Source organism: Myxococcus sp. CA040A, assembly GCF_013336725.1.
GTDB lineage: Bacteria > Myxococcota > Myxococcia > Myxococcales > Myxococcaceae > Myxococcus > Myxococcus llanfairpwllgwyngyllgogerychwyrndrobwllllantysiliogogogochensis.
In genome coordinates, this window is sequence record NZ_JABUMR010000006.1 from 626,672 (window position 1) to 684,342 (window position 57,671).

Below are 57,671 nucleotides of genomic sequence, written 5' to 3' on the forward strand. Positions count from 1 at the left end.
GCGCCTGCGCGCCGCCGTGCAGGCGCAGTTGCTGGAACAGCAGGAGCAGGACGTGGGCCGGCTGTCGCGCGCGCTGGGGGAAATCCTCGGCTATCACCACGAGCTGGACAGCGCGCTCATGTCGGCGGGCACCGCGGCGGACATGCTGGCGGTGATGGGGGTGCAGCGCAACGCGCTGGCCCGAGGCGACTTCGAGGACCTGGTCAAGACGCTCAACGACAGCCTCACCCAGATTCGGAACATGGTCGGGGAGATTCGCGCGAAGGGCCGGCGCTATGTCGGCTCGGAGCCGGAGCCGGTGGAGCTGACGCCGCTGTTGGAGGGCGTGCGCACCAGCATGAGCCTGCGCTTCCCGGACGTGGACATCGAGGTGGCGGTGGAGCCAGGGCAGCCGCTGCGCGCGCTGATGCGGGGCGGGGCCACCACGCTGCGACGGGTGGTGGAGAACCTGGTGCTCAACGCCTGCGAGGGAGACGGCAAGCAGGGCGCCTCGCGCGTGCGCATCCAGGCCCGGGTGGAGCCGCTTAGCGGCCGGCTGGAAGTGGTCATCGCGGATGACGGGCCGGGCTTCCCGGCCGCGCTCCTCGACGTCCCCGCGGAGGAGCTCTACACGTCCAAGCCCGAGGGCACCGGCCTGGGCCTGTACACCAGTGAGTGCCTGCTGCGCGCCAGCGGCGGAATGCTGTACCGACGCAACGCCCCGGACGGCGGAGCCCTGCTGCGCCTGTTTCTGCCCAGGGAGTACCGATGAGCGGTGGAGCCCTTTACCAAGAGGCCCTGCGGGTGCTGCGGCGACTGGAGCTGCCCGAGGAGTCGGAGCACGACGTGCTCGCCGCGTTGGAGGCCGCCCAGCCTGGCCCCCTGCCCCTCTTCTACGAGGCCGGCGCGGAGGCCGGACTGGAGCGCCCCGTGCTCACGGCGCGCGGCGTGGGCCTCTTCTTCATCTTCTGCGCGGGCAACCTCGCCGACGACCTCATCGACGGCGACTGCACCTACTACGACGCGCCCCTGCGCGTGGGCCCGTGCGCGCAGTTCCTCCTGCAGAACCTGGCCTGGGCCACGCTGGCGGAGCCTCGCGCCCGCGTGCTCCCGAACGCCATGGAGGAGAGCGCGCGCATGTTGGCCCAGGCCGCGGGACCGCAGGCCCTGGAGGTGCGCGCCCAGGCGTGGAGCGCGCCCTTGTTCCGCCGGGTGGCGGAGGGCATCGCCGGGCGACAGTGGGCCGCGTACCTGCGCGTGCTCTGGGCGGGGACGTGGCTGGAGGAGCGCGCGGTGTCGGTGGGCCTGAGCCTGGGCGTGGCCGCCCATGTGGCGGAGGACATCCGCTCCAAGGACCCGCGCTTCACCTCCATGCCCCCGAGCGACCGGCTCACCGTGGTGACGTGGGGCAGGCAGGCCGCGGAGGCGCTGCGCGGACAAGACTTGCGCTGCCTGGACGCGGCGCTGCGCCGCATCGAACCGATACTTCCGGAGGTGGAGCCATGAGGGCGGAACCCCCACGGTGTGAAGCCCGCCATGACGCGGTGGCCGCCTACTACGAGGAGAAGACGGAGCGCATCCTCCGTCGCTACGGGCCCGGTCCCCGCATCCACTTCCACGTGGGGCTGGTGGACGACGTGCCTCCACCGGGCGAGCCGGAGCCGCTCGTGCGCGAGCGCGTCCACGCCTCCCAGGAGGCCCTGCTCGCGGAGCTGGCGCGCGCGGTGGGCACGTTCCCCCGAGGCGCCGACGTGCTGGACGTGGGCTGCGGCCTGGGCGGCGGCTCGCTGTACTGGGCCGCCGAGCATCAGGCCTGGGTGACGGCGGTGACGAACGTGCCCTCGCACGTGGAGCTGGTGCGCACGTTCGCCGAAATCGAGGGCGTGGGCGCGCGCGTGAAGCCCCTGCACTGTGACGCGCTGGCGGTCCCGGGCCGCGCCTGCTTCGACGCCGTGGTGGCGGTGGAGAGCAGCAGCTACCTGCCGCGCGCGGAGTGGTTCCGCCGCGTGCGCGCGCTCTTGCGGCCCGGAGGCGTGGTGGCCATCGCGGACTGCTTCCTGGGCCGCCCCGAGCTGGCCGCGCCCTTTGACCGGTACTGGCGCACGCGCATCGGCTCCCTGGACGAATACCTGTCCGCCGCGCACGCCGCCGGACTGGAACTGGAGGTCCGCGACGATGTGTCCGCGCGCGTGGTGGGCTTCTGGTCCCTCACGCTGGAGCTGCTCGCCCATGAGCGCTTCACGTCCTCCGGTCAGCCTCCGTCGCGCGTCCTCGCCCGAGGGGAGTCCCGCCGCGAGCACCTGCGACTCCAGCAGGCGTTGATGGATGGCGGACTGGAGTACGCGCTGCTCGTGCTGCGCCGCGAGGACTGAGCACCGCGCCTGTCCTCCGGCCCGGGGCTGACGAGCAAGCAAGCACCCCGGGACACCATGCCCCGCGCGCGGTGCGGCCCCAGCCTTGGGCGAGCCTTAAAAAAGGGAGGAGCGCGCGATGAGGACTTTCACGCGATGGCTGACGGTGGCGGCGGTGGCGGCGGCCCTGACGATGACGGGGTGCCGTGAGCGGAGCCGTGAGGACAACTCCGGGGCCATGGGTGGCTCTGGCGACAACAAGGGCGCCCTGGACCACCAGGGCACGGGCGGGTCCGGCAAGCCGACGAAGGGCACGGACGCGGGCACCGTGCGGTAGCGCCAACCGCGCCAGGTGGGCTCCGGCTGTTATCGTGACGACTCGACGTCGTCGGACAGCCGGAGCACATCATGCGCGGGTGGAAGTGGGGGAGCGTCATCGCGGGGGTGCTCGCGCTCCTGGCGTGGTGGATGCTCGGAAGCACCGAGCCCATGGCGCCCGCGCGCGAAGTCGCTCCAGCGCCCCGGCGCGCCTCGGGGGATTCGCTTCCGCGCACGTCCGCGCCCACGCGGGCGGAGCAGGCGGGAGCGGGACTGTCCATTCGCGGCACCGTGGTGGACTCGCTGGGTCGACCCGTGGCGGGCGCGCGCGTCTCCGCGTCGTGGCCGGAGGCGGGCGAGACGCTGTCGGAGCTCCCCTGTCCGGAGGAGGTGCTTCCCTCCTGGGAGGCGCTGGTCGATGCGTCCCAGGGTCGGCGCAAGCTCCCGTGGTGTCTGCCGCAGGTGGAGGACACGCTCACCGCGCTGCTGCTCGCGCGGCAGGGTGAAGCTCCCATCCACGCGGAGACCGTGTCGGGCGACGACGGCGCCTTCGTATTGGAGGGACTGCCCGAGGGCCCTCAAGCCCTCCTCGCGCTCTCCGAGCGGGGCACCGCGCTGCGCCCCGCCGTTCCTTCTGGCAGCCAGGACGTGGAGCTGCTGTTGGAGCCGCCGTGGTTCGTGACAGGACAGGTCCACGGGGACGGCGAGCCATTGGCGGGCGTCGCGGTGACGGCGGTCAGCATGCACCACACCCGCTTCTTCGACACGAGCACGGATGACCAGGGCCGCTTCAGGCTGGGGCCCCTTCCCCGCCAGAGTTATCAGGTGCTCGCGACGAAGGAGGGCTGGCTGCCGACGCTCGCGCCGGAGCGGTACAGCGACCAGTTCCGGGAGGTGACGCTGTATCGGCCCCGCGCGCTCCATGGCCGGGTGTTGTCCGACGGAGCGCCCGTGCCAGGAGTGGAGGTCCGAGCGGCGCGCGCCGACCTGGACGACGGGGCGCCGGTTCCCCGGACGAAGACGGACGCGGAGGGACGCTTCACGCTGGAGCTGAGCACGGGCAGGTACGCGCTCACAGTCGAGCAAGGGGGCCGGTACGCCTTCGCACGGGTGGTGCTGGGTTCAGCGCCTCCTCCCGAGGTGGTGTTGAAGCTGGGCGAGGCGCTCCAGGTCGAGGGCACGGTGTTCGACGATGCGCACGGCGCGGTGGAGGGCGCGCGTGTGAAGGCGCACTTCAGACAGGGCGGACGGGAGTCCCTGGAGGCAGTCACCGCGGCGAACGGCCACTACCGCCTGGGCCCCGTGGAGCCCGGCCCGTGGGAGTTCACCGTCGAGGCGAAAGGCCATGTGGACCTGACGGTGGGCCAGGAGCACGAGCTGGCCGCTGGCATGGGCCCTCGGGACTTCACGCTGAAGCGCACGCAGACCATCACCGGTCGCGTCGTGGACGGCGCGGGCCAGCCGATATCGGGCGTGCCCCTGGCGATGGAGCTGATGGGGACCGAAGGCCCCGAGGACTACGAGCCGCAGGAGATGACCTTCTCCGACCGGGACGGACGCTTCGTGATGGATGCCACGCGTGCCGGCGGCTCCTACGAAATCACGGCGCGCAGTGACGACTACGTCCATGAGACCGTGGTGGCGACAGCCCCTGGCCCCGAGGTGACGCTCACCTTGAGCACGGGCGCGACGGTGGAGGGAACGCTGACGGATGCGCGCGGCCTGCCGGTGGCGCGGTTCATGGTGAACGTGCTCCCACTGGACCACGACGACGAGCAGGAACGCCTGCTGGAGACCGAGGGCACGGACGACCAGGGACACTTCCGCCGCAAGGGCATCTACCCGGGGCGCTATCGCGTGGAGGCCAAGCAATGGGCGTCCAGCGTGGACCGGAGGGTCTGGGCCGACGTGGAGCTGCTGCCGGACACGGTGACGAAGGTGGAGCTGCGGCTCCAGGAGGAGCACTCGCTGGAGGGCATCGCCGTCGACGCCGCCGGCCAGCCCGTCCAGGGCCTCTCCGTGCGAGCCCAGTCACTGGCCAGGGTCGATGGTCCCAAGTTCATCGAAATCCACGGGGACCGGCACGAGAGACCGCGCGGTGTCCTCACGGACGCGGAGGGGCGCTTCGTCCTTCGCGGCCTGGGCCCCCTCGACCATGCGCTGTTCGCCATCAAGCCAGGTCATGAGCTGCTGCCGGAGCGTTGCTCGGGAATCGTCCGCGACGGCGAGGGCGTCCACTTCACCGCGGACACGAAGCAGGTGCGGCTGGTGTTCCGGCGCCACCCCCACATCCGGGGACGGCTCCTCGGACCAGACGGCGCGCCCCAGCACTCCTTCACCGTGGGACACACGCGGGTCCAGAGCGAGGACGGCACCTTCGCCGTCCCCCTCCACGAAGAGCCCATCACCCGTCAGTACCTCTTCAGCGTGTACGAGATGCCCACGGCGACGCGCGCGGTGAAGGGCGGCGTGGACGTGGCGGATGTCGACCTGGGGGACATCCGGCTGGAGGAGGGGCGCTACATCCAGGGTCTGGTGCTGGACGCGGAGACAGGCGCGCCGGTGAAGGGCGCCACGGTCGAACTCGACGCCGAGCCTGACGAGGACGGTGAGCGGGGCCAGCTCGCGGGCGCGCGCACGAACAGCGACGGCGAGTTCTATCTGGACAAGGTGGCTTCCGGTCCCCACACCCTCCGGATGAGCCACCCAGGCAACTACCGCGAGCTGCGCGTCCCGGTGGCCGCCACGCAGGAGAAGGTGACGGCGCGGATGGAGTCTGGCGCTCGCGTGAAGGTGACGGCGAGGGACCGCCAGGGCCGTCCGTTGGACGCGTTCATCAGCTACCAGGGAGCGGGCGACGAAGGCCTGGTCGAGATGGGCAAGGGCGTGAGCACGCTGCGCGGCCTGGAGCCCGGCCGCTATGCGCTCAAGTTGATTGCGCGGCACCGCAACGAGTCACTGCCGGACTTCCAGCCGTTGAGCGTGGACCTGCCCGAGCGCGGAGCGCTGACGGTGGCCTTCCTGCCCGCGACGGGAGGGGCCACGGTGAAGCTGCGCCTGCCCTCGCAAGTGGGCGTGGGCCTGGGACTGGTACCCGGCGTGGTGCCGCCTCCCAGCACCTCATCGGCGCTGCGCCACCTGATATTCCAGGGCCTGCCCTGGCAGTACAGGGAGGACAACCCGGAGGTCGTCTTCACCCATGTCCCCGAGGGCAGGGTCACCGTCTTCTTCCACACGTCCGACGTGCCCGGTCAGTTCCACATGGAGGAGCTGGACATCCCGGCGGGAGGGACGGTGTCAGTCATTCTACAGCCGTCCTGGCGGAGGCTCGACGTCGCGGCGAAGTGAGCGCCTCTCGCCTGCCTGACAGCGCGCGGGCGCTGCGGGGTGGAAAGCAGGCTCCTCGCCGTGCTTCGGGTACGGTGCGGGGCCCGACATGCACTTCAAGTTCGTCCACGCCGCCGACCTGCACCTGGACACTCCCTTCCGTGGCGTGGCCGCACAAGGACCCCTGCTGGGACGCTTCCAGGAGTCCACCTTTCGCGCGCTGTCGCGCATCGTCGACCTGTGCCTGCGCGAGCGCGTCGCCTTCCTGCTCCTGGCCGGAGACTTGTTCGAGGTGAAGGACCGCTCGGTGCGCGCTCGACTGGCGCTGCGGCGCGAGCTGGGGCGGCTGCACGACGCGGGCATCGAGTCCTTCATCGTCCACGGCAATCATGATCCGCTCAGTGGCGACACCGGGACGCTGGGGCTGCCTTCGTCGGTGAAGGTGTTCGGCCCGGACTGGGAAGAGGCGGAGGTGCGGCGCGAGGGACGTCGGCTGTGCCGCGTGCAGGGCATCTCCTATCCGGACGTGGAGGTGCGCGACGACTTGTCCGCGCGCTTCCGTCGCACCGGGGACGGCTTCAGCGTGGGCCTGCTGCACGCGAACCTGGGCGGCGCGGAGGGACACGCCAACTACGCGCCCTGCACCCCCGCGGGCCTGGGCGCGCGCGGGCTGGACTACTGGGCGCTGGGACACGTGCACACGCGCAGCGAGCTGATGCTGCCCGGTGGCGGCATGGCGGTGTACCCGGGCAATCCGCAAGGGCGGCACGCGCTGGAGACAGGGGAGCGCGGCTGCGTGCTGGTGGAGGTGGAGGACGGGGGCATGCGGCGGCGCTTCGTGCCGGTGGACACGGTGCGCTGGCATCGGCTGGAGGTGCCGCTGACGGGCGTGGCCACGCTGGACGCGCTGCTGGGCACGGTGGGTGAGGTGGTGGACGCCGCGTGCGCGCGGGAGCTGGACGGCCACGCGGTGCGCCTGGTGCTCACGGGGCGCGGGCCGCTGCATCGCGAGCTCACGCGGCCCGGAGCGCTGGCGCAGTTGGAAGAGGACCTGCGCGCGCGGCTGGCGCGGGGGCATCCGCCGGTGCTGTTGGAGTCACTGCGGGATGGAAGTCGTCCGGAACTGGACTGGGAAGCGCTCCAGACGGAAGGCGGCTTCGCGCGCACCTTGCTGGAAGAGGCGCGCTTGCTGGAAGAAGACCCGGTCGCGCTGGCGCGACTGTGGGAGCAGGAAGCGCTGGGCAGTCTGGGCCAGCGGCTGAAGCGGCTGGGGGTGGATGTGCTGGAGATGCCACGGACGGAGTGGATCTCCCGCGCGAGCCTGCTGGGCGTGGAGGCGCTTCACGAGGAAGAGGAGGGGGCATGAAGCCAGGGTTGCGCATCGACACGGTACGGGTGCGGCGCTTCGGACACTTCTCGGACCTCACGTTGGAGCTGGGGCCTGGGCTGCATCTGCTCCACGGTCCCAACGAAGCGGGCAAGAGCACGCTGCTCGCCTTCCTGCGCGCCATGCTGTTCGGCTTCGAGCGCCGGGGGAATCCAGAGCGGTATGCGGCCATGGACGAGGACACGCCCATCGGCGGCGAGCTTCGACTCTTCACGGGAACGGGGCCGCTGCTCGTCCGGCGCATGGCGACGCCTCGGGGGAGGAAGTCGGAGACGCTGACGGTGCTCGGGCCGGACGGCGAGCCGGTGTCCGAGGAGCGACTGAAGGACGCGCGCGGCCATGTCACGCGCGAGCTGTTCTTCGATGTCTTCGCCTTCCGACTGGAGGAGCTGGCGGGGTTCGAGCAGTTCTCGAAGGAGCGCGGAGTGTCGGAGGCCCTGGTCGCCGCGAGCATGCAGGGCGCTCGGCGGCTGCCGGTGGCCATGTCCCAACTGAGCAAGAGCACCGAGCAGCTCTACAAGCCCACGGGCTCGAAGTCGGATTTGAACGTGAAGCTGCGCGAGCTGGAGGAGGTGCAGGAGCAGCTTCGCCAGGAGGGCAACCGGCCCGCGCTCTACTTCGCGAAGCGGGAGCACCTGGAGGCGCTGGGCATCGAGCTGCGAGGCCTGGAGGCGCGCGTGCGGGAGGATGGCCGCGAGCTGGAGCGACTGGCGCGGCTGGAGTCGGCGCTGGGCGAGGTCGCCGCGCTGGCGGAGGCACGGGCGGAGCTGGAGTCACTTCCCTCGTTGGAGACGTTTCCCGAGGGCGGGGAGGCTCGGCTGGAGGATGCGCTCCAGCGGAGCACGACCTATCGCGGGGAGGTGGCTCGACTCGTGGAGCGGCTGGGCTCCGTGGAGACGGAGCTGGCGCGGCTGTCCATTCCGTCGCCGGTGCGAGGACGGGAGGAAGTGCTGCGGGCCGCGGTGGCGGCGTACTCGGAGCGTTCGGAGCTGGTGCGGGCCTTGCCGGCTCGGCGTGCGGCGCTGGGCATGAAGCGACGGCAGGTGGAGTCAGCGCTGGAGGAGCTGGGGCTCGGCGTGGACGGGCCGGGGCTCGTGGCGCTGGACCTGAGCGCGGGGGCTCGCGCGGGGCTGGAGGCGCTGTCGTCCCGGCTGGACGTGGAGGAGACGGGGCGGCGCGAGGTGGGTGGTGCGCTGGCTCGGGCTCGCTCGGAGCGCGAGCGGTTGGATGGCGTGCTGGCGCGCACGGAGACGGAGCTCGCGGAGCTTCCGGAGGTGCGGCCCGCGCAGGTGCGGCAGCAGCAGGCGGGACTCGCGCGGATGCGGGTCGCCCGTGGGGAACTGGAGCGACTGGGCGAGCAGAAGATGAATGCCCGGCGACTGCTCGAGGGTCTGCGCGGGCCGATGACGGAGCCTCCGACTTCGTCGAGCGCGGTGATTCCGGTGTGGTGGGTTCCGGTGGCCGCGGCCGTGGCGGTGGCGCTCGCGGTGGCGGCGTGGTTGCTCGGGGGCACGGTGGTGGGGGTGCTGGGGCTCGTCGGTGGGCTGCTGCTGACGGGACTGCTGGAGCTGGCGCGGCGGCGCGTGGAGTCCGGGCGGGATGCGGAGCGCGGGGCGTGGGAAGCACGACAGCAGGAGCGGAAACAGGAGGAGGAGCGACAGCGGGTGGAGGTCTCGGGGCTCGTGGCTCGCGAGGAGTTGATGCGGCGGGAGTTGCTCGCCTCCGCGACGGAGGCGGGGTTGTCTCCGGCGGCGACAGCCGCGGACATGACGGCACACGAGACCGCGCTGGTGGAGGCGCTGGAGCAGGCCGGTCGACGGGAATCGCTGTCACGCGAGCGGGACACGCGGCGCGCCACGCATGACGTGGCCCTGCGGGAAGAGCGGCGGACAGGTGAGGCGCTGAGCGGGCACGAGGCGCGGCACGCGTCGCTGAGCAATGAGCTCGCCGCGTGTCTGTCGTCACGACGTTTCCCGGCCGGACTTCCCGCGCAGGCGGCGCTGGCCCTGTGGCGCGATGCCTCGGCGCTCCGGCAGCGCTGGCAGGACATGGTGGCGGACGAGGCGGCGCTGTCCGCCGACGAAGCAGCCTGCGCGGACGTGGTCTCTCGACTGCGAGCGCTCGCGGCGGAAGTGGCGCAGGGCTCGCAAAGAAGACTCCACACTCCCGAGGAGCCGCGAGTTCAGGAGCACGACCTCCCGCACGTGGCGACCGAGAGCACGGCCAGGACAACGTCGACGACGGAGAGCGGACCCGCCGCATCGGGGGGAGCCATCCGCGCATCCATCGAAGCGCAGCGAGTCTCAAATACATCGTCGGCGACGGAGAACCGACCCGCCGCGTTGGTGGAAACCATCCCCACATCCATCGGAGCGCAGCGAGTCTCAAGTACATCGTCGGTGATGGAGGACGGACCCGCCGCATTGGGGGGAGGCATCCCCACATCCATCGGAGCGCAGCGAGTCTCAAGTCCATCGTCGTCGACGGAGAACAGCACCGCCCATCTAGGCACGCCGCTGGCACCAATCTCCTCGCGCGAAGCCCCCGAGTCTCTGACGTCTGGTTCCATGGACCTGCTGGTCATGCGCGTGAGCGCGGCCCTGGAAGCGGCACGCGAACAGGAGACGGAGCGGCGCACGGTGGAGGAGCGCCGTCGCGAGCTGCGCGAAGAGAAGGCGCGACTCGACGAACTGTGTCGCACCGAGGAGGCCACTCTCGCCGCGTTGCTCACCGAGGGTGGTGGCGGTGACGAGGAGACCTTCCGTCGACGGGCCGTACAGGCACGCCGGTACGCGGAGCTCACCAGTCGCGCTCGCGAGCTGGCCCACCGCATCGAGGCACGCACGGGCCTGTCCGACACAGAGGCCCGCGAGGCCCTGCGCACCCTGGGCGGAGAAGAAGGTCTGCGCACGGTGTTGAGCCAACTGCGCGCACGGCACACCGAGGCCCAGGAGAAGTCGAAGGCGGTGCTCACCGAGCAGGGCGCCACCCAGAACCAGCTCGAACAGTGGGAGAACGACGACCTGCTCGCACGGCTGCGCATCCAAGAGGAGACCTTGCGCGCGAAGGTGGCGGAGCTCGCCTCGCGCTACGCGGAGGACAAGCTGGCGCTGGCCCTGCTGGGTCGCGCGCGACGGCGCTTCGAGGAGGAGCAACAGCCACGCGTGGTGCAGCTCGCGTCGGAGCACTTCGCCCTGCTGACAGAGGGTCGCTACCGCCGCGTGTTCATCCCCGCGGGTGACGAGCATGAACTGCGCGTGAGCGACGGTGAGCGGGACTGGGACGCGGCCCAGCTCTCACGGGGCACGCGTGAGCAGCTCTACCTCGCCTTCCGTCTCGCGGTGGTGCGTGACTTCGGAGAGACACGAGGCGCCCTGCCGCTCATCGTGGACGACGTGCTGGTGAACTTCGACCCCGGCCGGGCCCGAAGCGCCATCCACCTCCTCGCCCGCATCGCCGAGCACCAACAGGTGATTGCCTTCACCTGCCACCCCTGGCTGCGCGAGCTGTTCGACGCCGAGGGCGCCCATACGCAAACCCTGGAGTCTCGAGACTCCGCCGCCGCGCTCCGAGCCGGCTGAATCGAGCCCCCGGGCCTCGGCGCCCCGGGGTACTCCACTGCTACATTCGCGAACGTGGCGAACGGACGAGACATGAGGAAGTCGCGACGGGTGGCGCTCACCCTCGCGGTGCTCACGCTGCTGGGCGCGCTGTCGGTGCCACTCCTCCTGAAGTCCGAGGATGCGCCCACCCCACACCAAACACCCGCGCCACGAAAGAGCACGGGCCTCATCCTGCCCGCGCCCGCGCCACGGGCCGAAGGCTCCCTGCGCATCCAAGGTGTCGTGCACGGAGACCAGGGCCCCCTCGCGGGAGTCCGCATCACCGCCACCCGCTCCGAAGCACATCAGACGCTCTCCGAGCTGACGTGTGAGGAAGTGCTGCCCCACCGTCGCGGAGACCGTCGCGATTTCACCCTGTGCTTCTACACGGAACCCGCCACCACGCTGGAGCTGCTCCTCTCCCGCCAGGGAGAAGCGCCCCTGTACGCGGAGACCGTCACGGACGAAGACGGCCGCTTCACCCTCGAACAACTCCCCGAGGGGACATTCACCCTCTGGGCCATCGACCCGCGAGGTGCGCGGCTGCAACCGGGAGTCCTCGCGGGAACGGAGGGACTCCAGCTCCGGCTCGAAGGGGGCGTGTTCCTGGAGGGCACTGTCATCGACGAGGCCCTCGCGGCCCTGCCCCAGGTCCAGGTGATGGCCGTGCATCAGGGCTTCACCCGCTTCTTCGACGTGGAGACGGACGCGGACGGGCGCTTTCGCATCGGCCCGCTCCCCGCCGGAGACTATGCCCTCGCCTTCACAAGAGACGGCTGGATTCCGGACCTCAAGGGCTCCTGGTTCGCCGAGTCCGTGAAGCTCCTGCGTCCCCGCCGCCTCGTCGGTCGAGTGACGAAACAGGGCGCCCCCGTCCCCCAGGCCACAGTCCAACTGCGAGACATCACCCTCAACGAGCGGGGCATCATGCCCCCAGGGTCCGCGAAGCAGCAGACCACGGACGCCCAGGGACGCTTCACCTTCGAGCCGCTCGCCTCGCATCACATCCAGCTCGACGCCACCCAGGGCGAGCACCACGGCAGGGCCCTGGTCGACATGAAGACCCACGACACCCAGAAAGAGGTCGTCGTGGAGCTGGGCCCCGGAGCCATGCTGGAAGGCACCGTGACGGACGAAGCCGGAGCCGCCATCGAAGGCGTGCGCCTCCTCATCCAGGAACGTCGAGCACAGCGCCAGTCCGTGGAGACCACCACGGACGCCATGGGCCACTACCGGCTCGGCCCGCTGTCCCTCGCGCCCCATGAACTGGAGCTCACCTCCCCTCGACACTTTCCCACCGGCGAATCCTTCGCGGAGCTGAGTCCTGGCACGAAGCGGCTCGACTTCACGCTGCGCACCCCGCTCTGGGTCGACGGGGTCCTCGTCGATGAAGCAGGGAGCCCCGTCCCGGACGTGTACGTCACCGTCGACAATCCTCCTTCCGAGGACACCGACGACACGCTCCTCCTCGCGCCCTACGAGGCCCGGTCGGATGAGCAGGGCCGGTTCCACCTGAACTTCCCCACGCCGGGGTCCTTCCTCCTGAAGCTCCTCGACGAGCCTCGCTTCCGCATGGAGGAGCTCCAGGTCCAGGCCCCGGACACGAAGGTCCGCTGGGTCTTGAAGCGAGGAGCCACTGTCTCCGGCACCGTCTTCGACGAGTTGGAAACGCCCATGCCTGGGCTCCTCGTGCGCCTGTCGACCGAGCCGCCCGAAGAAGGCACGACGAGCAGCCCGTGGCCCGAGGTGCTGAGCGAGACCCGGACGGACACGCGAGGCCACTATGCATTCGGGGGCATGAAGCCAGGACGGTACGTGCTCGAAGCCGTCCACGAATCCGGCGCAGTGGAGCGCTTCGTCACCCGACACCTGGAGCTGGGAGCGCGGCAGGAGGCCCACGTGGACCTGCGCCTCGAGGCGGGCTGGACGCTGTCAGGCACCGTGGTGGACACCCAAGGACAACCGCTCTCCGGAGCCGACATCCTCATCCAGTCTCCGCCGGACTCCACTCCCAAGTGGCGCGTGGGCCATCGCCACCACGCCGCGGACCCCGTCACGCGCACCCGGTCAGACGGGCACTTCACGCTGCGAAACCTGCCGAGCCAGGACGTGGAACTGAGCGTGACGAAGCAGTCCTTCCACCTCGCGCCTCACCTGTCCACCGGCGGCAGACCCGGGCTCGACTCACTGCATGCCCCTGAGGGCGGACCGCCTGTCCGCCTCGTCATGTCGCGACAGGCCCGCATCCACGGGCGCGTGGTGGGCCCGGACGGCAAGCCCCTCACGCGCTTCCAGCTCATGAGAGAGGACGTGGAGCATCCCCAAGGCGAGTTCTCGCTGGACGTGGGGAGCGCGGGCTCGCGGCCCGTCATCATTAAGGCTGAGGGCCTGGCGCCGGTATTCCGTCAGGTCGAGGTGCCTCACGACACGGCGGTGGTGGACCTGGGCGAGCTTCGGATGAGCACGGGACGCAAGGTGGCCGGACGTGTACTGGACGCGGAGACCTCCGCCCCGGTGGAGGGCGCCCTGCTCGTCCCCGACGTGGAACACTTCGACAACGTGACGCTCCACCCCTACACATACTGGACCCAGGCATACACCGCGAAGGATGGAAGCTTCTCCATCGCTCGCGTGGACGAGCGCTCCTCCGCACTGAACGTCAGGGCCCGCGGCTATCTCTCCAGGAAACTGAACCTGGCCCCAGGTTCCCAGGAAGACCTCACGGTGCGCCTGGAGAAGGGCGCGCGGGTGGAGTTCTCCGTCCTGGACGCGCGAGGTCAGCCCACGAGCGCAACCGTCTTCCTGGACCGTGAAGGCAGGGAATCGTCCCCCTACACCATCGAGGTCCCCGCCGAGGGACTCTTCGTCGTGCGAGACCTCGCGCCAGGTGCCTACTGGATGCACGCCGCTGCTCGCGAAGGGAGTCTGGAAAGCTACGACTCGCGGCGCGTCCAGATTCCCGCGAGCGGCGGAGTCTCCATCATGCTGAAGGCGCGGTCCGAAGGCGCCACCCTGGAGCTGCACGTGCGCAGCCCACCGCGCTACACCCTGGTGCTCGTCTCCGGCGAAGACTCCTGGTCGCGCGAGGGCTACGACTTCTCGCGACTGCGCGAACGCTCCCTTCCTCATGAAGTCAGCAAGGAGGGAACGATGACCTTCCGGAACCTCCCCCCCGGAAAGCTGACGCTCATCCTGATCTCCAACGACTGGCGGGGCAGCTATCGCGAGGTCATCGACATTCCCGAAGCGGGCACGGTGGTGCGCGACGTGACACCGGTCTGGCAGGCCATCCGGCGGTAGGCGCCCCGCATACGCGCACATCTCGCGATAAAGTCATCACCGCGCGAACCAAATCCCAGCCCAGGTGTCAGTGCCCCGGACACAGCCGCGGCTGCATTCGCGGGCGTGGCGAGCGGAGGCGGCATGCGGGTGCAGCGACGGGTGACGGTCGCAATCGGAGTTCTCGTGCTGGCGGGCATCCTGGGTGGGCTTCTTCCCCAGAAGCCCGAAGCGCCTACAGCCACCCAGCGAGCACTCGCGCCTCGAACGGGAACGGGCTTCGTGCTCCCGCCTCCCGCGCCACGTCCCGAAGGAACACTGAGCATCCAGGGCGTCGTGCTCGGAGATGAAGGCCCGCTCGCCGGAGTCCGCGTCACGGCCACGCGTCCCGAGGCAGGTCAAACACTCTCCGAGCTGACCTGTGAGCAGGTGCTGCCTCACCGTCGCGGAGACCGTGACCGATTTCCGCTGTGTTTCCTCACGGACCCGGGCCCCACCCTGGAGCTGCTCCTCTCGCGCCAGGGAGAAGCGCCCATGTACGCGGAGACCTTTACCGCGGAGGACGGTCGCTTCATCCTCGACAACCTCCCCGAGGGAGATTTCACACTCTGGGCCATCGGCTCGCGAGAAGCGCGTCTGCAACCGGATGTCCCAGCGGGAACACAGGGGCTCCGGCTCCGGCTCGAGGAAGGCGTGTTCCTGGAGGGACAGGTCATCGACGAGGACCTCGCGCCCCTGGCCCAGGTCCAGGTGACCGTCGTGCATCAGGGTTCCACGCGTTTCTTCGACGGGGAAACGGACACGGGCGGGCGCTATCGCATCGGGCCCCTCCCCATCGGAGACGATTATGTCCTCGCCTTCGCCAAGGACGGCTGGCTTCCCTCCCTTGAAAGCCCGCGGATGGAGATGCGCGTTAAACTCCTGCGGCCCAGACGCGTCGTCGGCCGCGTGATGCTCCAGGGAGCCCCTGTCCCCAACGCGACAGTCCTTCTGCGGGACCTCACCAGCACGGGGCATGGTCCCGGGACCGAAGACACCACGGACGCCCAGGGACGCTTCGCCTTCGAGGCACTCCCCTCGCATCTGTTCCAGCTCGATGCCAGCCGGGACGAGTTCCACGCCAGGACCCAGGTCGACGTGATGACCCACGCCCCCGCGTCCGAGGTCATCCTGGAGTTGAATCGCGCGACCCTCCTGGAGGGGACCGTGTGCGACGAGTCTGGAGCCTTCATCGAGGGCGCCACCATCACCCTCCTGGAGCGTGCCAGGCTCCAGTGGCGCACGGAGGTCACCACGGATGCCACGGGCCACTACCGGCTCGGCCCGCTGCCCCCCATCCCCCACGACCTCGACGTCACCGCCCCTCGCCATTTTCGAGCCAGGGCATCCCTCCAGAAGCTGGCCCCCGGCACGCAGCGGCTCGACTTCACCCTGCGCACTCCACTCTGGGTCGACGGGGTCCTCGTCGATGAAGCAGGTCGGCCCGTGCCAGGCGCGCTCATCACGGTCGACAACCCTCGTTTCTCCAAGACCGACGACGCACGACGCCTCGCGCCCTACGAGGCCTTGTCGGATGAGCAGGGCCGTTTCCACCTGAACTTCCCCGAGTCAGGAACCTTCCTCCTGAAGCTCACGAAGGACCCTCTCTTCCGGCAGGAAGAACTCCAGGTCCGGGCCCCGGATGCGGAGGTCCACTGGGTCTTGAAACGGGGAGCCACGGTCTCCGGCACGGTCTTCGATGAGCTGGACACGCCCATGCCCGGGCTCCCCGTGCGCTTGTTGGCCGTGCCTCCCAAGGAAGACCTGGCGAGCAATCCATGGATGGACAACGCGGTGAGCAAGACCTGGACGGACTCGCAAGGCCGCTATGCGTTCGGGGGATTGAAGCGGGGTCGGTTCATGCTCGAAGCCGCCCACGAATCCGGAGCCGTGGAGCGCTTCGCCACCCAGCCCCTGGAACTGCGCGACCAACAAGAGGCCCATGTGGATTTGCGCCTCGCGGCCGGCTGGACGTTGTCCGGCCGAGTCGAGGACCTCGGGGGACAACCCCTCTCTGGTGCCGGGGTCTTCATCCATGAGCCTCCTGATGCCACCCCCACGTGGCGAGCGGGCCATTACCGCTCGTCCAGGGACCCCTTCACTCGCACCCAGTCAGATGGTCGCTTCACGCTACGGAATCTGCCGAACCGGGAGGTGGAGCTGAGCGTGACGAAGGAGGCCTTTCACCTCGTGCCCGCCCTTTCCACGGGAGGCCAGCCCGGCCTGGATTCACTTCATGCCCAAGAGGGAGGACCGCCTGTCCGCCTGGTCATGTCGCGACAGGGACGCATCCAGGGCCGCGTGGTGGGTCCCAACAGCAAGCCCCTCACCCGCTTCCAACTCGGGGGGCGCACCGTGGAGCATCCCCGCGGCGAGTTCTCCCTGAACGTGGAGCACGCGGGTTCGTGGACTGTCGTGCTCCAGGCGAAAAACCTGGCGCCCGTGGTCCGACAGGTCGAGGTGCATCACGACGCGGAGGTGGTGGACCTGGGCGAAGTCCGGCTGACTCCAGGACGCAGGGTTGCCGGACACGTGCTGGACGCGGAGTCCTCCGCTCCGGTGGCGCGCGCCATGCTCTTCATCAACCCGGAGGCATTGCACGGAGATCCACTGGAGCCTCACTGGACCCAGGAGCTCACGCCGCCGGATGGTTCCTTCTCCATCCCTCACGTGGACGAGCGCTCCACCACGCTGGATGTCATGGCTGAAGGGTACCCCACGAAGCGGCTGACGCTCGCCCCGGGCCCCCAGGAAGGCCTCACGGTGCTCCTCGATAAAGGCGCCCGGGTGGAGGTCTCCGTCCTGGACGCACAGGGCCAGCCCGCGCGGGCTTCCGTCTTCCTGGACCGCGAAGACAGGGGCCTGTCCCGTACGAGGGTCGAAGTCTCACCAGACAGTCCGCGCGTCGTCGTGCGAGACCTCCCGCCAGGCGACTACCAGGCGCGAGCCAGCCCCCCTGAAGGGAGTTTCGAAACCTACGCGCCCCAACACGTCCAGATTCCCTCGAGCGGTGACGTTTCCGTCACCTTGATGGCCCGCTCCGCGGGCGCCACCCTGGAGCTGCGCGTGAACGGCCCTGCTCGCCGCGTGACGGCCCTGCTCGCAGGCGAGGTCCCTCTCCTGGTCTTCACCCACGACATCGTCGAACTGCGTGAACGCTCGCTACCTCACGAAGGCAGCAAGAAGGGAACGATGACCTTCCGGAACCTTCCGCCGGGCAAGGCGACGCTCTTCCTCGTGACGAACGACCGGAGGGGCATCTATCGCGAGGTCATCGACATTCCCGAGGCGGGCACGGTGGTGCGCGACGTGACGCCCATCTGGCAGGCCATCCGGCCGTAAGCGCCCTGCCCGCGCTCACCCGTGCGTGGACGCGAACAAGACCTTCGTACAAGGGCTCGCATCATCTTCGAACGCGCGCGCGTGCCCTGAAACGCGGTCGACGTTGAGGACTCGGCATCCACCCCTGGTGGGCATCCTCGCTCGTCATGTCCGGACTTACTTGGCAACGGCGCCGCGCAGGCCCGCCGCCAGAAGAACGGAGAACCGCTCCACCATGTCCCGCATTGCGAGCACCGAGGTCGTCATCCCCCAGTCCCTGTCCGCAGAGCAGCGACGACACCTGACGGACGCGCTCTACGCCGTGCATCAAGAAATCTTCGAGGGCGTCACGAAAGAGGGCTTCGCCAGGTACGTGGTGGAGTCCACCGCCGAGCACACCTGGATTCAGCTCCACCGCAACGAAGAGGGCGCGCTCGTCGGCTACTTCGCGTTGCACGTCTTCGAGAAGCAGTTGGGCGGCGTGACGACGGCGGTGTTCCGCGCGGAAGCCGGCTCGCTGCGCGCGTACCGGGGCGGCAACACCAACACGCGCTTCGGGCTGTTCCACATGCTGAAGTACCTGCTGCGTCACCCGGGCCGCCCCGCGTACTACCTGGGCGCGCTGGTCCACCCCTCCAGCTACGCCCTGTTCGCCAAGTACTGCACCGAGCTGTGGCCTCGCCGCGAGCAGCCCATTCCCTCCCCACTGCGCGCCTTCCTCGACGAGCTCGGCTCGGAGTTCGGGCTCGCCCGCGTGGACCCGACGAACCCACTCTTGCGACAGGTGGGCTGGTGCACCCGCGACTCCGAGGTGGAGCGCGACTACTGGCGACAGTGCGACAAGCTCTCCGCGCGCTACTTCATCGAAGCCAACCCCGGCTACGCGCAGGGGCACGGACTGTTGACGCTCGCTCCGGTGACTCGGGCCAACATCGTCGGTGTGCTGCGCGTCATGTGCGGGCGCGGTCTGCGCAAGCCCGTGGAGACGGGGATGAAGTGGGCGTACCGGCTGCCAGGAGGCTCCCGCCTGCTGCGCGGGACGGTGGCGCGGCAGCTCAAGTCGTCGCCGCTCTTCGCCCACTTCGACACGCGCGCACTGAAGGCGCTCGCCGCGCGGGCCCAGATACAGGAGCTGCCCGCGGGCCACGATGTCTTCCGCCAGGGTGAAGTGAGCGACGAGCTGTACCTGCTCGCGCGGGGCGCGGCGTATGTGCTCGCACGGAACGGCACCGATGAAGACCTGGTGAATCAGCTCGGCAGCGGCACGGTGTTCGGGGAACTCTCCACGCTCGTGGGAGGTCGGCGCTCGGCGACGGTGCGCACGGCGGCGACCTCCACCGTGGTGCGGATTCCGGGCGCCGCGCTGCGTCTGCTGTTGGAGCAGGACGCGGGCCTGTGCAGGAAGGTCTGGGGCACCCTGGCGGAGCGCCTCTTCGACGACATGCTGCGGGGGCAGCGCCGCTATGCGCACCTGGGCCGGAAGGAGCGACGCGCGTGGCTGCTGCGCGGAGAGGAGCATGTCCTCGCGCCAGGACAGCAGCTGCTGATGGCGCCGGGCTCCCATCTGTTCATGGTGGCGGGCGCGGTGGAGCTGACCCACGCGCCGCCCCGGCTGACGGCGCGAGGCGCCCTGTTCCTGGAAGTGGAGCGGCCGTTGCCCCTGGTGGCGCTCGAAGCCACGCGGCTCGTCGTGCTGCCACGACTGGCGTCATCGGAGTATCAGCTCGCTTCTGATTTTCCGACGCACCTGCCGCTCCCCGCCGCGCCAGTGGCCATCCACGTGCGGGCGTGACACCTCGCCCAACTCCCTTGCCCTCCGCTCGCGGGCCTGTGGCACACTGCGGGCGCCATTCGACTCCTGTTCTCCATCCTCTTCTGGACGTTCCTCGCGCTCTCCAGCCTGGTGCTCTTCCTGGGTGCCATCGTGGTGTGGGCTGTCACCACGCCGTTCGACCGCAACGGCCGGGTGCTGCACCTGTACTCGTGCTTCTGGGCGCAGCTGTATTTCTACGTCAACCCGCTGTGGCACCTGCGGGTGGACGGCCGCGAGCACCTGCCGTGGCACGGGCCCGCCGTGCTCGTATCCAACCACGAGTCGCTCGGCGACATCCTCGTCCTCTTCGGCCTGTACCGCCCCTTCAAGTGGGTCTCCAAGCAGGCCAACTTCCGGCTGCCGCTCATCGGCTGGAACATGAGCCTCAACCGCTACGTGCCCCTGGTGCGCGGCGACAAGCCGAGCATCATCAAGATGATGCGGCTGAGTGAGCGCTGGCTGGAGCGCGGCGTCCCCATCCTCATGTTCCCGGAGGGCACGCGCTCCGCGGACGGCCAGCTCAAGCCCTTCAAGGATGGCGCCTTCGCGCTCGCCCTGAAGATGCGCTGCCCCATCATCCCCATCGTCCTCACCGGCACGGCGCGCGTGCTGCCCAAGCATGGACTGGTGATGCAGACCTCCGCCCACTGCCACGTCCAGGTCATGCCCCCGGTGGACGTCAGCGGGTTCGACGACGTCGCCGTCCTGCGCGACCACGTCCGGGACCTCATCGTCGCGGAGAAGGCCCGCCTGGAGTCGCTCCCCGCCCGCGCCTGAGCCCCCGGCGACTTCGCCCCGAGCGCCCTGCTAGCGTGGGCCCCCGACGGGAGGGGACCATGCGAAGGCCAGCCGTGGTGGCGCTCATGCTCGGGGTGATTGGCCTGAGTTCGGTCATCGCCGTCGTCACCTTCCGCGCCCCCGACGACGGCGACGCCACGCCCACCGTCTCCAAGCCCTCCTCCCGGGAGCTGCCCGGCCCCAGCGAACCCACGCCTCCGCCGCGCGGCTCGCTGTCCCTCCGAGGCCGCGTGCTCACCGAGGACGGAGCGCCCGCCCAGGGGGTGGAGGTCTCCGCGTCGCGGGCCCTGCCCGGCGAGTCCCTGTCCGGCCTCCCCTGCGGCAAGGATGTCGAGACGCCCCTGTCCTCCTCCGCCTGCGAGGACCCGAGGGCCCTGCATGACTTGCGAGGACTCATCGACGAAGGCCGGGGCACGGCCCCCCTGCTGACGCGCGCCACCACGGCCCAGGACGGCACCTTCGTGCTGGAGGGACTGCCCGAGGGCAGCGTCGCGCTGTGGGCCGTGGGGCCCCAGGGCTCCGCGCTGGAGCTGGACGTGGAGACCCACGCGCAGGACGTGGAGCTGGTCCTCCAGCCGAGCGCCGTGTTCTCCAGCCGCGTCGTGGACGAGGCCGTGAGGCCCGTGGTGGATGCCAGCGTGACGCTGTTCCACGCCGAGCACTCGCGCTACTTCGAGACCCGCACCGACGCGGAGGGCCGCTTCCGCATCGGACCGCTGCCCGAGGGCGACTACGCGCTGGTCGTCTCCAGTCCGGGGTTCTTGACCGCGCACCAGACGAACCTCGTTCCGGAGGAGCTTTCGGCCGAGGACCTGGTGCTGCACCGGCCCCGGCGCATCCTGGGTCAGGTGCTCCTGGACGAACGTCCCGTCCCGGGGGTCCAGGTCCGCGCCCACGATTCCGACTACGAGCCCGAGAGCGACGCCGAGGACCCCCTCACCTCAATCACGGACGCGGACGGGCGCTTCATCCTGGAGGACATGGCGCCGGGCAGCTACGTGCTACGGGCGCGGCGGGGCGACCAGCAGGGAGAGACGGAGACCACGCTCGCGGAGGAGCAAGCCGACGTGGAGGTGACGCTGCATCTGGGCACCGTCGTCAAGGTGGTGGGCCAGGTGCGCGACGAGGCGGGACAGCCCATCCCGGACGCGCTGGTGACGCTGAACACCCACGGCGACGTGTCCACGAGCACCGATGTCACGACGGAGGCGGATGGGCGCTTCGTGTTCAATTCGGCGACGCTGGGCCACAACGACTTCACGGTGTCCGCCGTGGGCCACCAGTTCCTCTCGGTGAGCGACGTGGTGGTGACGGCGACGCCGGCGCCCCTGGACTTCACCCTGAAGCGCGCGTTCGTCATGGAGGGGCTCGTCACCGACACGGAGGGCAACCCGCTGACGGAGGCGGAGGTCATCGCCATGCCGTCGCGCCACGACTCGAAGCTCCGGCGCGACGGCACGCCCGCCTCCTTCGAGGCAGGGGACGTGGACGACCCCTTCAACAACGCGGAGAGCGTCTACACGTCGACTGACGAGAATGGGCGCTTCGTGCACAACCTGGCCGAGCCGGGACTCCACCGCCTCAAGGCGCAGGCCCTGGGCTTCCTGGACACGGAGTGGCAGCAGGCCCCGGTGCCCTCCCAGGACGTGCGCCTGGTCATGAAACGCGGTGCGAGCGTGGAGGGCACCGTGGAGACCACCGACGGCGCTCCGCTGCCCGCCATCCAGGTCTCCCTGGTGGAAGACGGCAAGGACTCCGCCCCCACCACCGAGGCCGTGACCGACGCGCGGGGCGCCTTCAGCCTGCGGGGAATGGCTCCGGGCCGGTACTCCCTCCGGGCCATCCGCAACCGGGGCGGCCCGCCCCGCGCCTCGCTCTCCGTCGTGCTCGTGGGCGCGGAGACGAAGACGGTGACGCTGCGACTGGAGCCGGGGCTGTCGCTGTCGGGGCTCGTCGTGGACGAAGCCGGCAAGCCGATGCCCGGCGCGGAGATTCACGCCTACGTCCCCAGCGAGGATGGCGCTCGCCCGCGCTTCTTCCACCACGGCCGCTCTCCCTTCCATGGCGCCTCCAGCGCCATCACGGATGAGCAGGGCCGCTTCACGCTCGAACACCTGTCGCCGACCCCGTGCAGGCTCAGCGTCAGGAAGGAGGGCTATCAGCTGATAGCGGAGCCGCTTCAGGGAGACGAGTCGGCCCGCTCGCGAACTCCCCAGGTCATCGCGGCGGCCGGGTCGACGAACGTGAAGCTGGTGCTGCGCTATCAGGGGGGCATCCGGGGCCGGCTGGTGCGCGAGGACCGCACGCCCATCACCCGCTTCGAGGTCAACGAGGAGTTCTTTCGCGAGCCGGACGGCACCTTCCACATCCCCGTGGAGGAGCCGGGCCGCACGTGGTTGACGCTGGAGGCGCCGGGCCTCGCGCGCGTGCTGCGGGAGGTCCACGTGGAGCCGGGCCAGGACACGGACCTGGGTGACGTGGTCCTCAAGGCGGGGCGTCGGCTGCGCGGCCGGGTGCTGGACGCGGCGACGTCCGCGCCGGTGGTCGGCGTGGAAGTGCAGGCGTACCTCCCCCTCACCCCGTCCGCGGGGGAGGAGGACCCCGAGGAGCAATCCCTGGCGCACGCGCGCACCGCCGCCGATGGCGCCTTCGAGCTGCCTCCCATGGAGTCGGGCGCATCCTTCCGCCTGGAGGCCTCCCATCCGGACTACCTGCCACTGAGCCGGCAGGTGGGCCCGGGAGAGACGACGCTGGAGCTGCGCGTGTCCACGGGCGCCCGGCTGGATGGCACGGTGAAGGACCGTGAGGGCCGGCCCGTGAGCACCTTCCTCTACCTGCATCCCCTGTCTCCGGCTGGCGCGGAGGCCGTCATGTTGGAGGAGGACAGCGGCGACTTCCACGCGACGGGACTGGCGCCCGGGGAATACACCCTCATCGCCCGGGAGACGACGACGCAGCAGGGAGACACCGTCCGCTTCATGCCCCTGCGCGTGAAGCTGGGGCCAGGCGAGCGCAAGGTGCTCCACCTCCAGGAGCTGGACGGCGGCGCCACGCTGAAGCTGCGACCTTCGCCCCTCGCCACCAACCCGACGCATGCCGTGACGGTCATCCGCTACCACCTGTTCGCCGGCACCGTGCTGGCCCCAAGCACGTGGGAAGAGCTGGAGCACCTCGCGGAGACGCTGGGGATTCCCACCGCGTCGGACACCACCTCCACGTTCGAGCACCTGCCCGCGGGCCGCTACACCTACGTCCTGATGGGCAGAAACCACCTGGCCCCGCACTGGGTGATACACCGCGCGGAGGTGGACCTCCCCGCGCAGGGGATCATCACACCGGACATCCAGCCCACCTGGCTTCCCCTGTCGAGCAGCGACCCCTGAGGTCCGAAGCGCCCCGTTTGCATCCCGCGAGGGCGCCACTTAAGGCTCCGCGACATGGGCAACAAGCCTTGGGCGGGAAACGACGCGGAGCTGGAGCTGGACTGGGGCGCGCGCGCGCCGCGTCCCAAGGCCGACGAGCAGGGTGTTCCCCAAGAAGACCCGCCCCAGGAGATGCTCGCCGGAAAGGGCCCTCCGGGAGACCCGCGCTACATGAGCGTGGAGCTGCGCCTGTCATTGGAGGCCGTGCTGACGGCGGCCCAGGTGCGCATGCGCCAGTTCCGGGAGGCGCTCGAAATCCTCATCGGCTGGGAGGGGAAGAACCGCTACGAGGTCTGCGACGCGGAGGGCCGCAACACCGTGTACGTGGGCGAGACGGGCGAGGGCTGGGCGTCACAGCTCCTGCGCAACTTCTGGCCCTTCTACCGCGCGCGGCTGGAGTGCATGACGGTGGGCGGCACGCTGGCCCTGGCGGTGGAGCTGCCCTGGCACATCTTCTTCGCGCGAGCGGAGGTGATGGCCTGGGATGACCGGCTCATGGGCACCATCGTCCAGCGCTTCCGCTTCTTCAGCCGCCGGTTCGACATCCTCTCGCCCGCGGGCGTGGTGATGGCCACCGTGGAGGGGCCCTTCTTCAAACCCTGGACGTTCCGCATCCTCCAGCGAGGCGAAGAGGTCGCCGTCATCCGCAAGCGGTGGAGCGGACTCTTGCAGGAGACCTTCAGCGACGCGGACAACTTCAGCCTGGACTTCCAGCCCGCGTGCAACGACGGCAGGCTGCGTCAAATGGTGCTGGCCGCCGCGCTGCTCGTGGACCTGACGTACTTCGACAACCGGAAGAGCAGCTCCGGCGGGGGCGTGGACCTGGGCTCGTAACCGGGCGCCAGGCTCGGTGGCCTCGCGGAACAGCCGAAACCGAGAACTCCCGGACCCCAGCGCTCCCCCGCTGTCCAGGCAGTCGGCTTGTGGTAAGTCCCCAGGCCCATGTCGACGAGCGATGCGCTGAACGCAGCAGACCTCGAGCGGTTGGCCCAGGCGGAGTCGCCGGACCTGGCCGATGCCGTGCTCGCCCTCCTCGAGCAGTCGGAGCCGGAGCCCGAGGAAGGCAAGGCCCCGCCCAAGGACGCCTTCACCTTCGAGAAGCTGCTGCGCTCGCTCTCCCAGGCACAGGCCCGGTACAGCTCCGAGAGCCGCCGCGAGGCCTCCTCCGAGGCGTGGCAGCGCTTCAAGGCGCAGAAGGACGTGCCCCAGCCCGCGCGGCTCGCGCTGGCGGACCTGCTCGTCTCGCTCTACGCGAAGAACACCGACGCCTCGCGCGCCATCATCCTGGAGCTGGCGCGCAAGGCGGACTTGAAGTTCGGCCTGTGGGGCGGCCTCAAGCGCATCTACAAGCTGGCCGAGGCCAACCACGACGCGGAGCTGTTCGGCGTACTCGCCTGGCGCTTCGACGTGGAGCGCCGCCAGTCGTACCGGCACGAGGTCTCCGGCGGCACGCTCCAGTACCTGCGCCGCCGCGCGTGGCGCTACCTGCGCCACCTGGGCGCCGCCGTCCCGGAGCTGTACCCGCAGTTCGCCGTGGAGGTGCTGCGTCACTACGACGAGGACACGTCCTGGCACTCCGTCTGGGTGGCCCACCACATCTGGGCCACTGAAAGCGGCAACTACACCGCCAGCGCCTTCCCCATCCAGCCGCCGAACGACACGCTCAAGCACCGCGCGTTCCCCGACGCGTGGAAGCGCTCGCCGGACGCGCTGATGCGGCTGCTCGACACGTGTCTGTCGGACCCGGCCGCCCGCTTCGCCATCCAGGGCCTGCGCAAGGACTTCCCGGAGGCGCTGCGCAAGGTGACGCCCGCGTGGTTGGACAGGCTCGCCCGCCGGCCGCTGGGCAGCGCGCACGACTTCCTCGTGGAGACGCTGCAGGGCTCGCCGGAGTTCCACCAGGGCAAGCTGCGCGCGCTCGGCCTGCACGAAGCGGTGCTCGCGTTGCTCCTGTCTCCCAGTGGCAAGGCGCGCACATACGCGATTGAGTACGCGCGGGCGCACGCGCAGGACCTGGCGGCGGACCGGCTGGCGGAGCTGGTGGCCCAGGGCGAGAGCGACGTGAAGTCGTTCGCCGCGGCGGTGCTGGAGAAGCGCAACCCGCGCGAGCTGGGGCTGGAGCTGCTGGGGCGGCTGTTGTCGTACAAGTCCACGGCGGCCTTCGCGGCCAAATCGTTGGAGCAGTCGTTCGACCGGGCGGAGCTGACGTCGGGCTTCCTGCGGGACATGTACCTGGGCACCTCCGAGCAGCTCAACTGGGCCAAGGGCTTCGTCTCCTCCAAGTATGCCGCTGGCGAGATGCCGGTGGCCTTCTGGAAGGAGCTGCTCGAGGACCCGCGCCTGAAGAAGAAGCGCTACCCGGTGGAGGGGTTGGTGGTGAAGGCGCTGTCGGCCTACACGCCCGCGGTCATCGGTCCGGAGTGGATGCTGGACAAGGCGGCGAACCCGAACTTCGGCGACCAGATGGCGACGTGGCTGAAGCGCGCGGACAGCCTGCCCGGGCTGGACGTGGAGAAGGTGAAGGGGCTGGTCTTCAGCGCGAAGCACCGGGAAGTGGCGCTGGCCATCCTGGGCAACCGCAAGCTGTTCACCGCGCGGCAGCTCACGGTGCCCTGGCTGCTGGCGCTCGCGCGCCGGGCGGACCCGACACTGCACGACTTCGCCCACCGCTACCTGCTGGAGTACGTGGTGCCGGCGGACTTCAGCGACACGGGTGACGCGGCGGCGGGCCTGGAGCGCCTGTTCGAGCTGGCGCTGGGGGCAAAGCAGCCGGTGCCCGTGCGCACGTTCGCCCAGACGTACCTGCGCTGCCACCACCCCGTCATCGGTCCGGAGCAGCCGGAGTCGAAGTCGTACGAGCTCAAGCCGAAGGCGCCTCGCAAGGCGTACACGCCGGAGAAGCTGTGGCCCGCGCTGTTCGACGCGCGCGACGACGTGCGCCGCTTCGCCCTGGCCATCACCCGCGCGGAGCTGCGCGCCTGGGGCTGGCACACGCGCGTGTACGAACTGGCCGAGGCCGAGGCGAAGGAGATTCGCAACCTGGCCTATGACGCGCTGTTGCGCGCGGGCGAGGACGGCGCGGACGCTCGTTACGTGCTGCACCCGGAGGAACTGGACCCCGTGAAGGTCTTCTCCCTCACGGAGAGCACCAAGCGCAGCACGCGCGAGGTCGCCGTGGAGCTCATCCGCCGGCACTACGCGCGGCTGGGCGGCGCGGAGCGGCTCGCGTGGCTGATGCAGAGCGCGGACCGTGAAGTGGGCCTGTTCGCCGTGCGCCTGCTCTGGGAGAAGCACCGTCCCACGCACCTGCCGGAGGGCTGGAAGCCGGCGGGCGCGAAGGAGGCTCCGTCGGCGGGTGGCGGCGAGCGCTTCGCGGACGTCGCGGCGCTGCGGGACTTCCTGCGCAAGATGCTCTTCGGTCTGCCTCCGGGCCGGGCGAAGGAAGCGCGCGAGGGCGAAGTGCAGAAGCGCCTGTCGGCCAGCGTCGCCAAGCGCCGCGTGATTGAGCTGGTGAGGGACCTGGGCCTGGATGACGAGAACTTCGCCCGCGTCGTGTCGCCCGTGCTGGGGGAGTTCACCGGCTCGATGGCGAAGGGTGAATGGCAGAGCTGTCTCGCATCCCTGGTCCAGCTGCGCACGGCGCATCCGAGCGCGCAGCTCGGGGGCCTCTGAGCCTCGCGTCACTCGCCTCCAACGAGTTTCGAAAGAACACCATGTCCGTCCTTTCCATCGGCAACATCGAGAAGCTCCGGGCCCTCGCGGCCAGCCCCCGGGTGCTGCTGCTCGGCGGCGCTCGCGCTTCCGTCTCCAGCCGCGTCACCGCGTATGAGCCGGGCACCAACAAGGTGCTGTGGAGCACCGAGCTCCCCTCCGCGGTGAATGCCCTGGCCCTGTCGGGCGAGCGCTTCGCCGCCGCCTGCGCGGACGGCACGCTGCGCTTCGGCACCCACGCCGACGGCAACGTGCAGTGGCAGCTCGAGGGCGCGCACCCCGGCGGTGTCACCGCGCTCGCCTCCAGCCCGGACGGCAAGGTCCTCTTCAGCGCGGGCGCGGACGGCATCGTGCGCGGCTGGGAGTGGGACTCCACGCGCAAGCTGCACGAGTGGAAGGCGTCGCCCCAGTCGCTGCGCGCCGTGGCGGTGGACCCGTCCGGGACGTATGTCGCGACCGCGGGTGACGACGGCGTGGTGCGCTCCTTCACGCGCGCCTCCGGTGAGCGCCGGGACATGGTGGGCCATGAGGGCGCGGTGCGCGCGCTGGCCTTCACGCCTCGCGACGGTCGGCTCGTGTCCGGCGGCGACGACGGCAAGCTGCGCCTCTGGTACCTGGTGGGCGCGGTGGAGTTCGAGGTGCGCGGCGACAAGGACTCCGGCCATGCCGGCTCCGTGCTGGCCCTGCTCTTCCCGCCCACGCCCGCCGCGAAGGATGACGAGGAGCCGTCGGACCGCGTCTGGTCCGCGGGCAGCGACGGCAAGGTGAAGGCATGGCGGCTGGACGAGCGCCGCAAGCCGCGCACGTTCGACTGCGGCAGCAAGCCCACGAACGCGCTGGTCTTCCTGCCGCCCGCGAACCCGCGCGCGGCGCGCACGGCGCTCGGCTCCGTCTTCACCGCGAGCGACGACCGGCGCGTGCTGCGCTTCGGCATCGAACTGGACGGCAAGCCGGGCAATGACCAGGACACCTCGCAGCACGGCCTGGACCTCCTGACGGAGTCGGTGAAGGCGGGCCGCCCCAAGCGCGAGGCCGCCGTGCGCGAGGCCGCCGCGCTGGACGAGCCGGAGGCCTTGGAGTTCGTGCTCCAGGTGCTCGGCACGGACAAGGAGGCGGAGGTGCGTCGCCTCGCCGCCCGCGAGCTGGGCGCCAGGGGTCGCATCGCCGCGCGGCCGAAGCTGCGCGAGCGGCTCAATGACGACCATCCGCAGGTGCGCGAGGACGCCCTCAAGGCGCTCGACGTGCTGGAGACGGAGTCGCCCCTGGCCGCGCCCCGCGCCGCACTGGACTCGCGCTTCGTGGACATGCGCGTGGCGGGTCTGCGCCGGCTCGCGAAGCTGGGGGGCACGTCTCCCCTGGTGCCCGGCCTCATCGCCGGCAAGCTGAGCGAGACCGAGGCCGCGGTGGGCCTGGCCGCGCTGGACGCGCTCTGCGAGGTGACGCCGGGCGGTGACACCGAGCCCCTGCGCACCGCTTTCGAGCGCGGCCCCGCGCGCCTCCGCGTGGAGGTGCTCATCCGCGCCGCCGGAGCGGGCCTGTTGGGTCATGCGCAGCTCCAGCCGCTGGTGGCTCGGGCGCTGGACGACGCGGACGCCGACGTGCGCCGCGTGGCCTTCACCATCCGCGTGATGGAGCGCCGGGCCCTGGCCCACGCCCTGGAAGCCCGCGACGAGGACTTCGCCCGCTCCGTCAAGGACGTGGCCCGACGACTGGTCGCACGCACGCGCGGGCCGAGCGGCGCCGCCCTGCCCATCACTGACGCGGACCTCCAGGCCGCTCGCGACACCATGCCCGCGCAGGGCGCCGTCAGTGGCGCGCTGGCGGAGAGTGATTTGGAGCCGCTGCTGGCCGCCATGGCCTGCCGCACGCCGGACACCGCCGTGCGCGGTGCTCGCGGCCTCGCGCAGCTGGGTGACGCGCGGGCGCTGGGCGCGCTGCTCCAGCTCTCCCGCGAGCCGGAAGCCCCCATCCGCCGTCAGGCCGCCGCCGCCCTCCAGGCGCTCCAGGATGCCCGCGCCCGCGAGCGGCTGGTGTGGATGCTGGACGACGAGGACGCGGACGTGCGCGCCGCCGCGCTGGACGCGGTGGTGACGCTGGACGTGGAGGCGCCCCTGTCCTCCGCCGAGGCGGCGCTGCGCTCCGGCCACGAGGACGTGCGCGTGCGCGGCCTGGACCGGCTGGTGAAGCTGGGCGCGGCGACGCAGGGCGCGGAGCCGCTGCTCGGCGACGCGCTGGAGGACGAGTCCGCCAAGGTGCGCGGCGAGGCGTTCCGCACGCTGTGGGCGTGGAACGAGAAGGTGCCGGAGAAGGCGTTGGACCGCGCGCTCGCCGGCCGCTTCCCGGACCTGCGCAACCGCGCGGTGGAAGTCCTCTCGCAGCGCGGCACGGAGGGCTGGGCGCAGGAGCGCCTGAAGAAGTCCGTGGAGGACCGCGACGCGGGCGTGGCCACCGCCGCGTACGAGGCGTGGGTGAAGCTGGTCGGCAAGGAGAAGCCGGAGCCGCACCTGGCGGCCCTCGCTTCCACGCATCCATCGGTGCGCGTGCTGGGTGCCAAGGGCTCCGTGCATGCCCCGGTGGAGACGCTGCGCTCGCCGCTGCTCAAGCGCGTGCAGGACGAGGAAGTCGTCGTGGCCGTCGCCGCGCTGGAAGCGCTGGACAAGCTGGTGCCCGGGGAGAACGGGCCCTTGCTCGCGGGCATCGCCGCTGGCGAGTTGCAGGTGCGCGTGCGGGCCGCGGAGCTGCTCGCGCCGCGCGGCGCCGAGGACATCATCGAGCCGATGCGCGGGCTCATCACCGACAAGGACCTGGAGCGGCTCTACACTCCGGCGTACCTCATCCCGCTGCGCATCCGCGCCGCTCGCGCGCTGGCGTCGCTGGGCTCGCGGCGGCTGCTGTCGTTCTTCGCCACCGTGCTGGTGCCCAGCGAGCTGGGCGACCTCCAGGAGCAGGGCGCGCGCGGCCTCGCCACCGCGGGCCGGCGGGGCGACGAGGGCTACCTGCTGGACACGCTGGGCCACTCCAACGTGGCGGTGCGCTCGTGGGGCGCGGACGGCCTGTCGCGCCTGGGTGACGCGCGCGCGCTGCCCGTGCTCACCGGCAACCTGCGCAATGACCACCTGCCCATCCGCCTGGGCGCCATCCTCTCCTTCGCGGCCCTGGGCCCCGAGGGCGACGGTGGCCTCTTGCACGGCTTGGAAGACCGCGCCCGCGAGGTGCAGGAGATGGTGTTCGCCATCGTCCTCGCCCGTGACTTGCGCGCCAGCCGTCGGGGCGAGCCGCCCGACCTGCTCGCCAGCGCCCTGTCCAGCGGCAGGCCGGAGGTGCGCTACGCGGCGGCCCGCGCGCTGGAGCTGCGCACGGAGACGGACGCGTACCGCACAAACCTCGTCGAAGGCCTGTTGCCGCCGCGTCCGGAGAAGGTCGGCGACATGAAGGAGTGGCCCGCCGAGGACGAGCGCGCCCGGCGCATGGTGGGACTCGCCGAGGCCCTCTCCAGCGAGCAGCCCGAGCAGCGCTACGCGGCGGCCCAGGTGTTGCTGCTGCGCAACAAGCCGCTCGACTACTTCCGCGAAGCCCAGAAGGTCGCCCGCCCGCGCACGCTGGAGGCCCCGTGGAAGCCGGAGACGGCCCCTGGCACCTCGCCCGTGCAGGCCACGCCCGCCAAGAGCTGGCTGCGTCGGCTCTTCTCGGCGGTGAAGCCGGGGACGCCGGGCACCTCGCCCGAGGCCAGCGCCAGCGCGGAGCGACAGCACCTGCGTCGGCTCGCCTTCGGCGCGTACGTGGGCCTGTTGCGACAGGTGTCCGCGGGTGACGACGAGAGCCATCGCGTCCGCCGCGACGCCGTGGACCGCGTGGTGAAGCTCACGCTGGAGGGCTTCGCCGGGACTCCCGCCGCCGTCGCCGCGCTACTGCGCGCGCTGGAAGACCCGCACCAACTGGTGCGCAAGGCGGCCCTCACCGGCCTCAAGGAGCTGTTCCCCGCGGGCAGCGATGAGCCGCTGTCGTTGGCCCTCGCGTCGCTGGCGCCGGACGTGGCTCGCGCCGCGCTGGACGAGCTGGCGGAGCGCGGTGACGCCGCGAAGCCGCGCATCACCGCCGCGCTCAACTCGCCGCTGGCGGACGTGCGTCGCTACGCCTTCGAGCTGCTGGAGAAGCTCAGCCCGGCCGGAAGCCTGGAGCCGCTGCTGGCCGCGCTGGGCAGCGAGCACGCGGACCTGCGCGTGGGTGTGATTGAGCGGCTGGCCGGTGCCAACGACTCGCGCGTCACCGAGGCGCTCGGTCGGGCCATGGCCAGCGAGCACGAGGACCTGCGCCTGCGCGCCTCGGAGCTCCTGGCGTGGCGCGGGGATGACCGGGCGGTGGAGGTGCTGGCCTCCTTCCTGCGCTCGGAGACGTCCGCCGTGGCGAAGCGCGCCTCGGAGGCGCTGGCCCGGCTGGCCACGCCCTCCGCGGTGGGCGCCCTGGCCGCGCGCGTAGCCGCCGCCACGGAGGCGAACGAGCGGCTGCGACTGGTGGCCGCGCTCGGACAGACGAAGCGCGCGGAGGCGCTGGACGTGCTCGCGCGACGAAGCACGGAGGACGACACGAGCGCGGTGCGCGTTGCGTGTGTCGCCGCCGCGATGAACATCGCGGGCACGGACGTGAAGAAGCGGGACGCGGCGCTCGCGGTGCGCTTCCTCCGCTCGCCGGTGAAGTCCAACGACGTGGCGGTGCGACTGGCGGCCCTGAAGGAGCTGGAGCACGGCGCGGAGGCCGGTCAATCCGAGCTGCTGGTGGGCCTGTTCTCGGACCGGGACCTGGCGGTGCGCGCGGAGGCGGTGGCGCTGTACTCCAAGCGCGTCATCGAGCACGGCGTCCCCGTGGGTCCGCTGGAGGACGTGCTGCGCGGTGGCGCGCGCGAGCTGATGCTCCCCGCCGCCGAGGGCGTGGCGCACCTGCGCGGCATCAGCGCGCTGCGGCCCCTCTTGCTGTACTCCCGCGCGGGTGAGGATGGACAACGCGAGCGCGCCCTGCTCGCCCTGGGCACGCTGGGTGACCCGCGCGCCTTGAGCGAGCTGGAGACGGTGGCCGCGGGTGGCACGCCCGAGGCTCCCACGGAGCCGTCCATGGTGTGGGCGGCGCTGGAGGGCCTGGGCCGCCTCGCCGGTCGCCTCCCCGAGGGCGAGGAGCGCCGTCGCGTCGAGGAGAAGGTGGAGGCCGCCGCGGTGGAGGGCTCCACCACGGAGCTGCAGCAGGCGGGCGTGAAGGGCCTGCGCGCCATCGGCGGCGAGCGCGCCCGCGTGAAGCTGGAGGCGCTGCTGCTCGACACGGGCACCCGCGACGAGGTGCGCATCACCACGGCGCAGGAGCTGGGCAAGCTCAAGGACGTGGAGGCGGAGGCCACGCTGGCCACCATCCTCGACGACGGCGACGACGACCTGCGCCAGGAAGCGCGCAAGGCGCTGGACGCGCTCTTCCCGAAGGAGCGCACCCGCGTCGAGTTCCTCGCCGTGGCCAGCATCAACGAGGACATCTCCGAGCCCGCCGCGGCGTACCTGTCGCGCGAGGGTGACCCGGTGCTGCTCGTGCCCCGCCTGGCCACGCTGACCAACGAGGAGCTGCGGCTGCGACTGCGCCGGGGACTCGCCCGTCGTGGCGCGCTGCCCGTGACGGAGACGGTGGCCCTGCTGGCCCACGACAAGCCGGAGGCGCGACAGGAAGCCGCGCTGCTGGTGGGCACGTGGACCGGTGAGGCGCGTCAGGCCGGTCAGGTGGATGTCGCGGCGCTGGCTCGCGCGCTGGTGTCTGCCGAGCGGAAGACGGCGGCAGACTGGACGGCCTCGCCCCCGGGCAAGAAGCGCGAGTCACTGGCCACCGCGTGGGAGCGGCTCTTGTGGGCGGGCTCTCGACTGGGCGCGGCCAGCCTCGCGGACTCCGCGCGCGCCATCCTCCAGGGTGGCGAGTTGGCGTCTCCCGCCACCGTGCGCCAGGAGGCGGCGCGCGTGTTGTCGCGACTGGGCACGGCGGGTGCGACGCTCAAGCTCGTGGGCCAGGACACCGGGCCCGTGCTGACCCACGCCAAGGAACTCGCGGCGTCGGCGGAGGCGCTGAAGGGCGCGCTGGTGGACCCGGACGCGCGGGTGCGCTCGGCGGCGGCGGACGCGCTGGCGCGACTGGCGCCCGAGAAGGCCTCGGCGTGGGCGCTGGAGGTGAAGCCCTTCGACCCGGTGGCCCTGGGCCCCACGGGCGCGAAGGTGCCGGCGGAGGCATTCACGACCTCCGAGGGCCGTCGCCTCGCCGAGCCCGCGCTGCTCGCCCACGGGAACATCGCTCCGCTGAAGGCCCTGGCGGAGAATGCGAAGCCCGAATTGAAGCAGGAAGCGTGGGCCGGTCTGGGTAGGCTCGGCGGTGAAGAGGCGGCGAAGCTGCTGCACGAGGCCGCCTTCGACAAGTCTCAGTCCGTGGAGCTGCGCAAGGCCGCGTGGCGCGCCCACAAACGTGCACGTCGCGCCGTGGAGCGCGCGCGCAACCGGAAGGAAGGAACCCCGTCGTGACGACCGCCACCCGACACCCCGTCGAGCTTCGCTACGCCACCGCGAGCGACGTGGAGTCCACGTCGGACGCCTCCCGCGTGCTGCTGGCCCTGGAGGGCTCACGCGGCACCGTGGGCGTGCGTGGACGGCTGAAGGACCCGGCCCTCTTCCGCGACGCGCTCACCGCCGCCTTCGGCATCCTCTCCAGCGACTTGCGCTACCGGGGCAAGGACCGCACCGCGTACCTCGCCTACCTCATGTCGAAGGGGAAGCGGGCGAGCGCGCAAATCTGGGAGGCGCAGAAGGCGTTCCTCGACAACGCGCTCGACGGTGAGGAGAAGCAGGACGAGGTGCTCGACCCCGTCCTCACCGTGGACCCGGACAGCGTGTCCCTGGAGGTCTTCTCCCGCGACGAGAGCGCCTACGCGCGCCTGTCCTTCGACAACAGCCTCTTCGAGGGCCGCGAGGCCGCGCACGGCTCCACCTTCCTGGACGTCCCCGCGAACCTCTCCTCGCGGATGGACCGGCTGCGCACCTACCTGCCCGTGTCGCTGGAGGCCCACGTCGCCCTGCCCGCGAAGGCGACCCGCGAGCCTCGCAAAGTGGAGGTGCCTCACGCCTGGCTGCGCGGCTTCCTCCAGGTGCAGTCCGCCGCCACGCTGCCGGCGAACTCCTGCGTGCTGGCGCCCATCGACCTCTACAACCTCCTCTTCGCGCTGCGCACCCGCAAGGCGAAGAAGGCCCCGCGCGCGCTGCGCTTCGAGCTGGTCCCCGGCGCCCCGCCGCGTCTGGTGCTGGAGCCGTGGGAGCTGGTGCTGGAGTGCCATGGCGGCACGTACACGGGCACCGCGCCCGCCGTCGTGCGGACGTTCGGCCGTCAGCGCCTGGTGGCGCTCGCCCGACTGTTGCCCCACGCGAAGTCGGTGCGCCTGCAGCTCATGGGCCCCGGTCTGCCGGTGTTCTGGGTCATCGACATGGGCGCGGCCACCCTGACGTTGGGCCTCACGGGCTGGACGGAGAGCGGCTGGTCCTCCGCGGCGGCCTTCGATGTCCTCATGCCCCGCGCGGTGCCGGACGGGCTCGCGGAGAAGCTGCGCGGCAAGCTGCGCGCGGATGGGCCCCTGCCCTTCGACACGCTCGTCGCCGCGGCGGGTGGCGCGTCGAAGGAGCACGTGCGCGCCGCGCTCCAGCTGGAGTGCCTGCGCGGCAGAATCCTCTTCGACGTCGCCAAGGGCCAGTACCGTCCCCGCGAGCTGATGGCCACGCCGGTGGACGAGTCCGTCATCCGCTTCGGCAGCGAGCGCGAGGCGCGGGCCCACCGCCTGCTGGGTGATGGCGGCCCGGGCGCGGGCGAGGTGAAGCTGACGAAGGTTCACGACATCGTCGGAGAGGGCACCCGCATCCACGGCGAAGTCGTGGACCGCGAGGCGGTGCGCAGCTTCTTCCCGAGCTTCACGTTGGATTTGGAAGGCCGCGTGAAGGACGCGTCCTGCGGGTGTCCGCACTTCCGCCGCTCCGGCATGCGCGAAGGCCCCTGCGAGCACCAGCTCGCGCTGCGCCTGGCCTACGCGCGCCGCCGCACCGAGGAAGAGGCTCTGCGCAAGACGCCCGAGGGGCGAAAGCTCATCCGCGCGGAGACGCGCTCGTATGTGCGGCGCGACGCGGAGAGCGGACAGGAGATGGTGTATCGCGTGTCTCTGGACGGCCAGGTCGTCGCCGTGGAATGGGGCCCTCGCACTGGCGAGGCGCGTCATCAGCGGCTCTGGTTCGACACGGACACGGAGGCGCGGACCGCGTATTTCACGCGCCTGGAGAAGCTTTCGGCTGAAGGCTACATCGACGCGGCGTCAGCCTTGGTGTAAACCCCCATTCACGGCTCGGCCGCTCACGCAGCGGCCAAAAGGGCAGGTGCGACGGAAGACACGATGAGACGCGCTTCACGCGCGAGCAGCCGAGAGAGGTCTGGAGTGCATCAGCCTGAGCGCCTCGAGCGCGGGAGCGGCGTTGCGCCGCTCCGGTTGGAATGCAGGACACTCTCCGCAAGGTAGCCTGTTCTTGGCTCTCTCCCTCCTAGGCACTACGGCCTGCGGGGGCAGCTGAGCCAACGACGCGAACGCCGTTTGCCCCCGCAGGCCGTAGTGCCTAGGAGGGGAGAGCCGGTGAGGCTACCGTGCACCAGGTAAGATGGTGGTGCTTTCCTGGCCTCCCTCGACTGCTCGTGATGATTGCCCGCCTCGTCCGACTCCGACGCGCCCCCTCGAGGTTCTGACATGACCGCCAGGCTGGAGTCGTTCGTCCCCGCAGCAGCGCCGCAGGCCGTTGCCACCCCCGCGCCCCAGGCTCCCGCCGCCAATGCGGTCGCCCAGCGCGAGGCCCGCCGCGCCGCGCATGAAGCCCTGCTCATCCGCTGGAAGGCCATCGTCGAAGCAGGCGGCGCCGAGTCGTGGGCCCAGGGCCAGCTCGTCTCGCGCGGCCTCGCCGTGGCGGACCTGGACTTCTCCGGCGCCTCCGAGAAGGAGAAGACGGCCTGGAAGGAGAAGAAGAAGGCCGAGGCCGCCGAGCTCCGCGCCCTGGGCCGCCAGGCCCATGAGGCCTGGAAGGCCACGCACATCAGCCATCTGGGCGCTGGCGTGCACTGGAAGGAAGACGCCGGCTCCGACAAGTTCGACGTCGCCCACCGCGAGGAGCGCGCGAAGTCCAACGGCCTGCCGGAGCTGGGCACCGTGGACGCGCTCGCCAAGGCGCTGGGGCTGAGCGTCTCCAAGCTGCGTTGGTTCGCCTTCCACCGCGAGGTGGACACCGGCTCGCACTACATCAGCTGGGGCATCCCCAAGCGCGACGGCGGCACGCGCACGATTACGTCCCCCAAGCCGGAGCTGAAGCAGGCCCAGCGCTGGGTGCTGTCCAACGTGGTGGAGCGGCTGCCCGTGCACGGCGCGGCGCACGGCTTCGTCGCGGGACGCTCCATCCTCACCAACGCGCTGGCCCACCACGGCGCGGACGTGGTGGTGAAGGTGGACTTGAAGGACTTCTTCCCCACCGTGACGTGGCGGCGGGTGAAGGGCCTGCTGCGCAAGGGCGGCTTGCAGGAGAACACCGCCACGCTGCTGTCGCTGATGGCCACCGAGGCGCCTCGCGAGACGGTGCAGTTCCGCGGCAAGACGCTCTACGTCGCCAAGGGTCCCCGCGCGCTGCCGCAGGGTGCGCCCACGTCTCCCGGCATCACCAACGCGCTGTGCCTCAAGCTGGACAAGCGCCTGTCCGCGCTGTCGAAGCGCCTGGGCTTCATCTACACGCGCTACGCGGACGACCTCACCTTCTCCTGGACGAAGACGAAGCAGCCCAAGGCCAGGCGGGCGCAGGGCCCCGCGGTGTCGGTGCTGCTCGCGCGCGTGAAGGAAGTCGTCGAGGACGAGGGCTTCCATGTTCACCCGAACAAGACGCGGGTGAGCCGCAAGGGCACGCGTCAGCAAGTCACGGGGCTGGTGGTGAACAAGGCCCGGGACGGCGTGGCGTCCGCGCGAGTCCCGCGCGACGTGGTGCGCCGCCTGCGCGCCGCCATCCACAACCGCCAGAAGGGCAAGCCCGGCCGAGAGGGCGAGTCCCTGGAGCAGCTCAAGGGCATGGCCGCCTTCGTCTACATGACGGACGCGGACAAGGGCCGCGCGTTCCTCAAGGACCTGGAAGCGCTCGAGGCCCGCGAGAAGGAAACCCCGAAGGTCGCCTGACCGTCGTCGTCAGGGCACCGCCGGGGCCGCGCTTCCGGCGGCCCCCTCCCCGCCCGACAGCAGCGCCGCATCGAAGAAGGCGCGCAGTCGGCGGGGATACTCCTGGGGCTCCACGTCGCTGAAGCCTCCATGACTCGCGCCCTGGATGCGCCAGGTCTGGGCGTACTCGCGCACGTGGGCGAACAGCTCGTCCGCGAGCGGCTGGCCGGACTCCTCCGTGCCCATGACGATGAGCAGCGGCCGGGGACGGATGTGGTCCACCGCGTCGATGGTGCGCACCTCGTCGAGCGCGATGCCCCGGCGCCAGAAGGGCACCAGCGCGCCGGACTGGGACACGAAGCCGAAGCGGCGAAAGTCATACGCCGCCGCCAGCCACAACGTGTTGAACGGAGACAGCAGCACCACCGCGCGCACGCCCGGGTCCTTCGCGGCGACCTCCGCCACGGCGGCCGAGCCAATTGAAAACCCGAGGGCCGCCACCTTCCCGGGGTCCACGTCCGGAAGGGCCCGCACGAAGGCCAGCGCGGCGCGCACGTCCAGCCGCTCCTTGTCACCCCACGTGGAGGTCTCACCCTGGCTCTCGCCATGGGCGCGCAAATCGAACAGCAGCACGCCGTAGCCCGCGTCGCGGAGGATGCGCGCCTCCGGCAGCAGGTCCGCGCGTGTCTGGGATAACCCATGCGCCATCACCACGGCGGCGCGGTTGCGCGAGGGCACATACCAGCCACGCAATTCCAGCCCATCCTCGGTGAACAAACGCACGTCTTGCGCCTGCGCGAAATCAGCGGGCCGCGTGGGAGGCGTGCGGGGATAGTGGAAGTACGCCTCCGAGTGGCGCAGGGCCCGTCCGAAGAGGGCCAGGGCGACGAGCACCCCCAACACCAGCACGCCCGCGACAACCCTCCAGCCCTTCATGAAACACCTTCCCCGGGTCATGCCCGGCTGCCCGTCCAGCTTCACGCGAGTCACCCGCGACACAGGGGGGCGTCCATGGTCAACCTCGCGCGTGCCAGCTTACACTGGCGTGATTCAACTCGCGGTGACGCATACCGCGCATCACCTTTGCACTCGCAGGGATGCTGTGAGCACGTCCAAGAAGACTTTCGATGCGGTGGTGGTGGGCTCCGGAGCGTGTGGCGGCTGGGCAGCCAAGCAGCTCACGGAAGCAGGGTTGAACGTGCTGGTGCTGGAGGCCGGGCGGAGCGACCGGGCGGACCGCCTGCTCTGGGTGTGGCACCGCCTCCGTCAGAAGCTGCTCGGCTACCAGGCGGAGACGGACACCCCGCGCAAGCAGCGGCAGTCGGTGCAATCCACCACCTTCGCCTGGCCCTTCCATCCGCACGCGTTCGTGGATGACGTCGACAATCCCTACACGACGCCGGGCGACGCGCCCTTCACGTGGATTCGCGCACGGCAGGTCGGCGGGCGCACGTCGGTGAAGGCGCACGGCCGCCAGTTCTACCGGCTGTCTGACTTCAATTTCAAAGCAGGCGGGCTCGACGGCCAGGGTCCGGACTGGCCCCTGACGCTGGCGGAGCTGGCGCCGCACTACGAGACGGTGGAGCGGTGGATGGGCCTCTCCGGCAACACGGACGGGCTGGACACGCTGCCCGACTCCGTCTTCGCCTCATCCATCGCGATGAACCCCGCAGAGCAGCACCTCAAGCAACACGTGGAGCGCCGCTGGCCCGAGCGCCGCGTCGTCGTCCGTCGCACCGCGGGCGCCCCCATCACCCTCCCCGCAGCGATGAAGACGGGCCGCCTCACCCTGCGCACCCACGCCGTGGTGAACCAGGTGCTGCACGACGCGAAGACGGGCCGAGTCACCGGCGTCACCTACGTCGACACCGAATCCGGCAAGACGCACGAGGCGTACGGCCGCGTGGTGATTCTGGCCGCGGGGACCATCGAGACGACGCGGCTGCTGTTGCACTCGAAGAGCGCCGCGTTCCCGGACGGGCTGGGCAACTCCTCGGGGCAGCTCGGCCGCAACCTGATGGACCACACGTACCTGCTCGGCATCGAAGCGAAGATGAACCTGCCGCCGGAGCAGCAGCGCGCCGAGCAGAGTTGGGCGTACATTCCGCAGTTCCGCAACGTCACGTCCCGCGAGGAGGGCTTCGCGCGAGGCTATGGCGTGCAGGTCTTCACCTTCGCGGACAGCTGTCACTTCGTCCCCTTCGGGGAGATGGTGCCGCGCGCGGGCAACCGCGTGACGTTGAGCGCCACGGTGAAGGACCGCTGGGGGATTCCGGCGGCGCACATCGACTGCCGCCACTCGGAGAACGAGCTGCGGATGTGCAAGGACGCCGTGGCGTCGTGTCAGGAGATGATGAAGGAAGCGGGCTTCACGGTGGAGAAGGTGAACGACACCCTGTCCACGCCGGGCATGGCCATCCACGAGGTGGGCACCGCGCGCATGGGCACTGACGCGAAGACGTCCGTGCTCAACCCGTGGAACCAGAGCTGGGACGTACCCAACCTCCTCGTCATGGACGGCGCGAGCTTCCCCTCACAGGGGCCGCAGAACCCCACGCTGACGATGATGGCCCTCGCCGTGCGAGCCAGCGCGCACCTGGTCGACGAGCTGAAGGCCGGCAAGCTCTAGTGCCCTGACGCGAGCGACGCGGCCACCTCGCTCCACGTGGCCGCGTCCTCGAAGCAAGCCTCACGCGTCGGGCTTGGTGTGCTTCTCGCGCTCCTTGGGCTTCTCGCGCAGGCTGATTCTCGAGCTCCACATCGCGGGCGTCATCACCACGATGAGCAGCGTCAACAGCACGGTGCCAATCATCAACTCCCAAATCATGTCCATGGTCTCGCTCTACTGAAGGCGGGCTGACGGCATGCCGGAGCGACGGACCTCTCGCACACGGCTCCTGGATGCGTTCCGGAGGCGAGGTCGCGCGTGCCCCGAGACACGGGGACGCGACCTCGCCCAGGGCACGGAGCCGCAAGTCATGGGCCTCGACAGGAGCCGAGGACACACCACGAGCCAGCCCCGTGCGCCGGAGCGCTCAGAGGAGCAGCGTGCGGATGCGGAGGAAGACAGGAGGCCCCTGCGACGGGGGCATGTTCCAGAGAGAGAGGGAGCGTTGCGAGCCCCACTCGGGCGCCTTGAGCGGCAACCAGGCGACCGGCGGCACGGCCACGGGCGGCGCGACGAGGGGACTGGCACTGGAGACACTGCCCTCGGTGGGAGCAGGCAGGTCCCAGTGTGGCTCCTCGCAGCAGTCCCACTGCAGCGTCGGCTGACCGTGGGAGTCCGCGTGGGAGGAGTCCGCCTTCGAGTGCTCATGACAGCGGCACTTGGAAGCGCGCGTCTGGACCTGCTTCTCGCAGTAGTGCCCCAGCCCCGCCACACCGCTGGCGGCGACCTGCCAACCGAGGAGCAGCACGAGCGTGAGGAGACGCGACAGTCCAGACACGATGCCTCGGGTATACGCCCCGCCAGCACCCTCCGCAACGCGCGCACCCGGAGCGGACCGCGCCACACTGACAGGGCCCATTCGAGAAGCTCGCGGCCTCAGTAGAGCAGCCCGTCCTTGGGTTGCACGGGCTGGGGAAGCTCCGTCTCCCCGAGCATCTGTCGCAGGTTGATTTCGATGGTCCGACTGAGGGCCGTCATCGGTGTGTCGCTGACGTCGTCCTCGAACGGTGTCTCGATATCCCGCCCGACGGCGTCCAGCCCGATGAACAGGAACGCGATGATGGCGGTGACGGCCGGAGTGAGCCAGCCCAGCTCATCCACGACACCGAGCGGCAGCAGCACCAGATAGGCGCGCGTCATCGCGAACAGCAGGCTGTCGTACTGGCGCGGCAGCGGCGTGTTCTTGATGCGCTCACAGGCGCCCAGCAGGTTGGTCATCTCGGTCAGTGTCCGGTCCATCGTCACGTGAAGGAAGAGCACCTTCTGCGGGTCCGACACCTGGCCGTAGATGCGGCGCAGGCGCGTCGCCATCCACAGGAGAATCGCGGAGGGGACGTTGTGCTCCTCGCGCAGGGCGTCGATGACGTCGGGCCGGAAGAAGGCGACAATCTCCGGCAGCGGGTCCTGACGGCGCAGATGACAGCGCAGCGCGTGTACGAAGCCCATCTGCGCGTAGACCAGCTCGCGTGCGTCCTCGGTGATGTCTTCGACCATGCGGGTGATGACGCCGCGCGGCTCGCCCTGGGCCTGGAGCGGAGTGCCGAGCACCGCGACCTCGCCCGACGTGTCGCGCGCCCCGGAGGGCACCCGTGCCTGACCGAACCTGTCTCGGACCGCGCCGTCGCTCGCCCGAGTGCCGCGCACCGTCAGCAGGGCACTGGGGCGGTCCACCGCGCTGCGCAGCAGGCGCGAGGGCACCGCGGCCAGCTCCAGCTCCGTGAGTTCGTCACCCGGCTGGCGTCCGGGCCGGGGGAGCAGCGTGAGCACCTGACGAGCGAAGGTCCGAGACCAGTTCACCACGCCGCCCCACAGCGTGCGGGCCTCCCACCAACGGTCGTAGGCGGAGTTGTTGCGGAAGGCGAGCAGCACGCCCAGCGCCGCGGCGAGCACGGAGATGGGCATCGTGGGTACCGCCATCCAGGACGCGCCGAACACGCGATAGCCCACGACGATGGCCAGGGCGAAGAAGACATGCACGGCCACGGGGATGCCCGTGTAGCGGAGGATGATGTGCCAGGAGAGCCTCCGGCCGACAATCATTGCGCGCGCGCTCCAGGGTGAGAACTGCCTGCTCGGAGCGTCTAATTCCGGAGGTGCGGGCCGACAACGGCCAGCCGCGCACCGCCGCGAGGATGTGTCACGCAGACGCGCTGTCGGGTGGCGAACTGTCCTGGAGCGAGCAGAGCCACTTCGGCGGTGGCCCCTCTCCGCGACGGCCTCACCCCGTCACGGCCCGCGATGGGCACCATGCAGTCCGCGAGCGTCGTCGCGAGCAACACCTCCGATGACCCGCGCGCCGCCGCGTCAGTACCGCGCGCCCCGTCCACCGAGCACCGCGCCGCCGCGTCAGTACCGCTCGCCCCGTCCACCGAGCACCGCGCCGCCGAGCAGCGCCACCGCCATCACCAGCGCCACGGGCCCCAGCCAATTGCCCCACCTCCGCGCCAGGAAGTAACCCGCGGTGTGCCAGGGCACGCGCATGACGGCGGTGCCGCGCTGGCCATCGCCAATCTCCGTCAGGATTTCGCCCGTGTCGTCGATGAGCGCGGAGACGCCCGAGTTCGTCACCCGCACCTGGGGCCGGCGCGTCTCGATGCTGCGGAAGACCGCGTGCGTGAGGTGCAGCCTGGGCCCGGGCGTGCCCCCGAACCACGAGTCATTCGACAGCGTGAGCAGCAGGTCCGCGGTGGCAGTCGCCTCGTCCGCGACATAGGAGGGGAAGAGGGTGTCGTAGCAGATGAGCGGCGCCACCCTGAGTATCCGCCCGTCGCGCCGCTTCAGCAGCACCGTTCGCGGCCCCGCGCCCGGCGACCAGCGTCCCGTCCACGGCAGCCACTCGCGCAGGCCCGGAGAGTCGATGAGCTCCGGCACCCACTCCGTCAACGGGAAGAGCTTCGACTTGCGGTACACCTTGCGCGTCGGGGCCTCTCCTTCTTTGTCTCCCGGTGACAGGAACATGGCGGCGTTGAACTCCTTTCCGCCCTCCACGTCATACGAGCCGAAGATGAGCGGCACGTTCCGCGCGGCGACATAGGCGGAAATCTCGGCGTCCAGCTCCGCGCCCGCCTCGCTCTTGGGCACGCCAAAGGGCGTCGGGTACACCGTCTCCGGCCAGATGAGCACATCCAGCGGAGCCTCGCGCAGCAGCGAGTCCGACAGCGCGTAGTGCGTGTCGAGAATCATCCGCACCACTTCGTAGGTGCCGTGCTCCGCCTTGAGCTTCTCGTAGTTGATGATGTTGGCCTGCACCGCGCCCACCACCAGCGCCGTCTGCGTGCTCCGCTCCACCACATACTGGGCGAGGCGGAAGGAGCCATAGCCCAGCATCATCACCACCAGCGCCACCGCCGCCACCAGGGGCTTCAGCGCGCCCGGAGCCCCGCGCGTCCTGAACGCGCGCCCCATCGCGAACACACACTCATTGACGAACAGCAGCGCCAGCGTGAGTCCGGGCGCGCCCGCGACGTCCGCGAACTGCCGCAGTCGCTCCGAGTAGACGAAGCCCTGCCCCAGCGTGTCCGCGAAGGGCTTGGGCGCGAGCCACTCCACGCCCACGTACACCAGCACGCTCACCATGGGCGGCAACCACCCGGCCCGATTCCCCACCGCGCGCCGCGCCAACTGCCGCGCCAGCGCCGTGACAGGGAACTGGAGCTGGAACACCGGCGCCAGGAGCAGCATCAACAGCCAGCACAGCCACAGCGGCGCGCCCGAATACGACTGCAGCGCGCCCGGAAACCACCCGAGGACGGCGGCGCTGAAGGTGACGCTGAGCCCCGCGCCCAGCAACAGGGCCTCGCGCGAGGAGCGGGCCCGGTCCACCACCACCAGCCACGGCACCAGCGCCACCCAGCCGAGCAGGGTCCACGGCATCCGGAGCAGCGAGAACACCCACAGCGCCAGGGTGGTGGCGAGGACGGCGCCCAGGCCCCCGGAGAAGCGCCGGCCGGATGACGCCTCCTCACGCCCCAGCATCTTCAAGGCGTGTCCTTGGACTCGTCGGACTTCGGCAGCTCCAGCATGCGCACGGGCATGCCTGGGGGCGCCAGCTCCGCGGGCACCACGCGATTCTCTGGAATCTCCAGCGGCTGCCCGTTCGCATCCACGGGCTGGTGGTCCGGATGGAACATCAGGATGGCCTCCACGCGCTCACCTTCGTCCGTGGACTGGTAGTGGCGCACATAGCCGGGAGGCAACTCGAAGCCCTCGGGCACGACGAGGCCGCGCTTGAGCGGCTTGGTGCCGGGGCGATAGAGCTGAATCCCCGTGGGGCCGGAAGTGGGCACGTCGGGCTCCGTGGCGGGCGCGGGCGGGGCGGTGGGCTCCCCCATGACGGGCGTGGCATCCCCCAGCAGCGGCTCCTTCGCCGGCGGCCTGCGCGCGGGCGCGCGCGCCACCACGGGCTCAGGCGCGGTGACGGGCGGCGGCGGGGCTTCGACATAGGGCGTGTCCTCCACCTCCACGTCGGAGGCGCTCAGCCACGCGCTCAACGCGATGCACAGCACGGTGAAGACGAGCGCGCCGCCCACCAGCCACCGCGCGACACCGCCTCCAGGGGAAGCGCGAGTCGGGGCGACATGGGTGACGCCGTCACGGTCGACACGCCGTTCAGGGGATGGGTGCTGCGGCCGCATGCTCGCCGTGAGACCTCCGCGCTGCGTATGCTACGGACACCCTCTCGCCGAGGCAATGTGGCCACTCCCGGCGACCACTCCCCGCCCCTCGCGCCATGAGCTCCCCTTCCGTCGACACCCTCCCTGTCAGCGCGCCGCCGCCCACGGCCTCGCCCACCGTCGAGCCCGAGCGCTTCACGCTCCAGGCCTGGACCTCCGCGCGACGCGGCGTGGCGATGTCGGCCCGCTTCATCACCGTGGGCAGCCTGCTCTTCTTCACCGCCTGGTTGCTGTGGGACATCCTCGAGGGCGCGGAGACGCTCAAGGCCGAGCCCCTCGTCTGGAGCCTCGTCCTGGGCGGAGGCCTGCCCGTGGCCCTGGTGGCCGTGCTGCGCTCGCGCGCCCGCGCCACGCTGGAGGTGGGCGCGAGCACCCTGACGCTCACGCTGCGCGACGGCGCCCGGCTGGAGATTCCGCTCGACGCCGTGGAGTCCGTGCGTCCCTGGCGCCTGCCACTCCCTGGGCCCGGGCTGACGCTGCGCCTGAAGTCAGGGCGCGCGCTCGGATACGGCCTGGAGGCCGAGGACGCGGTGCCGCTCCTGGAGGCGCTCGCTCGACGCGAGGGCTCGCTGGGCACAGCGGTGACACATCCGCTGGTCCGCTACGGGCAGGCGCGCCGGGAGCTGTGGCGCAAGCGCTGGTATCACCTGGTGCTCAAGCTCGTCGTCTTCCCGCTCGTGCCCGCGGGCATCTTCTTCCGGGCGCACCAGTACATCGCCTTCGGCGGTCCGTTCGGCGAGTACCAGCTCAACGGGCTGAAGGCCTATCTGCTCTCGTTCGGTCGCTACTACGCGCCGGTGACGCTGAGCCTGCTGCTCATCGCGTGCTTCTGGCGGGGCGTGGCGGAGCTGGTGTCGCTGGCGGCGGCGCGCTTCGCGCCCTCGTGGACTCGTGGCGTGCGCAGGGGCGTCGAGTGGCTCTGCCGGCTCGGGTACTACGCGGGCATCATGGCCTTCACCGCGTCGCGCTTCCTGATGTGACATGAGCGGCGCCGGAAACGACGAAGCCCCCGACTCTTCGCGAGAGTCGGAGGCCTCGAGGTGAAGCTCACCCGCCCGACGCGGGTGCGAGCATCAGGGAGCGGTGGGGTTGAAGCGGGCGCTCTCCCAGCCCATGCGCTCGTGGCCCGTCTTGTTCCACTCGGGGTTCTTGCCGTCGACCACCTGCGCGTCCGTGAACTGGGGCGCGCCCGTGCCGGAGCCCGAGCCGGAGAAGATGCTCACGCTGATGGTGGTGCCGAAGTACGTCGGGTGGGTGTTGTCCGACTGGATGTAGTCGTAGCTGGTGCTGGCGTTGACGAAGTGCGTGTTCGCGTCGCGCAGCGTGGAGCGCAGCGCGCCGGTGATGCGAGCGACATACGCATCCTCCGTCTCACCCGCGACGTAGCGCAGGGCGGCCGAGTCCACCTGGCCGTCGCCGTTCGAGTCGTAGTCCGCGCCCATCATCTCCGCGAAGGAGTCCGCGCACTGGAAGCCGTACCGCGCCGCCAGGTTGCAGGTGCGCCAGTTGCTGCGGGCCAGCAGGGGGAGGAACTTCACCTGCTTGTTGATGGTGGCACCCGTCGCCGAGTCACGGCACGCCGTCTGGACGTTGTCCGCGGCGAAGCCCGGGTAGTAGATGTTGGAGACAATCTTGACCTTGGCGGAGGTCGCGTACTGGTTGATGGCCTGCATGGCCCTCTCCGTGTACGTGGTGCAGGCCGCCAGCGCCGCCTCCAGGCCGCTGTAGTTACAGGTGCCCGTCTGGTCCGTGAAGGCGCTGCGCGCCTGCAGGTAGTCGTTGCCGCACATCTCGAACATCACGGCGCGCGTGTTGGCCGTCTGCATGTACGAGCGCTCGGAGACAATCTTGTTGTTGTAGATGTCGTCGGCCCGCGCGCCGGACTTCGTGCGGCGGATGACCTCGATGTCCGTGTTCCACAGCTTCGCCAGGTACTCGCCCTGGACAACGGGGGCCGCGCGGCGCGCCACGCCACCGATGCCACCGTTGTAGCCCGCATAGATGGAGTCGCCGTAAGCCACGACGCGATACTTCGTCGTGGACGTGGACCGGTCGATGGTCCACGACGTGTTCTGGTTGATGGTGCTCGCCATCGCGCTACCACTCACCGTGGCGGCCGCGACAACGGCGACGAAGGACAGCCCATTGCGACGGAAGGACATGCCCGCTCTCTTTTCTTCCCGCTGGGGGAATGTAGGGGGAAACCGAACGCTACACGCCGTCGATTCGCGAATCACCCGCAAACTGGAATAACGCGAGCAGTCAGAATTCGCGGATTGCATGGAACCCAAAGTGTCGCGCCCTTGGGTTGTCTGATTCCTGACGCGCCGCGACGTATGACGCGGTGTTTCACAATGTTTCAACAGTCTCGGAGGGAGGCGCGGTGAGGTGGACGGGAGGAGCGCGAGTGCTGGGGCAGTGGTTGGTGCTCGGGGCGTTGGTGGGGGTGGTGTGCGGCGTGGCGTCTGCGGGGTTCCTGTGGCTGCTGGACGCGGCGACACAGCTGCGGGAGCGACAGGGCGCGCTGGTGTACGCGCTGCCGTTGGCGGGGTGGGTGTTGGGGGCGGTGTACGCGAAGTGGGGCGGGCCGGTGCGCGGGGGGAACAACCTGGTGCTCGACACGGTGCACACGGGGGATGCGCAGGTGCCGCTGCGGATGGCGCCGATGGTGTTGGTGGGGACGGTGCTGACGCACCTGTTTGGCGGCAGTGCGGGGCGCGAGGGCACCGCGGTGCAGATGGGCGGGAGCCTGGCGGACTGGGTGGCGCACCGGTTCCGTGCGGGGGCGGATTTGCGGCGGGAGCTCTTGGCGGCGGGAATCGCGGGGGGATTTGGCTCGGTGTTCGGGACGCCGGTGGCGGGGGCGGTGTTTGGGTTGGAGGTCGTCGTGGTGGGGCGGCTCGGCTACGAGGCGCTGCTGCCGGCGCTGGTGGCTTCGGTGGTGGGGGATTTGGTGACGCGGGGGCTGGGGATTCACCACACGGTGTATCCGGTGCCGGGGGTGTTGCCGCTGACGGCGCAGGTGTTGGGGAAGTGGTTGGTGTTCGCGGTGGGAGTGGCGGTGGTGGCGGTGGTGTTCGTGGAGGGGCTGCACCGGCTGAAGGCGCTGTTGGAGCGGCGGGTGCGGTGGTTGCCTTTGCGGATGGCGATGGGTGGGACTGCGGTGGTGTTGCTTTGGTTGTGGGTGGGGACGGATGAGTATCTGGGGTTGGGGGTGCCGGGAATCATCCGAGCGTTCGAGGACCCGGCGCTGCCGGTGTCCGCCTTCGCGTGGAAGCTTGCGTTCACGGTGGTGACGCTGGGCTCGGGGTTCCTGGGCGGAGAGGTGACGCCGCTGTTCTTCATTGGCGCGAGCCTGGGGAACGTGCTGGCGCGGGTGCTGGGCTTGCCGGTGGACCTGGGGGCCGCGGTGGGGATGGCGGCGCTGTTCGCGGCGGCGGCGAATACACCGCTGGCGTTGTCCATCATGGCGGTGGAACTGGTGGGCGCGGGGGTGCTGCCGCACGTGATGGTTGTGTCGACGGTGGCGTATCTGCTGACGGGCCACCGGGGGATTTATCCGTCGCAGCGGATTGGACGGAGGAAGCACGGCGGGCCGCTGCTGGAGCGGTGGGTGCCGCTGCGGGAGCTGGAGGCCCCCGGGCCACGTGGGCCCGGGGATTCAGGACCGGGAGGTCACGGCTCCGGGTAGTGGAACACGCGGCCGTCGTCACCGACGATCCACAGGTCTCCGGCTGCTGTGATGGCAATGTCGTTCAATGGCACGTTCGCCAGGCTTCCGGTCAGGTCCGGGCCCTTGGCCCAGCCATACGGTGTCAGCCGGTGCAGCTTGCCGCCAAATCCGCCCGTGCGCTTGTCCACCATGTAGCACTGCTCGTTCAGCGGGTGCTGTGGGTTCTGCGCGTCGTACCGCATCACCACGCTGGTGAAGTCGAACGCCGATGGGGCGTCTGTCTTGTCCCACGTCGTCGCGCCGTCCCAACGCCACACGGCCCCGCCTTCTCCTACCGCGCAGGCTTTGTCCGCGTTCCCCATCCACACCGCGGTGGCCTTACCACTCACGTTGTTGGGGTTGGCGGTGTGCGCCGTGGGGGTCCCAGTCGGGGTCGTCCCAGTCGTCACGGCGTAGGACACGAACCGCTGCCTATCCGGCCCTGTGGTGCCTCCCACCGCGAGCATGAAGTCCTCTCGCAGGGCATGCAGGCCGTAGAGGTTGGTGATGTTGTCGTTCAGCTCCGTGAATGGATTACCGGCAGCGCCCACCACCCACCTGTACAGACGCCCATTCGTGTCGAACAGGTAGACGGTCGTCACCCCGCCGGACTCAAAGCCCACCATTCCTGTGATGTTCTGTGAGGTGGGCAAAGTCCCCGGCCCACAGGGAGCACTCGTCCCAGTATGCCTGGCCACCCATCCTCCCTCACCGCCCAAGATCACAGCGCCACTGGAGTCCACCCAGGAGACCGTCCAGTTGTGATCCCCACAGTGGTTCGTGTTGAGCGGAGGGCTCCCGTCAGGAGGCGACGGATTCGCGGTGTCTCCGAAGCTGTAGCTCTCGAATTTCTGGTGGGCCGCCTTGCGCACCGCCAGCTTGCCGCCATGACCCGCGACCCAGACCGGATATCCTCCCTGCCCCACCGCCACCGTCCTCCAATCCTGGCTGCCTGAAGACAAGTGATAGCTGACCACATCCTTCAACGTGCCTCCACACGACAACGGCTCGTCGCTTACGCCCGCGTTGCAATTGTTGTCGATGGCGTCACACACTTCCGTGAGGCCAGACCTCGCCGCGGGGTCCACGTCATCGCAGTCTCCGTGGACGTTCTCCACGTGGCCGACTTGGGGCGTCTCGTTCGCGCAGACTTCGTCCACCGTCGCGTTCTGGTCTCCATCTCCGTCTCCGTCACGGTCGGGATAGAACAACCTCGGCGCCCTCGCGTTGCACTCGACGGCCAACTGGTTCCCCGTGCAGACCCACGTCCCAGCACAGCTCACGCTGGGGAGGTTGCACGACGTGCCCTTCGTTGGAAACGCCTCATCCGCGCTCCCATCGCAGTTGTTGTCGGCGTTGTCGCACGACTCCACCCTGCCCGGCGTGTTGTTGCCGTCATGGTCATTGCAGTCGAAGGCCTCGCTCTGAAACCGTTGACGATAGGATGCGTCAGGCTGACCACACTGGACCTTGCCCGTGGCCGCACTAAGCGAACCATCCTGGTCGCCGTCTTGGTACCAGTTCTTGTCGCTGCCCTCGTCCGTGGCCCCGTCGCAGTTGTTGTCCTTGTCATCGCAAACGTCCGTCTTGCCCGGAGCGATGGTCGCATCGTCGTCCTTGCAGTCCCCGCCAACACTCACATAACCAGTGACACCGGCCGCCGGCACGCAGTGGATGGTCGACTCACTACCCACGCCGTCATTGTCCCGGTCACGGAACATGGCCACTCGGGTCAGCGTCTCGTCGGCCGCGCCTGAGCAATTGTTGTCCTTGTCGTCGCAGATCTCCGGCTGCCCGGGGCTATTCATGACGTCGGTGTCGTCGCAGTCCGTCCCCCCGCGATTGCTCCCCAGTATGGCAACGTACCCGTCACCGTCCGCATCAGGAGTGGCGAGCACCGCCGCGAGTGACCTGCCGGCCTCCCCCACCAGTTCCACCCGGTCCACTGCCTTGCCCGCGCAGGTCTGCTCGTGCGCGGTGAGGGTCACCCGCACCTTCTTGCTCCAATCCCCCCTGCGGAATGCCCTCAGCTCCAATGGCGGCGTCTGACGAGAGAGAGCGCTGCCCTCGACGGTCTGCTCCGTGAAGTTCGCCGGATTCGCTTCATCCTGGGTTCGCATCACGATGCACCCGGTCTTGAAGCTCGGCGAGTAGTCGACCGTGATGCGAACGCCCCTCTCGGCCTCGAGGTCCTCGAGGCTTGGCACGGAACAGCCTCCGAGCACCAGCAAGCTCACGACGACCAGACATCCCAAGCGGCTCATCGCACACCTCCCTCGGCCACGGTCGCTTCGGAGGAGTCCATCAAGAGCCACGTCGCCAGCGCTCCCACCGCGGCAGCCGTCGCGGCGCCAAAGAGGATGTTCGCGGTCTGAGCACTGCTCTGTGCCCGTGAATGGTGGGACTCAAGGTCCTCCTGGAGTTGAGCAGACCGCGCATCGTCGATCTGACTGCGCGACGACAGGCCGAACACCGTGCCCACTCCACCCGCCGCGACTCCCGCGCCCAGCAACGCCCAGCTCACCACTGGCACCCGTCGTCCTGCGAGGCGCACCCCCTGGGAGGCTCGCGCCGACTCTTCTTCCACGCCGCCTGGTGCCCACGCTTCTGGGACTCCGTCCTCCTTGCTGGGAGGCATCAGGTGAGTCACGGCGACCTCGGTCTCCTTGGTCGGGGGCTTCGCGTTCACTGGCGCGACCTCCACCGCCGCCGTGGGCGCTGTCGGCGAATCCGCGCGTCGACCGGCCACTGACGCGCGGACCTTGGTGCGCTGCGTCTCGAACTCGCGACTCACCTTGGGCGAGACGTGCAAGGGAAGCTGGATATCGAGCTGGCGTTGGAGCGCCTCGCGGAAGTCCTTGCGCGCCGCCTCCCACCTTCCCATGTCCGCTTGGACAATGCCTCGCAGCAGGGAGAGGGAGACCGCTTCGTCAGGGCCATGCGGCAGGCGACTGGCGTGCTTCAGTCGCTCCAGCGCCCGCTCGTATTCGAGATCCTCGTAGAGACGGATGGCCTCCGTGATTTGACGTTGGACTTCACCTTCGGCCCCGTGCGCGCTCAGCGGCATCGCCACTGACACGCAAACGAAGACCGCCAGGCATTCCCCCCACAGGCATGACTTGGACATGCCCGGACTCTAAGTCCAAACACAGGCCTCCAGAAAATCCAGACAGGACTTTCCTGTCCAGGTCACCACGCTCCGGCCATTCAGGCCCGAAGCGTGGCGGAGACCGACAGCGACAGTTACGGCGACGGCTCCGGGTAGTGGAACACCCGGCCGTCCTCACCGACGATCCACAGGTGTCCGGCTTCCGTGATGGCGATGTCGTTCAACGGCACATTCGCCAGGCTCCCGGTCAGGTCCGGGCCCTTGGCCCAGCCATACGGCGTCAGCCGGTGCAGCTTGCCGCCAGTTCCTCCCTTGCGCTTGTCCACCATGTAGCACTGCTCGTTCAGCGGGTTCTGTGCGTTCAGCGTGTCATAACGCATCACCACACTGGTGAACTCGAAGTCCGATGGGGCGTCTGTCTTGTCCCACGTCGTCGCGCCGTCCCAACGCCACACAGCCCCATTTTCTCCCACCGCACAGGCCTTGTCGGCGTCTCCCATCCACACCGCGGTGGCCTTACCACTCACGTTGTTGGGGTTGGCCGTGTGCGCTGTGGGGGCACCAGTCGGGGTCGTCCCAGTCGTCACGGCGTAGGACCCGAACCGCTGCCTATCCGGCCCTGTGGTGCCTCCCACCGCGAGCATGAAGTCCTCTCGCAGGGCATGCAGGCCGTAGAGGTTGTTGATGTTGTCGTTCAGCTCCGTGAATGGATTACCAGCACCACCCACCACCCACCTGTACAGACGCCCATTCGTGTCGGACAGGTAGACGGTTCTCACCCCTCCAGACTCGAAGCCCACAATTCCCGTGATGTTCTGTGAGGTGGGCAAAGTCCCCGGCCCACAGGGGGCACTCGTCCCTGCATGCTCCGCCACCCATCCTCCCTCGCCGCCCAAAATCACACGGCCTTGAGAGTCCACCCAGGAGACCGTCCAGTTGTGGTCCCCGCAGTTGTTCGGGTTGAGCTGAGGGCTCCCGTCAGGAGGCGACGGATTCGCGGTGTCTCCGAAGCTGTAGCTCTCGAACTTCTGGTTGGCCGCCTTGCGCACCGCCAGCTTGCCGCCATGGCCCGCGACCCAGACCGGATATCCTCCCTGCCCCACCGCCACCGTCTTCCAGTCCTGGCTGCCTGAAGTCAGGTGATAGCTGACTACGTCCCTCAGCGTGCCACCGCACGACAGCGGCTCGTCGCTCACGCCCGCGTTGCAGTTGTTGTCGATGGCGTCACACACCTCCGCGAGGCCAGACCTCGCCGCGGGGTCCACGTCATCGCAATCCCCGTGAAGGTTCTCCACGTGGCCCAATTGGGGCGTCTCGTTCGCACAGACTTCGTCCACCGTCGCGTTCTGGTCTCCGTCTCCGTCACCGTCACGGTCGGGGTAGAACAACCTCGGCGCCCTCGCGTTGCACTCGACGGCCAACTTGTCCCCCGTGCAGACCCACGTCCCAGCGCAGCTCACGCTGGGGAGGTTGCACGACGTGCCCTTCGTTGGAAACGCCTCATCCGCAGTCCCGTCGCAGTTGTTGTCGGCGTTGTCGCACGACTCCGCCTTGCCTGGCGTGTTGTTGCCATCCTGGTCATTGCAGTCAAAGGCCAGGTTCGCGGGCCGGTGGATCAGGGAGTCGGGTTTGTCGCATTGAACCACGAGCGAGGTCTCATCGACCGCCCCATCCCCATCGAAGTCTTTGTACCAGTCCTTGTCGTCGTTCTCGTCCGTGGCCCCGTCGCAGTTGTTGTCCTTGTTATCGCAAATGTCCGTCTTGCCCGGAGCGATGTCCGCATCGTCGTCCTTGCAGTCCCCGCCAACAGTCGCATAACCGGTGACACCGGCTTCCGGCACGCAGTGCGTGGTGGCCTCGCGACCAACCCCATCTTTGTCCCCATCAAGGAACATGGGCACTTTGGGGAGCCCCTCGTCAGCCTCTGGACCGACAGCCGGACCGACACAGTTGTTGTCCTTGTCGTCGCAGAGTTCCTTCTGCCCGGGGTTCCTCATGGGGTCGTTGTCGGCGCAGTCCGTTCCCTTCTTCTCGGCGGAAATGGAAACGAAACCGTCATCGTCTGAGTCGACTGTCGTGAGCGTCAACGCAGACACGTCCTTGACGTCTTCGCTGGGGAATTCGAACACGTTCTCAGCGCTATCGACCTGCTGGCCAGCGACGGCCAACGTCTCCCCGGAGCCGGTACACGACGATTTCTCGTACGCGGAGACCGTCACCTTGAACGTGTTGCCCCAGCCGTCTTTCTTGACCACAAACACCGGCAAGACGGCGGAAGGACCTCCCCAAACCGAGCTTTTGATCGGCGCGGCGACCTCTTCCAGATTCAATTCCGGTTTCGCGACATCCTGGACGACGACTTTGAAACACCCCTTATTGAATCCAGAGGTGTACTCAACGGGGATTCGGACCGCCGCCTGCTCCTTCGACTTGGAGCACGCGAGGACCAGCAAAGGGAGCAGGCACAAGGCAAGGCGACGCATGGGGCGCACTCTACCGCAGCCTCCCCCCCGCTCGCGCTCCCCTCTTGCTTCCCGCCCCCTCGCCCTCACCCCTCTCGGAAAACTCCGGCCCGGCCGTCCAGGCACACAGGCCCCTGCCCCCCTCTCCCAGCATTCCAAGATTCCGAGCCCACCCACCCGCACCCGGGACGCCAGGGGCTCCTCCGCCCCCGGCATCCCCAAGGCTGACGCCTACTTACACGTGAAGGACCAGCGACACGTCCCCGACTGGCACTCGCGCCCGGAGCCGCATGCCGCCCCTCGGCCCTTCTTGTTCTGGCACTTGCCGGAGTTCAACCCCCAGCCACAGTACTGGCTCGCACCACAGTGCGAGTCGCTGTCACACAGGCAACTCCCCGTCGGATTCAGATAGCAGTCCGCGCTGCACCGGTCCGTCGTGCACTCGTTATCCGACTTGCACGTCTGCCCGTACGCCTTCGACCTCGGCGTGAAGCACCACCCCACCGCGTCCGCGCACCCACCACACGACCCCGACTGGCACTGCCCATCCCGACTGCACGAAGTCCAGTCCGTCTTCTTCGGCACGCAGTCGTTGTCCGCCGGATTCCCCGGCGTGTCCTTCTGGCAGTACCCCACGCCGCCGCAATCCTCGTCCCCGTTGCACACGCACCGGCCATCGAACGTGCTGCACAACACCGACGTGCACTGCTCGCTCAAGCACTCGTCGTCGAACCGGCACTCCTGGTTCATCTCCTTGCTGTCCGGCGAATAGGCCTTCCCACACACCGTCGGGTACGCCGCCTCCCGGTCCTCCGGCTTCACCCACGCCGCCACACCCGTCGTGTCGATATCCAGCGCCGCGTCCGCCATCCCCGTGCGCGTCACCGCCGTGCGCTCCCACATCCGGATGAACGTCTCCGCCGAGCCCGTCAGCCCCGCCGTGTTCACCCCCAGGTTGCTCAAGTCACGCACCATGTCCGGCAACAGGCCCACGTGCGCCAGGCCCTGCTCGTCGAACGCCGTCCCCAACCGCCCAGGCCCCTGCAAGGTCTGTTGACGCGCCTGCGCGTCCGCCTCCGCCTGGAACCCCGCCGAACACGCCCCGTCATCTCCAAACCGCGGCCGCGTCTGCTGGATGAACCCGTTGAAGTCCGCGCCAAACGCCATCGGAACCTTGAGACCCTGACGACCGAACTCGTACGCCTGCGCGAATGAACGCGTGGAGCCCTGGCAGTTGTTCGCCACGCCGGACTTCGTATACGTCCGCGTCTCGTCATGCGCCGTGCGCAGACCGAACATGCCGCCCGTGCGCCGCAACATCTGCACCACCCACGCCGGCGTCGTCTTCTCGTTCTCCGCCAGCTTCCCGTTCATCACCTCGCGGAAGTGCCCGTGGCTCACATAGAGCGGGTAGTACTTGTTGCGCTCCGCCACCGAGTACGCATCCCGCACGCTCTTCTCCGACAGGTGCGCCAGGTCGATGAGCATCCCCTTGTCCATCATCGCCTGCATCAGCGACTGCCCCTCCGCCGTCAGGCCCTTCACGTTGCGGCAGCTGCCGTCCACGTCGAAGCCCAGCGTCATCCCGCCCACCGTCAGCCCACAGTCCGTGTCGATGTGACAGTTCTCGAGGAACTGCGCCGCCTGGAAGATGGCGTTGTGCGGCGCCGCGCCACCAAACCGGTTGTCCAACTGGTGCACCGGCTGCAACGTGCGCACGCCCAGCCCGTGGAAGCGCTCCAGCTCCGCGCGCCAGTCATTCGCTCCAAAGAGCTTGCTCGTCTCGATGGAGAGCACCATCGCCAGCTTCCCCTCGGAGATGATGCGCCGCGCGTCCGCCGGCGTCAGCGCCAGGTCCACCCAGTCGCGAGTCGCCGCGAACTCGCGCGCCTTCTGCAACTGCACCTCCACATCCATCATCTCGTCACACGGCCGCGTGCGGTTCTGCGGCGGCAGCGCTTCACACAAGAAGCCGTTGCTCACCGCCGACACCACCACCAGCGACATGCCGCCCTGGTGCGCCTGCCGCAGCCACCCCTCCCACGACTGCTGGTGCGCAATCGTGTCCCAGCGCGGCCACTCCGTGTTCGGGTTGCGCCGCCCGTCATGCAGGCCCGTGTCGCCCTGAGTGCCTTCAATCTTCCCCAGGAACTCCGAACCCACCGCGCCCGCGACGCCGAACAACTGCGACAGCACCGGCACCCCGCGCAGGTCGATGTTGCTCGAATTCGGACACAGGTTGAGCAGATGGCTCAGGTCCATCCGCACCCGAGCGTGGTCGCTCTCCGGCCACCCGCCGTCACACCGCGTGAGCGCGTCCGTGACGGTGCCGTGGAACCAGCCCCCGCCAAACGCCTCCTCCGCGAACATGTGGTGATGCAGCTCCGCGAAGCCCGGCACGCCCAGCTCCTGCTGCTGGGTGCCCACGGGCTCGGCGGGCGCTTGTCCCTCCTCCTCCACCGGCACGCACGACAACGCCATGGCCAGCACCCAGGTGGAACACCATCGAAGACGACGCGAAAGGGACATGGGGGACTCCCTGCAAGTGGAAACCCCCACTTAGCGCCAGCCCACACCCCAAGTTCAAGCCGGACGTCGCCATGCCGTAACTGACGCAACGGTGCTGCACCGCGTCGCGAAGTCCGGCGGCTACGGCGGCGTCTGGGTCGCCAGGCTCCGAGTCCCGGGAGCGGGCGGTACGAAGGCCGTGCGCTGGCGCAGCTCGGAGGAGGCCACGGCGAAGCCCTCGGGCAGCATGCGGAGGATTCGCTCCCGCCGGTGCTGGGAGCCGACGAGACGCTTCTCCAGAAGTGCCTTCTCCGCGAGCGTCGCCTTGTCCAGCGGCGCGGGCCGAGCCGCCAGCGCCGCGAGTCGCTCCCTCACCGCCTCCAGCTCCCGGTCGATGAGCACCGGCTGGATGTTGCGGCGCTCCCGGGCCTTGCGCCCCACCGCGTTGTTCTCAATCCACACCGGCAGCACCGCCACGTCTCCCAGCACCACGGGCGCCCCGGGCGAGGAGCGCGCCAGTGAGACTCGCAGCAGCATGGAGTCCCGCTTGTCCCCCGCCTCGCCCTTCTTCCCCGGCGCGTGGCGGTAGAAGCGGTCCTGGTTCGCCACCAGGTTGCCCAGGGAGAAGGCGATGAGCCCTCGCCGCCCGTCCGCCGTCGTGTAGCCCTCCAGCGGCTGGAGCACGTGCGGATGGTGACCGATGACGGCCAGCGCCCCGGCGTCCAGCAGCGCGCGACCCAGCTCGCGGTCCTGGGGGTTCGGGGTGTCGGCGTACTCGGTTCCCCAGTGCACCAGGACCACGAGCGCGTCACAGCGCGCGGCCACGGCTCGGACCTGCTCCACCGCTTCGTCGGTGGTGAGCCCCCGGTGCAGGCGATGAATGGGATACGGCACGAAGGCCACGTGCGGAGCCTGCGCGTCCTTGGGATTGCTGAAGCCATTGAGCAGGCGCGTGAAGGACAGGAAGCCCACC

32 protein-coding genes (2 of these 32 running past the window's edge) are annotated in these 57,671 nt (G+C 69.8%); 20 read left to right on the plus strand and 12 right to left on the minus strand.

Translation table 11 applies throughout. From position 1 onward, the window contains the following. The 17 genes from HUA75_RS28770 to HUA75_RS28850 all read left to right on the plus strand — a co-directional run. On the plus strand, nucleotides 1–751 hold the 3' portion of the coding sequence (locus HUA75_RS28770) for a HAMP domain-containing sensor histidine kinase (RefSeq protein ID WP_174488176.1). It extends 605 nt beyond the left edge of the window; only the last 751 of its 1,356 coding nucleotides appear in the window; its start codon lies beyond the left edge, outside the window; it ends in the stop codon at nucleotides 749–751. After that, nucleotides 748–1,485 carry a hypothetical protein gene (locus HUA75_RS28775; RefSeq protein ID WP_141646977.1) on the plus strand — a complete coding sequence of 246 codons (738 nt, stop codon included), beginning with the start codon at nucleotides 748–750 and terminating at the stop codon, nucleotides 1,483–1,485. The genes HUA75_RS28770 and HUA75_RS28775 overlap by 4 nt, the downstream gene beginning before the upstream one ends. Beyond that, nucleotides 1,482–2,351, plus strand: coding sequence for a cyclopropane-fatty-acyl-phospholipid synthase family protein (locus HUA75_RS28780; protein ID WP_174488177.1), 870 nt, complete (start codon nucleotides 1,482–1,484; stop codon nucleotides 2,349–2,351). Before HUA75_RS28775 ends, HUA75_RS28780 begins: the two co-directional genes overlap by 4 nt. 118 nt (nucleotides 2,352–2,469) lie before the next feature. Then, nucleotides 2,470–2,667 (plus strand): hypothetical protein, encoded by a 198-nt coding sequence (locus HUA75_RS28785; protein WP_174455969.1) that lies wholly within the window; start codon nucleotides 2,470–2,472, stop codon nucleotides 2,665–2,667. 71 nt (nucleotides 2,668–2,738) lie between these two features. Then, the gene (locus HUA75_RS28790) at nucleotides 2,739–5,996 is read left to right on the plus strand and encodes a carboxypeptidase-like regulatory domain-containing protein (RefSeq protein ID WP_174488178.1); all 3,258 of its coding nucleotides are present in this window, start codon (nucleotides 2,739–2,741) and stop codon (nucleotides 5,994–5,996) included. 88 nt (nucleotides 5,997–6,084) lie between these two features. Then, nucleotides 6,085–7,341: a DNA repair exonuclease gene (locus tag HUA75_RS28795; protein WP_174464776.1), complete on the plus strand. Its 1,257-nt coding sequence runs from the start codon at nucleotides 6,085–6,087 to the stop codon at nucleotides 7,339–7,341. Beyond that, on the plus strand, nucleotides 7,338–10,943 hold the full coding sequence (locus tag HUA75_RS28800; RefSeq protein WP_174488179.1) for an AAA family ATPase: 3,606 nt from the start codon (nucleotides 7,338–7,340) through the stop codon (nucleotides 10,941–10,943). Before HUA75_RS28795 ends, HUA75_RS28800 begins: the two co-directional genes overlap by 4 nt. Nucleotides 10,944–11,015: 72 nt before the next feature. Then, nucleotides 11,016–14,264 (plus strand): carboxypeptidase regulatory-like domain-containing protein, encoded by a 3,249-nt coding sequence (locus HUA75_RS28805; protein WP_174488180.1) that lies wholly within the window; start codon nucleotides 11,016–11,018, stop codon nucleotides 14,262–14,264. Nucleotides 14,265–14,387: 123 nt separating this feature from the next. After that, entirely contained in the window at nucleotides 14,388–17,624 is a 3,237-nt protein-coding gene (locus HUA75_RS28810) for a carboxypeptidase-like regulatory domain-containing protein (RefSeq protein ID WP_174488181.1), read from the plus strand. 214 nt (nucleotides 17,625–17,838) lie between these two features. Beyond that, nucleotides 17,839–19,395 (plus strand): cyclic nucleotide-binding domain-containing protein, encoded by a 1,557-nt coding sequence (locus HUA75_RS28815; RefSeq protein WP_174488182.1) that lies wholly within the window; start codon nucleotides 17,839–17,841, stop codon nucleotides 19,393–19,395. A 111-nt stretch (nucleotides 19,396–19,506) separates the two neighbouring features. After that, nucleotides 19,507–20,193, plus strand: coding sequence for a 1-acyl-sn-glycerol-3-phosphate acyltransferase (locus HUA75_RS28820; RefSeq protein WP_141644511.1), 687 nt, complete (start codon nucleotides 19,507–19,509; stop codon nucleotides 20,191–20,193). A gap of 59 nt (nucleotides 20,194–20,252) precedes the next feature. Next, nucleotides 20,253–23,597, plus strand: a complete 3,345-nt coding sequence (locus tag HUA75_RS28825) for a carboxypeptidase-like regulatory domain-containing protein (protein ID WP_174488183.1) — start codon at nucleotides 20,253–20,255, stop codon at nucleotides 23,595–23,597. 54 nt (nucleotides 23,598–23,651) lie between these two features. After that, nucleotides 23,652–24,470: a phospholipid scramblase-related protein gene (locus HUA75_RS28830; RefSeq protein WP_174488184.1), complete on the plus strand. Its 819-nt coding sequence runs from the start codon at nucleotides 23,652–23,654 to the stop codon at nucleotides 24,468–24,470. Nucleotides 24,471–24,578: 108 nt separating this feature from the next. After that, complete coding sequence (locus tag HUA75_RS28835) at nucleotides 24,579–27,308, plus strand: hypothetical protein (protein ID WP_174488185.1); 2,730 nt, start codon at nucleotides 24,579–24,581, stop codon at nucleotides 27,306–27,308. Between the two features lie 41 nt (nucleotides 27,309–27,349). Further along, nucleotides 27,350–33,880, plus strand: coding sequence for a HEAT repeat domain-containing protein (locus HUA75_RS28840; RefSeq protein WP_174488186.1), 6,531 nt, complete (start codon nucleotides 27,350–27,352; stop codon nucleotides 33,878–33,880). Then, nucleotides 33,877–35,721, plus strand: coding sequence for an SWIM zinc finger family protein (locus HUA75_RS28845; protein WP_174488187.1), 1,845 nt, complete (start codon nucleotides 33,877–33,879; stop codon nucleotides 35,719–35,721). The genes HUA75_RS28840 and HUA75_RS28845 overlap by 4 nt, the downstream gene beginning before the upstream one ends. A 408-nt stretch (nucleotides 35,722–36,129) precedes the next feature. Then, nucleotides 36,130–37,587 carry a reverse transcriptase family protein gene (locus HUA75_RS28850; RefSeq protein WP_141644505.1) on the plus strand — a complete coding sequence of 486 codons (1,458 nt, stop codon included), beginning with the start codon at nucleotides 36,130–36,132 and terminating at the stop codon, nucleotides 37,585–37,587. A gap of 9 nt (nucleotides 37,588–37,596) precedes the next feature. Here the strand turns inward: HUA75_RS28850 and HUA75_RS28855 are convergent, their stop codons facing one another. Then, nucleotides 37,597–38,502: an alpha/beta hydrolase gene (locus HUA75_RS28855; RefSeq protein ID WP_141644504.1), complete on the minus strand. Its 906-nt coding sequence runs from the start codon at nucleotides 38,500–38,502 to the stop codon at nucleotides 37,597–37,599. Between the two features lie 166 nt (nucleotides 38,503–38,668). Here HUA75_RS28855 and HUA75_RS28860 point away from each other — a divergent pair, with 166 nt between their 5' ends. Further along, a complete protein-coding gene (locus HUA75_RS28860) occupies nucleotides 38,669–40,195 on the plus strand; it encodes a GMC family oxidoreductase (protein ID WP_174488188.1) in 1,527 nt (508 codons plus the stop codon). Nucleotides 40,196–40,255: 60 nt separating this feature from the next. On the opposite strand, the gene HUA75_RS28865 is transcribed toward HUA75_RS28860, so the two are convergent. The 5 genes from HUA75_RS28865 to HUA75_RS28885 all read right to left on the minus strand — a co-directional run bounded on the left by HUA75_RS28865 (nucleotide 40,256) and on the right by HUA75_RS28885 (nucleotide 44,868). Continuing rightward, nucleotides 40,256–40,399 (minus strand): hypothetical protein, encoded by a 144-nt coding sequence (locus HUA75_RS28865; RefSeq protein ID WP_174488189.1) that lies wholly within the window; start codon nucleotides 40,397–40,399, stop codon nucleotides 40,256–40,258. Nucleotides 40,400–40,601: 202 nt separating this feature from the next. Next, on the minus strand, nucleotides 40,602–41,012 hold the full coding sequence (locus tag HUA75_RS28870) for a hypothetical protein (RefSeq protein WP_371746214.1): 411 nt from the start codon (nucleotides 41,010–41,012) through the stop codon (nucleotides 40,602–40,604). A gap of 98 nt (nucleotides 41,013–41,110) precedes the next feature. Next, nucleotides 41,111–42,274 (minus strand): bestrophin family protein, encoded by a 1,164-nt coding sequence (locus tag HUA75_RS28875; RefSeq protein WP_174488191.1) that lies wholly within the window; start codon nucleotides 42,272–42,274, stop codon nucleotides 41,111–41,113. 306 nt (nucleotides 42,275–42,580) lie between these two features. Further along, nucleotides 42,581–44,209: an apolipoprotein N-acyltransferase gene (lnt, locus tag HUA75_RS28880; protein WP_174488346.1), complete on the minus strand. Its 1,629-nt coding sequence runs from the start codon at nucleotides 44,207–44,209 to the stop codon at nucleotides 42,581–42,583. A 2-nt stretch (nucleotides 44,210–44,211) separates the two neighbouring features. Continuing rightward, complete coding sequence (locus HUA75_RS28885; protein ID WP_174488192.1) at nucleotides 44,212–44,868, minus strand: hypothetical protein; 657 nt, start codon at nucleotides 44,866–44,868, stop codon at nucleotides 44,212–44,214. Between the two features lie 95 nt (nucleotides 44,869–44,963). On the opposite strand from HUA75_RS28885, the gene HUA75_RS28890 reads away from it, so the two are divergent. After that, nucleotides 44,964–45,887, plus strand: a complete 924-nt coding sequence (locus HUA75_RS28890) for a hypothetical protein (protein WP_174488193.1) — start codon at nucleotides 44,964–44,966, stop codon at nucleotides 45,885–45,887. Nucleotides 45,888–45,980: 93 nt separating this feature from the next. Here HUA75_RS28890 and HUA75_RS28895 read toward each other — a convergent pair whose 3' ends face one another. Further along, a complete protein-coding gene (locus tag HUA75_RS28895) occupies nucleotides 45,981–47,069 on the minus strand; it encodes an SGNH/GDSL hydrolase family protein (protein ID WP_174488194.1) in 1,089 nt (362 codons plus the stop codon). 221 nt (nucleotides 47,070–47,290) lie between these two features. Between HUA75_RS28895 and HUA75_RS28900 the strand changes: the two genes are divergently transcribed. Beyond that, complete coding sequence (locus tag HUA75_RS28900; RefSeq protein WP_174488195.1) at nucleotides 47,291–48,598, plus strand: chloride channel protein; 1,308 nt, start codon at nucleotides 47,291–47,293, stop codon at nucleotides 48,596–48,598. Here HUA75_RS28900 and HUA75_RS28905 read toward each other — a convergent pair. The 5 genes from HUA75_RS28905 to HUA75_RS28925 form a co-directional block, all read right to left on the minus strand. Continuing rightward, nucleotides 48,583–50,883, minus strand: a complete 2,301-nt coding sequence (locus tag HUA75_RS28905; RefSeq protein ID WP_174488196.1) for a putative metal-binding motif-containing protein — start codon at nucleotides 50,881–50,883, stop codon at nucleotides 48,583–48,585. The genes HUA75_RS28900 and HUA75_RS28905 overlap by 16 nt on opposite strands. Continuing rightward, nucleotides 50,880–51,746, minus strand: coding sequence for a tetratricopeptide repeat protein (locus HUA75_RS28910; RefSeq protein ID WP_174488197.1), 867 nt, complete (start codon nucleotides 51,744–51,746; stop codon nucleotides 50,880–50,882). The genes HUA75_RS28905 and HUA75_RS28910 overlap by 4 nt, the downstream gene beginning before the upstream one ends. A 116-nt stretch (nucleotides 51,747–51,862) precedes the next feature. Next, complete coding sequence (locus HUA75_RS28915; RefSeq protein WP_371746226.1) at nucleotides 51,863–53,989, minus strand: putative metal-binding motif-containing protein; 2,127 nt, start codon at nucleotides 53,987–53,989, stop codon at nucleotides 51,863–51,865. Nucleotides 53,990–54,421: 432 nt separating this feature from the next. Continuing rightward, nucleotides 54,422–56,719, minus strand: a complete 2,298-nt coding sequence (locus HUA75_RS28920) for a membrane dipeptidase (protein ID WP_174488199.1) — start codon at nucleotides 56,717–56,719, stop codon at nucleotides 54,422–54,424. 120 nt (nucleotides 56,720–56,839) lie between these two features. Then, a protein-coding gene (locus HUA75_RS28925) for a CapA family protein (RefSeq protein WP_174488200.1) crosses the window boundary here: on the minus strand, nucleotides 56,840–57,671 show its 3' portion. 509 nt of this gene lie beyond the right edge of the window; the window shows 832 of its 1,341 coding nt (coding positions 510–1,341); its start codon lies off the right edge, out of view; its stop codon occupies nucleotides 56,840–56,842.

Excerpts from the sequence above, each read along its gene's own strand:
- HUA75_RS28775 (WP_141646977.1), top strand. The coding sequence starts at position 748 with ATGAGCGGTGGAGCCCTTTACCAAGAGGCCCTGCGGGTGCTGCGGCGA.
- HUA75_RS28780 (WP_174488177.1), top strand. The coding sequence starts at position 1,482 with ATGAGGGCGGAACCCCCACGGTGTGAAGCCCGCCATGACGCGGTGGCC.
- HUA75_RS28785 (WP_174455969.1), top strand. The coding sequence starts at position 2,470 with ATGAGGACTTTCACGCGATGGCTGACGGTGGCGGCGGTGGCGGCGGCC.
- HUA75_RS28790 (WP_174488178.1), top strand. The coding sequence starts at position 2,739 with ATGCGCGGGTGGAAGTGGGGGAGCGTCATCGCGGGGGTGCTCGCGCTC.
- HUA75_RS28795 (WP_174464776.1), top strand. The coding sequence starts at position 6,085 with ATGCACTTCAAGTTCGTCCACGCCGCCGACCTGCACCTGGACACTCCC.
- HUA75_RS28800 (WP_174488179.1), top strand. The coding sequence starts at position 7,338 with ATGAAGCCAGGGTTGCGCATCGACACGGTACGGGTGCGGCGCTTCGGA.
- HUA75_RS28805 (WP_174488180.1), top strand. The coding sequence starts at position 11,016 with ATGAGGAAGTCGCGACGGGTGGCGCTCACCCTCGCGGTGCTCACGCTG.
- HUA75_RS28810 (WP_174488181.1), top strand. The coding sequence starts at position 14,388 with ATGCGGGTGCAGCGACGGGTGACGGTCGCAATCGGAGTTCTCGTGCTG.
- HUA75_RS28815 (WP_174488182.1), top strand. The coding sequence starts at position 17,839 with ATGTCCCGCATTGCGAGCACCGAGGTCGTCATCCCCCAGTCCCTGTCC.
- HUA75_RS28825 (WP_174488183.1), top strand. The coding sequence starts at position 20,253 with ATGCGAAGGCCAGCCGTGGTGGCGCTCATGCTCGGGGTGATTGGCCTG.
- HUA75_RS28830 (WP_174488184.1), top strand. The coding sequence starts at position 23,652 with ATGGGCAACAAGCCTTGGGCGGGAAACGACGCGGAGCTGGAGCTGGAC.
- HUA75_RS28835 (WP_174488185.1), top strand. The coding sequence starts at position 24,579 with ATGTCGACGAGCGATGCGCTGAACGCAGCAGACCTCGAGCGGTTGGCC.
- HUA75_RS28840 (WP_174488186.1), top strand. The coding sequence starts at position 27,350 with ATGTCCGTCCTTTCCATCGGCAACATCGAGAAGCTCCGGGCCCTCGCG.
- HUA75_RS28850 (WP_141644505.1), top strand. The coding sequence starts at position 36,130 with ATGACCGCCAGGCTGGAGTCGTTCGTCCCCGCAGCAGCGCCGCAGGCC.
- HUA75_RS28855 (WP_141644504.1), bottom strand. The coding sequence starts at position 38,502 with ATGAAGGGCTGGAGGGTTGTCGCGGGCGTGCTGGTGTTGGGGGTGCTC.
- HUA75_RS28865 (WP_174488189.1), bottom strand. The coding sequence starts at position 40,399 with ATGGACATGATTTGGGAGTTGATGATTGGCACCGTGCTGTTGACGCTG.
- HUA75_RS28875 (WP_174488191.1), bottom strand. The coding sequence starts at position 42,274 with ATGATTGTCGGCCGGAGGCTCTCCTGGCACATCATCCTCCGCTACACG.
- lnt (WP_174488346.1), bottom strand. The coding sequence starts at position 44,209 with ATGCTGGGGCGTGAGGAGGCGTCATCCGGCCGGCGCTTCTCCGGGGGC.
- HUA75_RS28885 (WP_174488192.1), bottom strand. The coding sequence starts at position 44,868 with ATGCGGCCGCAGCACCCATCCCCTGAACGGCGTGTCGACCGTGACGGC.
- HUA75_RS28890 (WP_174488193.1), top strand. The coding sequence starts at position 44,964 with ATGAGCTCCCCTTCCGTCGACACCCTCCCTGTCAGCGCGCCGCCGCCC.
- HUA75_RS28895 (WP_174488194.1), bottom strand. The coding sequence starts at position 47,069 with ATGTCCTTCCGTCGCAATGGGCTGTCCTTCGTCGCCGTTGTCGCGGCC.
- HUA75_RS28905 (WP_174488196.1), bottom strand. The coding sequence starts at position 50,883 with ATGAGCCGCTTGGGATGTCTGGTCGTCGTGAGCTTGCTGGTGCTCGGA.
- HUA75_RS28910 (WP_174488197.1), bottom strand. The coding sequence starts at position 51,746 with ATGTCCAAGTCATGCCTGTGGGGGGAATGCCTGGCGGTCTTCGTTTGC.
- HUA75_RS28920 (WP_174488199.1), bottom strand. The coding sequence starts at position 56,719 with ATGTCCCTTTCGCGTCGTCTTCGATGGTGTTCCACCTGGGTGCTGGCC.